Consider the following 57,671-nt stretch of genomic DNA (forward strand, 5'->3'; position numbering starts at 1 on the left):
GTCGATCGTCGCGCGGGTCCAGATCAGCGGCGGCGACAGGATCATCGTGTCGCCGGTGGCGCGCAGCATCAGGCCTTGCGCGATGGCGTGGTCGCGGACGGTGACGGCGGCACTGCCCGCCGGCAGGAAGCGCTCCTTGGTCGCCTTGTCCTTGACGATCTCGACCGCGCCCATCAGCCCGATCGATCGCACCTCGCCGACCAGTTCGTGGCCGGCAATGCGCTCCTGCAGCGCCTGGGCGAAGTAAGGTCCAGTGTCGTTCCTGACCCTGTCGACCAGGCCTTCTCGCTCCATGATCTCGAGATTCTTCAGCGCCACCGCGCAGGCCACCGGGTGACCCGAATAGGTATAGCCGTGGTAGAATTCACCGCCCTTTTCGACCAGCGTCGCCGCGATACGGTCGCCGACCAGCAGCGCCGACAGCGGCTGATAGCCCGAGGTCAGTGCCTTGGCCGTGGTGATGGTGTCGGCCTCGACGCCGAAGGTCTGCGCCGCAAACCATTCGCCGGTGCGGCCATAGCCGGTGATGACCTCGTCCAGCATCAAAAGCACATCGTATTTGCGGCAGATGCGCTGCACTTCCGGCCAATAGCTCATCGGCGGTATTTTCACCCCGCCCGCGCCCATCACCGGCTCGCCGATGAAGGCCGCCACCTTGTCGGCACCGGCTTCGAGGATGGCGTCCTCGACGGCCTTGGCCGCGCGCAGGCCGAAATCATGGTCGCTTTCGCCAGGCAGCGCCAACTCATAGGCATAGGGCATCATGACATGGACGATGTTGGGCACCGCCCCGCCGAGCTGCTTGTGCATCAAATCCATGCCGCCCAGCGACGTGCCGGCGACGGTCGAGCCGTGATAGGCCGACTTGCGCGAGATGATGCGGTTCTTCTCCGGCTTGCCTTCCAGCACCCAATAGTGGCGCACGAGCCGCAGCGCCGTGTCGTTGGCCTCCGAGCCGGAGGAGCCGTAAAACACCTGGGCGATGCCCTTGGGCGCCAGCTCGGCCAGCTTCTTCGACAGCAGCACGGGCGTCGGCGTCGAGCATTTGAAGAAGGAATTATAGTAGGGCAATTCCTTCATCTGCGCGTAAGCGGCGTCGGCCAGCTCGTCGCGGCCATAGCCGACATTGACGCACCACAGCCCGGCCATGCCGTCGAGTATTTCGGTGCCGTCGGCATCGTAGATGAACGGGCCGTTGGCGTGGGTGATGATGCGCGAGCCGGTCTCGCGCAATTCCTTGTGGTCGGTGAAGGGATGCAGATGATGCGCGGCGTCAATCTGCTGAAGCTGCTTCAGCGAATAGTTCTGGTAAGTCATGGGTTTGCTCTTTCCTCTGGAATCAAAACGGCAAGCTGCCGGGGCGACTTCGTCAGAGGACGGCGGGCGGCGAATAGCCGATACGGGCGCACAGCCTGAGCAGTTCGACGCGCAGCGTGCGCGGCGACGGTGTCACCGCGACCCCGAAGGCGCCGGATGTGCTCATGTAGACCATGGCGGCAGTCTATGCCGCCCGAGGCCCGGAATTCAAGCGGTGCCGCTCAATACCCTTTGCAGGAACACGTATTTCATGGCGGTTTGCGCCGCTTGCGGCCGGCGGTCGCCGCGTCCGCCATGGCCGCCTTCCGTCTCCTCGAAGAACAACGTCTTGCCGTGACCTGCTTCCTGCAGCTTCGCCGCCATCTTGCGGGCATGGCCGGGATGGACGCGGTCGTCGGCGGTCGATGTCGTGAGCAGCACCGGGGGATAGACGGCATCGGCCGAGACATGATGGTACGGCGAATAGGCGGCGAGCCACTTGGCTTCTTCCGGTTTTGCCGGATCGCCATATTCGCCGATCCACGAGGCGCCTGGCGGCAGTTCGGTGTAGCGCAGCATGTCGAGCAGCGGCACCTCGATGATGACGGCGCCGAACAGTTCGGGATGCTGCGTCAGGGAAACGCCGGTAAGCAGGCCGCCATTCGAGCCGCCCTGGATGCCGAGGGAAGCAGCCGTGGCGATGCCGCGCCTGACGACGTCCTGCGCCACCGCAGCGAAATCGTCGAAGGCAGTCTGGCGATTGCCCTTCAGCGCCGCCTGATGCCAGGCCGGCCCAAACTCACCGCCGCCGCGAATGCAGGCCTGCACATAGGCATTGCCCTTCTCCAGCCACAGCCTGCCGCGCACGCCGGCATAGCCGGGCAGCAGCGGTATTTCGAAGCCGCCATAACCATAGAGAAGCGTTGGTACCGGACCCTTCTGGTCGCGCCGCCTGACGACGAAATACGGGATCATGGTGCCGTCCTTCGAGCGCGCCTCGAACTGTTCCGAGACCAGCGGCGCGGCGTCGAACCGCGCCGGCTGCGATTTCACGGTGGCCAGCGTCACCCCGTCATCGTCCGACCAGATGATCGAACTCGGCGTCAGGAAATCGGTGAAGGAGAAGGAGACGCTGGAACCGAAATGCTCGGCATGCGCGATGCCGACATTGCCGTTCTCGGGCAGCGCCGCCGGCTTCAGCGACCAGCGGTCGCCGCTGCGCTCGGCGACAACGACCTTGCCGCGCACATTGTCCATCAGATTGATGAACAGCCGGTCCTGAGTGCGGGCAATGCCGGCGACCGAAACACGGTGCGCTGGCGCGAGCATGGTTTCAACAGGGCCCAGGTCGCCGGTGTCGATCCAGTGTTCGAAATCGAAGGAATAGAGGCCGTCCGGCAAGCACTCAGTGCCGCCCGGCGCCGTCCATGGGCTGCGCACCCCGAACACGAACCGGCCCTTGAACAGCGCGGTGTCGGTGACATCGTCCGGCAGCGGGATGCGCCGGTTTTCGCCCGACGGCAGGCGCAGAAAACTGTGCGAGGAGAAGAAGGCGATCGTGCGGGCCAGAAACAAATACTGCCTGTCGCCATCATGCTCGACCCCCGCGCCGGCCGCGAGATCCTGCTTCTCGGCCTCGAAGATCGGCGTCGCCTCCTCCAACCGGGTGCCGCGCTTCCACAGCTTGACGACGCGCGGATAACCGGACTGGGTCTTGTCGTCTTCATCGAAGGCAGCCGAGACAATGACCGTGTCCCTGTCCAGCCAGGAAAAGCCGGATTTCGAGGCGGGAGCGCGGAAGCCGCCCTCGATGAATGATTTGGTCTCGATGTCGAATTCGCGCATCTCGCTCGCATCGCCGCCATCCGGCGACATCGCCACCAGGCAAAGGTTGAAATCGGGGTAAAGGCGGCTGGCGCCGCTGAACACCCACTTCACCCCCTCCTTGGCCGACAGCACGTCGAAGTCGATGATCGTCTCCCACACAGGCTTCTCGGTCTTGTAGGAAGCAACCGTCGTGCGGCGCCAGAGGCCGAGCACATTGGTCTTGTCCTGCCAGAAATTATAGACTTGGCCGTTGAGCGCGGCACCGACCGCAATGTTGTCCTCGGCCGTCATCAGGTCGAGCGCCGTCTCGAAGGCCGCCTGGTAGGACGGATCGCCCTGTAGTTCGGCCACGGTGATCTGGTTCTGGCGATGCACCCAGTCGAGCGATTCCTTGCTGGTCCGGTCCTCCAGCCAGAGGAACTTGTCCTCCGCGGTGGCATCCGTCTGGCGTTTTGTCGTCGATTGGGTCACGCATGGTCTCCAGGCTAGTGGCGGGCAGCCCTGCCTACATCGCGTTGCAAGCGGTTTTATTCAAGATGGTACGTCAGGTCATCGGGGGAATGCGGCCTCAAACCATCCGCCGGCGCAGGACCGTGGCCACAGCCAGTGCCAGACAAATCGCGCCCAGCGTGATCGGCAGACCGGAGGCGCCGATCACATCCATGACGCCACCCGCCAGCGGCGGCACCACGATGCCGCCGATGCCCCACATCAGGGAGAAGGCGGCATTGCCGGCGACCAGCGCCGAGCCGGTAAAGCGCTCGCCGAGCTCGATGATCGACATGGTGTAGATGCCATAGGAGACCGCGCCCCAGATAAAGACGCAAGGCCAGATCAGCGGCGTCTCGATGAGCAGCGGCAACAGGGCGCAGCCCAGCACCGTCACCACGACGCAGATGAATCGCACCAGACGCGCCGTCAGCCGTTCCGCCAGCAAGCCGAGCGGCACCTGCATGGCGATGTTGCCTGCGATCATCACCGACAGCAGCGCCGACATGCGCGCTTCCGCGATGCCATAGTGCGTGCCGTAGACCGGCAGCAGCGCCAGCACGCCCTGTTCGAAACCGGCGGCAACGACCACCGCCGACAGCAATAGCCATGCCAGTGGCATGAAGCCCATGACCGAAACCCTGCGCCCGGCTTCGTCGACCTTCGGCAGTTGCGGCAGCACCAGCGCCAGGCAGGCGCCGCAGAAGATGAAGGCGGCGATCCCCACCAGGAATGGCGGCCATCCCACGGTGCCGACAACGAGCAGGCAGAGCGGCCCGGCAGCGAAGCCGGCCGAGATGATGGTTGAATAGACACCCATGACGCGACCGCGGCGCGATGGCGGCGCCAGTGCAATGACCCAGATTTCGCTCAAGACATAGAGCGGGTTGGTCACCACCCCGATCAAGAAGCGCAGCGGAAACCACAGATAGACATTCTGGGTCCAGCCGATCAGCGCAAGCACAATAGCCGAAAGCGCCGCGCAGGTAAGCGCGGTGCGCCCTGCCCCGAACCGGCGCGCCAGTGCCGGGATCAGCGGCGACGAGACAATGAAGCCGATCGGCGTCATTGCCGCCGAGAGCCCGATGATGGCCGGCGAAACGCCTTGGCGTTGCAGGATGAAGCTCAGCAGCGGATAGGACAGGCCTTGCGCGATGGCGAACACCGAGACGGTCGCGATCACGCCGCTGATCGCCGCCCACTGCATCTTCTCGTTGTCAGCTTCCGCCAGGTTCATCATTGGCACCTAAACCAGGTTCAGGACTAGCTTTTCTGTCCGACGCGGGTAAGCCCCGCCCCGCGAAAAACCGTTTGCTCCAGACAAGGCCTGTCAGGAGCTTTTGGGCCGTCAGGAGTTTTGGCGCTTGAACGATCGATAGAGCGCGAAGCTCACCAGCAGCGCGTCGAGTCCGGCGATCACCACCGGCAGACCGAGCGGACCGATGATCTGCATCAAGGCACCGGCGCCAGGCGGGCCGACAATGCCGCCGGCGCCCCACATCAATGCGAAGGCGGCGTTGCCGGCGACCAGCACGGTTCCCCTGAAGCGGCTGCCGAGTTCCACCAGCGCCATGGTGTAGACGCCGTAGCCGACAGCGCCCATGACGAGAAGGACGAGCCAGATCGCCGGCATCGTGATCAGCAACGGCAGCAAAACCGCGCAGGTCGTTGTCGCCAACGCACAGAAGATGATCATCGCCCGCCCGCCGAAACGCTCGGCCAGCAGGCCGAGCGGGATTTGCAGGAAGATGTTTCCCAGCGACAGTGCCATCACCAGGGCCGCCAGCGTCCTTTCGGGCAGGCCATAGGCGGCACCGAAGACCGGCATCAAAGCGTAGGTGCCCTGCTGGACCGCCGCCGAAACCAGCACGGCAAACAACAGCGCCGGCGCCAGGCTGGCGAAACCGAAAAAGCCGCCGGGCAATTGGCCGTCATCCTCGAAGCCGGCGAGGCTTGACGAAACAGCACGAAGGATCGCGGCGCACAGGATGAAGCCGGCCATGCCGACCAGGAAAGGAACCCAGCCCGATATCCCAACCGCGGTCAGGACCAAAGGCCCCGCAGCATAGCCAGCGCCCAGCACGGTGTTGAATGCCCCCATCACCCTGCCGCGGCGCGACGGCGGCGCCAGCGACAGCGCCCATACTTCGCCCAGTATATAGAGCGGGTTGATGACGATACCGATGATGAAGCGGATGACGAACCAGCCCACCCAGTCCTGCAGGTAGCCGATGCCGAGGAAGCACAGCGCCCCAATCAATGAGCAACCCACAGCCAGGTTGCGCGCGCCGACCAGCCGAACGGCTGCCGGCACGAACGAGGCCGAAAGGATCAGGCCAAGCGGCATCATCGCTGCCGACAAGCCGATCAGCGCCGGCGACATGCCTTGCTTCTGCATCAGCAGCGTAAACAGCGGCGAGCTCAGCCCTTGCGCCGCACCGAACATCGCGAGGGCGGCAGTTACGCCGGCAAGCGCCGCCCATTGCGTCCCCGCTTCGCCATCGCTCGAACCGGTCGCAGCCATGATGCCTTCCACATGAATTGCCGGCCCGATCCAGCGGCAAACCATTGAGCTAGCGGTTCGATTTAGGGAAAGGAAGGGCCGCGCCTGAAATCCCCTTGCGCCAAGAGCCGCAGTGGGCGCGTCCTGTCCGCCAATCCCCGGCAAGGTTGTCAGCTATCGGACTGCCGTTCGGGCATGTCGCTTCCCTCGTCCTAGTGGTCGCCGCCTCCGCAATGGCCGGACAGCCGCCGGTCCATTATGCCGCCCGCTACCAGCATCGTACGAGGACCATCATGACCGCCGCCCTGCATCCAGCCGAACCGCCTTTGGCAGCCGACCGTGCCCGTCGCGGTGGCCGTGCGGGCAAGCGCGCCGGCGGCTCGGCCGCCTTCGAACAGCCGGCTTTTCGACAACTGAGAAATCCGCTGACGCCGACCAAGCTGATCTCGGACGACGAGCTGGAATCGATCCACCTCGCCTCGCTGCGCGTCTTGAGGGAAATAGGCGTCGACGTGCTGCATGACGAAGCGCGCCGCATCATGAAGGAAAATGGCGCTGATGTCCGCGAGGGCAGCGAGCGCGTGCGCTTCGACAGCGACATGATCCTCGATCTCATCTCCAACTGCCCGTCGGAATTCACGCTCCATGCCCGCAACCCGGCGCACAATGTGCGCTTCGGCGGCAACAATGTGATCCTGTCGATGATGGCGTCGGCACCGAACTGCTCCGACCTCGATCGCGGCCGCCGTCCGGGCAACCAGCAGGACTACCGCAACTTCCTGCGTCTGGCGCAGATGCACAACATCCTGAACTGCACCGGCGGTTATCCGGTCGAGCCGACCGACATCCATCCTTCCGTGCGCCACCTCGAATGCATCCGCGACCTCGCCACGCTGACCGACAAGGTGTTCCACATCTATTCGCTCGGCAAGGAGCGCAATGTCGACGGCATCGAGATCGCCAGGATCGCCCGCGGCATCAGCCATGAGCAGATGCTCGAAGAGCCGTCCGTCTTCACCATCATCAACACCAATTCGCCGCTGAAACTGGATGTGCCGATGATGGAAGGCATCATCCAGATGTCGAGCAAGGGTCAGGTCGTCGTCATCACGCCCTTCACCCTGTCCGGCGCGATGGCGCCGGTGACCATCGCCGGTGCGCTGGTGCAGCAAAATGCCGAGGCGCTGTCCGGCATCGCCTTTGCCCAGATGGTGAGAAAGGGCGCGCCGGTTGGCTATGGCGGCTTCACCTCGAATGTCGACATGAAGTCGGGCTCGCCGGCCTTCGGCACGCCTGAATATATGAAGGCGCAGCTTGTCGGCGGCCAGCTTGCCCGCCGTTACAAGATCCCCTACCGCACCTCCAATACCTGCGCCGCCAACACCGTCGACGCGCAGGCAGCCTATGAAAGTGTGTTCTCGCTGTGGGGCGCCATCCAGGGCGGCGGCAATCTGATGATGCACGGCGCCGGCTGGCTCGAAGGCGGCCTGCGCTGTTCCTACGAGAAGACCATGCTGGACATTGACCTGTTGCAGATGGTGGCCGAGTTCCTCACCCCGCTCGACCTGTCCGACGAAGCGCTCGGCTTCGACGCCATCCAGTCGGTCGGCCCCGGCGGCCATTTCTTCGGCACCCAGCACACGCAGGACCGCTACAAGACAGCCTTCTACTCGCCCATCCTCTCCGACTGGCGCAATTTCGAGACCTGGGCCGAAGCCGGATCGCCGACCGCGCTGGAAAAGGCCAACAAGGTCTGGAAGGAGCGGCTGGCATCCTACGAGGAACCCTATATGGACCCGGCGATCCGCGAAGAGCTCAACGACTTCGTCGAAAAGCGCACGTCCGAAGGCGGCGCGCCGACCGATTTTTGATCGGCAAGCAACTGACGGCATCCTGCCAACCGACACACCTGATTCAATTTACGCAAAAACGGACCTATCTCTCATGAAATCTCATGTAAAAGCGGTTGTCATTGGCGGCGGCGTCGTTGGCTGCTCGGTGCTCTATCACCTGGCCAAGGCCGGCTGGACCGACATCATGCTGATCGAGCGGTCCGAGCTCACCTCCGGCTCGTCCTGGCACGCAGCCGGCGGCTTCCACACGCTGAACGGCGATCCCAACGTCGCCAAACTGCAGGCCTATACGGTGCAGCTCTACAAGGAGATCGAGGAAATCTCCGGCCAGTCCTGCTCGCTGCATCTGACCGGCGGCGTGATGATGGCCGATACGCCCGAGCGCATGGATTTTCTGCGCCTGGCACACGCCAAGGGCCGCTATCTCGGCATGGACACCGAGCTGATCACGCCCTCCGAAGCCAAGGCGATGTTCCCGCTGATGGACGAGACCAATTTCGTCGGCGCCATGTGGGATCCGGTCGAAGGCCATCTCGATCCCTCCGGCACGACGATCGCCTACTCCAAGGCGGCCAAGAAGCTGGGCGCCGAGATCGTGCTGCGCAACCGCGTCGTCGACTTGACGCAGGAAGTTGACGGCACCTGGAACGTCGTCACCGAACAGGGCACCGTCCACGCCGAGCATGTCGTCAACTGCGGCGGCCTGTGGGCGCGCGAGATCGGCCGCATGGTCGGCGTCGAACTGCCGGTGCTGGCCATGGAGCACATGTACCTGCTCACCGAGCCGATGCCCGAGGTCGAGGAATTCAACAAATCGACCGGCCGCGAGATGATCGGCGTGCTCGACTTCAAGGGCGAGATCTACACCCGCCAAGAGCGCAACGGCATCCTGCTCGGCACCTATGAAAAGGCCTGCAAGCCATGGTCGCCGGTCAATACGCCGTGGGATTTCGGCCATGAACTGCTGCCGCCCGACCTCGACCGCATCGCGCCGTCGCTGGAGATCGGCTTCAAGCATTTCCCCGGCATCGAGAAAGCCGGCATCAAGCAGATCATCAACGGCCCCTTCACCTTCGCGCTCGACGGAAATCCGCTGGTCGGGCCGGTGCAGGGCCTGACCAATTTCTGGTGCGCCTGCGCCGTCATGGCCGGCTTCAGCCAGGGCGGCGGCGTCGGCCTCGCGCTGTCCAACTGGATGGTGCATGGCGATCCCGGCTTCGACGTCTGGGGCATGGATGTCGCCCGCTTCGGCGAGTGGGCCGGCCTGCGCTACACCAACGCAAAGGTGCGCGAAAACTATTCGCGCCGCTTCTCCATCCGCTTCCCCAATGAAGAGCTGCCGGCTGCGCGCCCTGCACAAACCACCCCGCTCTATGACACGATGCTCGCCAACAACGCCGTCATGGGCGATAGCTGGGGCCTGGAGACCCCGCTGTGGTTCGCGCCGAAGGGCAAGGAGCCGAAGGACGTCGTCTCCTTCCACCGCTCAAACGATTTCGGTCCTATCGGCGAGGAAGTGCGCGCCACGCGCGAACGCGTCGGCGTCACCGAAATCGCCAACTTCGCCAAATACGAAGTGTCGGGACCTGCGGCTGAGGATTTCCTCAACCGGCTGATGACCAACCGCATGCCGAAGATCGGCCGCATCGTGCTGACGCCAATGATCAACGAATTCGGCAAGCTGATCGGCGACTTCACCATCGCCAAGGCAGGCGAAGACAGATTTATGATCTGGGGCTCTTCCGCCGCGCAGAAATACCACATGCGCTGGTTCGAAAAGCACCTGCCGAAGGATGGTTCGGTGCGCATCCACCGCTTCGATCAGACGCTCGTCGGCCTGTCGATCGCCGGGCCGAAATCGCGCGACCTCTTGCAGAACCTGGTCGATGTCGACATCTCGACGAAAGCTTTCCGCTTCATGGATTTCCGCGAAATGGCGGTCGGCGGCGCGCCCTGCATGGTCAACCGCATCACCTATACCGGCGATCTCGGCTATGAAATCTGGATGGCGCCGGCCTATGAGCGCCTGGTCTACAAGGCGATCAAGGACGCCGGCGAGGAGTTCGGCCTCGTCGATTTCGGCATGCGCGCTTTGCTCTCCATGCGCCTGGAGAAGAACTTCCCGACCTGGTACCGCGAGCTGCGCCCGATCTACGGGCCGTTCGAAGGCGCGATGGACCGCTTCATCAAGCTGGAGAAGAACGACTTCATCGGTCGCGAGGCCGCCGCCAAGGAACAGGCGGAAGGGCCGAAACTGCGCCGCGTTTCCTTTATCGTCGATGCGGCCGACGCCGATGTCATGGGCGACGAGCCGATCTGGGCCAAGGTCGGCAAGGACTATGGCACGGTGGAAAAGCCGCATGGCTATGGCGCGCCACGCTTCGACATGGCGGGCAAGGAAGTGCGTGGCTCGAAGGCTGCCGAAGGCGCTTCCGCCGTGCGCGGCATCGTCGACGGCGACTGGCGCGTGGTCGGCTGGGTCACCTCGGGCGGTTATGCGCACTATGTGCAGAAGTCGATGGCGCAGGGCTATGTGCCGGCGGCACTCGCCGAGGACGAAAGTGCCGGACTGTTCGAGATCGAGATCCTCGGCCACCGGCGTCCGGCGCGCGTCAATGTCGAGGCGCCCTTCGACCCCAGCGGCGAGAAGATGCGGACCTGAAAAGGCGACAGGGAGCGTGAGATCGTGTAAGGGGCCTTCGGCAGTTGGCCGCAGGCATTTTCCCTCGATGAGAAGACGATCCCCTTGCAGTATCTAGAGAAATGGACGGACTGGCTCGGCGAAGGCAAGGTCGGTCCCTTCAACGCCGCACTGGTCTGCGTCGCGGTCTATTGCGTCGTCCAGATCGTGGTGATGGCGCTGCTGTCCCATGTCGTAGGAACCGGTGTCGGCGTCGACGATTCCGAACAGCTGATGTACATGCACTACCTCTGGGCTGGCTATGGCGGCTCGCAGCCGCCGCTCTACACCTGGCTTGCCCGCCTCGTCGCCGCCGTGGTCGGAACGAACATCCTGGCGCTCAAGATCGTGAAGTACCTGCTGATCGGAGCGGCGCTGGCGTCGGTTTTCATCGCTGTCCGCCGCCTGGGCTATTCCAGCCGCGCTGGCGCCGCCGCATTGTTCGGCCTGCTGTTGTTTCCGCAGATGGTGTGGGAGATGCAGCACGCCCTCACCCACTCGATCGCCGCTTTCTGTTTTTCAGTGGTGCTGTTTCTTGCGCTCGTTGAACTGGTGCAGCGGCGTTCGCTGGCCACCTATGTGCTGTTTGGCGTGGCGATGGCCGCCGCCATCCTGTCGAAATACAACAACGCGATCTTTCTCGGCGCGCTGATGCTGTCCACCCTGTCGCTGCGCGAAACGCGCGGCGTCATCCTCAACCGCCGGTTTTCGATCAGCCTTGTCGTGGCGGTGCTGCTTTGCCTGCCGACGCTCTACTGGAACCTGACCTACACCGACCAGTTGCTGTCGCACAGCGGCGGCTTCGGCATGGGCAGAGGAGAAAGCGCCATACAAACCGCATTCTACGGAATGCGCGGACTGGGCAAGGCTATCCTGTATTTCGCCGTGTTGCCGGCCGGCATATTCGTCGCGGCTTTGCTCATCGCATGGAAAAAGCCAGCGCCCGCGCTGCAACCGACGCCATGGACCGAGAAACTGGTGTGGCGCACCATCGCTTTTGCCCTGGCGATGACCATCGTGCTCGTCCTGGCGAGCGGGACGACGCAATTTCGCGATCGCTGGATGCTTCCCATCCTTGTGTTGCTGCCGGTCGCGCTGGCCATGCGGATGGATGCCAGAGGCGACAAGGGAAGGAAGGTGCAGGACGTCGTCGTCTTTGTCGGCGCAACGCTTGCCATCCTCGTGCTGCCGGTGACCTGGTACACGCACCTCAATGGCGGCGACAGCCGCGGCAGCATCGTGCGTGTCGACTACCAGTCGCTCTATGGCCAGCTGACGGCAAACGGTCCGGTTCGCACGGCGATATCGAGCTGGCACTGGGTGGGAAATCTGCGTCTTGTCGATCCCGATCTGGTCGTGCTCGACGACGAGATGCCGGACTTCAGCCATTTGCTGATCGAGCCGGCGGTGCTCGTGATGGCCAATGACAAGGAACCTCCCGAGGGCATCCTGCGGGCCTTGAGCGAGGCCGGCTATGTCGCTGACGGCTCGCCGCAGCAGTTGGTCGTTCCGATGCTGTTCGATAGCGAGCCGCCCACCCGCACGCTGACGGTCACGCGGCTGAAGAAAGCGGCCGCGGGCGCAGCGCCACAGTAAGTCGGCAGGGAGGCGTCGGGTGGAGAAACAAGGGTTCGGCCGTCACCGCAAGATCATGCCGTTCGAGCCCGGCTCCGTCGAAGCCTTGCGCGAAACATCGCGCCAGAAGGCGGCGTCGCTGAACCAGCATGTGCTGGGCTATGGCGCGCTGGCTGAAGCCGAATGGCAAGCGGCAGGCATCGCCGCGCCCGATCTTGCCGCGATGCGCAAATACCGGCTCGAGCGCCTCCGCGCCGAACTGAGGCGCCGAAACTACGCCGGCGCGCTGCTCTACGACCCCGTCAACATCCGCTACGCCACCGATTCGACCAACATGCAGCTGTGGGTCGCGCACAATCCGACCCGCCACTGCTTCGTCGCCACTGAGGGACCCGTGGTGCTGTTCGACTATTTCTCCTGCGAGCATCTGTCCGATCATTCCGGCGTCGTCGACGAGGTGCGGCCGGCAGTGTCGTGGATGTATCTCTATGGCGGCGAGCTGACCGAGCACAAAGTCCGCCGCTGGGCGGCCGGCATCGCCGATCTGGTCAAGGAGCATGGCGGCGGCAACAGCCGCATTGCGGTCGACCACATCAACCCGGAAGGCGTCGAGGAACTCGCCCGCCTCGGCATTTCGATCGGCAATGGCGAAGCGGTGATGGAAAATGCGCGGCTGATCAAATCGCCGGACGAGATCCTCGCCATGCGCCGCGCCATCGTCGCTTGCGAAGCGGCGATGGGTGAAATGGAGAAGGCGCTGACGCCGGGCATTTCCGAAAACGAATTATGGGCCGAACTCCACCGCGGCAACATTGCGCGCGGCGGCGAATGGATCGAAACCCGGCTGCTTGCCTCGGGACCGCGCACCAATCCGTGGTTCCAGGAATGCTCATCGCGGGTGATCGAAGCAGGCGACCTCGTCGCCTTCGACACCGACCTGATCGGCCCCTACGGCTTCTGCGCCGATCTCTCCCGCACCTGGCTTTGCGGCGATGCGAGACCATCGAACGAGCAACGGGACCTCTTCCACATCGCCGCCGACCAGATCGCCCACAACACGCAATTAATGCAGCCCGGCATATCCTTCCGCGACCTAGTCGAACGCTCGGTGGTGCCGCCGGGAGATTGCTTCCCGGCGCGCTACGGCGTGCTCTATCACGGCGTCGGCCTCGCCGACGAGTATCCAACCCTGCCGCATGCAAGCGACTGGACGCCGGACACGCCCGACGGCGTGCTGGAGCCGGGAATGGTCCTGTGCGTGGAAAGCTATATCGGCCGTCTCGGCGGCCATGATGGCGTCAAGATCGAGGAACAGATCCTGATCACCGAGACCGGTAACGAGCAGCTTTCAACCTACCCGTTGGATGCGAGGCTGCTCGGCTGATCCGGCAAGCGCCTCGCGCAGAGCCTTGAGCGTCTTTTCCGGCGTCGTCCTGGCGGTGATGTAGGGCAGGCCTTTGCGCCTTGCCGTCCAGCCGACGACCTTCACGGCGTTTGCCGCAGGTTCGAAACGCTGCGCCAGCGCCCAGCTCTCACAGTCGATGGCAGCTATATCCGCCTTGCCCTCGGCGACCGCGACGATCGAGCCGCGATGGCCACCGCTTTCGCTGCGCGAGGAAAAGATATCCAGGCTTTCGCCGGCGGCCTGCAGATCGCGCGCCAGTGCAATGATGCCCGACATCGAATCGAGGCTGTTGTAGGTAAAACGCTTGCCGCGCATCAGATCGAGCGGCAGCGAGGCTTTGCCATCCGCGGGCGAGCGAACCTCCGGTCCCTCGCCCGTCCGCATCACCAGCGCGCTCGAATAGAGTTCGCCTTCGCCGCCCTCGTAAGCGTCGTAGCTCGGCTGGCCGACCACCTGCACATGCTTGCTCAGGCCGAGTTCCATCGGCCCCCAGCAGGTCTGCGCGAACAGCAGCGCCGGATGCAGCCAAAGCTGGTGATGGTCGAGTTCGTCCGGCGGCAGTATCGCCGGATCGGGCGCGATCAGTCTGCCCTCGGCGTCGTGGATACCGCCCGGCACCGGCGGCAGGTCGCCATTGCGGCGCACGATTGTCTGCGGCCCATCGACGCCCTTGTGCCGAAAAGCATCGCGCAACGCTGCCCATTGCGCGTCGACCTCGCCGCGCACTTCGGGCCAGTCATACATCGGCAATGCCGCAACCAAATCACTCATGCCGACACTCAATCATCATGGCTCGGGAAAGGATCGCAAAAACGCGGCGTCCAATCAGAATTGGCCGACACGGGTTCGGGAAGTCCGGGGATTATTCCTTCGGCGGCTCGGCCGGAACCGGCGCGCTGCCAAGCCCGCTGATGCTGCGCGCCCTGATGCGCGGCTTGAACGCCCTGCCCGGCTCGGGCTGGCGGCGCAGCACCGGGTGCACGATCGGCTCCTTGGCCTTGAAGGCGTAGGCTTTGATCAGTGCGAAATAGTTCGGATAAGCGTAGCCATTGTTCATCCGCAGCCACTCGTCGCGGCGGTCGGCAAACAGTTTTGGCAGCCTGTACCAGGCAACGGTCGGGGTCTTGTGGTGAACGAAGTGCAGATTGTTGTTGAGGAACAGGAACGACAGCGGCGAGCGCTCGATGATCACCGTGCGTCCTTCAGGGTGCTCGGACCACTGATGTTCGGCGAAAGTCCGGACCGCGATCAGCGACTGGCCGAGCCAGACCGGCACCAGAATGTAGAGCCATACCGGAATGCCGAAGCCGAACTGCACGATCGGCACCACGATGGCGAGGCCGATCGCATGCAGCAGCCATGCCTTGCCGATCACCTTGTCGCCGGCAATCACATGCCTGGCGTCGTCGACGAAGAAACCGATGCAGGACAGCCAGGGGCCGAGAAAGAAACGGCCGGCCATGGTGTTGTTGATCTTGAGCAGGAATTTCATCGTCGGCGGCAGATCGTCATGCATCCACAACGCCTGGTAATAGCTCTCGGGATCGTCGAGCGGATCGGTCAGGCGCTCGTCGGCGTGGTGGCGCAAATGGAGCGTCTTGAAGCGACGGAACGGCCAGACCAGGCCGATCGGCAGGAAGACGAAGGCTTCGTTGATGAGCGCGCTGCGCGTCGGATGGCCATGCAGCACTTCGTGCATGATCGACGACTGCAAGGCCAGGATGAAGCCGAGGAGAAGAAGTGCCGGGGTCGGATAAGAGGGCCAGAGCAGGAGCCCGGCAGCGAGCCACATTCCGTAACAGAAGAAAGCGAGGACCACGGTCGGCCACTCGATGGCCGCTGCGTCGCGTCGCTTGATGCACTTGCCTGTCATGCTATCGACCACTGCCCCTCAGTCGCCGGAATTGGTTCCTGACAGCATAGTGTCAGGAGAAGCGATTCCGCTCAACGAGACAAAGTGTACAAAATGTTGCGATTGCGCATTTTTGACCGCAGATGTTATACATTGTAAACAACCCTACGGATTCATTTACGCTGGAAGTGCTGAATCGACGGCTCGGGCGCAAATTTTTCCTAAGAGAGCGCGGAGAACGAACAGTGGACAAACGGGACCTTTCGGCAATCTTCCGGGAGCGCCTGAAGCTGCTCCTGACACGGTCCGATCTCAACCAGTCAGCTTTCGCGTCAGCAGTCGGCATCGACCGGTCGGCGCTGTCGCAACTGATGTCCGGCGCCTCGACGCGCCTGCCACGCGCCGAAACGCTGCTCAACATCGCCGCCGAATTCAAGATCTCGCTGGACTGGCTGCTCGGCCTCTCCCAGGACGAAGGCGTCACCGGCGAAATCCGCGAAAGCCTGGAGATCGAAGAGGCGCCCGACGGCTTCGACCGCACGCTGCTCGCCAAATGGTTCGCGGAAGCCGCAGGCACCAAGATCCGCTATGTGCCGGCCGGCATTCCCGATCTCCTGCGCACACGCCAGCTGGTCGACTACGAAGCCAACATCACCAACCGCAGCCGTCTGGCGCAGGCCAGCGAGACGCAGTACCGCATCGAGTACAACCGGCGCCCTGAGACCGATATGGAGGTCTGCATGCCGCGCCACACGCTGGAGATTTTCGCCCGCGGCCTGGGCGTCTGGGACCGCTTTCCCGAGGCTGACCGCCGGCAGCAGCTTGCCCATATGGCGACGCTGCTTGACGATCTCTACCCCACCTTCCGCCTGTTCCTCTATGACGGCCGCATGCGCTATTCGATCCCGCTGACAATCTTCGGTCCCTACCGCGCCGCCATCTATGTCGGCGACATGTACGTCGTGCTGAACGCCACCCAGCCGGTCCAAGCGCTGACCCAGCATTTCGACAATCTGATCCGGGCCGCCGACATCAACCCGCATGAGGCCGCCGCCTACGCGCGCAATCTGGCCGGCGCGTCATTTCCATCGGGTTCTGCCTGATCCCCAACGCCCCGGAAAGGTGCGCCGCGCGGCATTGCAGGTTGCAAACACATTGACTGGACATAAAGACTTCTTTATATCCTTATTCCATTCAAATATCTGAAAGTCGATCCGATGACCGCGAACAATCCCATCGATGCTCTGCTGGCCGAAAAGGGCGTGCTGCTCGCCGATGGCGCCACCGGCACCAATCTGTTCGCCATGGGTCTGGAGGCCGGCGAAGCGCCGGAGTTGCTGAACGAGACAGCGCCCGACACCATCACCAGCCTGCACCAGAATTTCGTCGACGCCGGCGCCGATATCATTCTCACCAACTCGTTCGGCGGCACGCGCCACCGGCTGAAGCTGCACCATGCGCAGGACCGCGTGCATGCGCTGAACAAGCGCGCCGCCGAGATTGCCCGCGCGGTCGCCGACAAGGCCGGCAGGAAAGTCATCGTCGCCGGCTCGGTCGGCCCGACCGGCGAGTTGCTGGTGCCGCTCGGCGCCATGACCTATGACGAAGCAGTCGAGGCTTTTGCCGAGCAGATCGAGGGTCTCAAGGAAGGCGGCGCCGAAGTCGCCTGGATCGAGACCATGTCTGCGCCGGACGAAATCCGCGCCGCGGCGGAGGCCGCCATCCGCGTCGGCCTGCCCTACACCTATACCGGTTCATTCGACACTGCCGGCCGCACCATGATGGGCCTGCTGCCCAGGGATATCCACGGCGTCGTCGACGGACTTTCAGAGACACCGCTCGGTGTCGGCGCCAATTGCGGCGTCGGCGCCTCCGACATCCTGGCCTCGCTGCTCGACATGACCGAGGCGAGGCCGGAAGCGACGGTGATCGTCAAGGGCAATTGCGGCATTCCCGAATTTCGTGGCACCGAAATCCATTATTCCGGCACGCCGGAGCTGATGGCCGACTATGTCCGGCTGGCTGTCGATGGCGGCGCGAAGATCATCGGCGGCTGCTGCGGCACCTCGTTCCAGCACCTTGCCGCCATGCGCAAGGCGCTTGACGCGCACACCAAATCCGAACGCCCGACCGTCGCGGCGATCGTCGAGCGCATCGGTCCGATGCGCAACAAGGTGGCGACGGAAAACACCGCCGAGACCAGCGAAGCCCGCCGCGAACGCCGCCGCAGCCGCGCCTGATATCGAACTTATTCGCTGTTTTCAGCGTAACGCGATAGCGCCGTCTTGAAATCCAGGGCGGTGCCGTTGGCGTTGCCACTCATCGTCACCAGGTCACCCGACGACTGCGGATTGCCGATCTGCTCCAGCATGACGCGAAAGCGGTCATTGGTCAGCGCCGACTTTGCGGTATTCCGGGCTGCGTCAACGTCATCCATGATGCGCCTGGATTCTGGCGACAGCGTTCCCGACGCCTGCGTGTGTCTCACCGCCGGCGTCGTGTTTCCAATGTTCATGATCTGCAATTCCCGGCTCCCCAAGCCCAGTCCCGACCCCATGCAATAATAGCAGGGCATTGCGATGACGTTCCGGAAAAGCCGCGCAATTTAACGATCAGGCGGATCATCGGTGCGCTTCGGATCAATCGATCCGAAAAAAGGCCGGCAGGGTTTTCCCCGCCGGCCTGCCTCACCCGCCCGTAGCCGGTTCCCCGTATCAGAACGACCCCCGTCTGAAAGGAACCGGCTGTATTGCCACTACCGGTTACCGCCGAGCGCCGAGGCAAGGCGCACAAGCGAAAGGAACTCGGACCTGTACCCAAACGGGTCGGCTCCTCGGGCGGCGGTGGCAATCTCCATGATCTTGTCGTAGCCGAACTTCGCGGTCGCATCCTCGTCGCGCAGCTTCTGGCCGAAGGCGGCGACAGCGATGGAGAAACGCTGGTCGGTGCTGGCCTGGTCGAAAGACTGGACCTCGTTGGCCGACGTCACCGGCGTGGTGATCAGCTTCGAGACGTCTTCGTTCGGCAGCTTGTAGCGGATCTTGACGAATGCATATTCGTCGGCATTGGCGACGCCGCCATTGTTGACCGTTGCCTGGCCGTAGCGCAGCGGATCCATCTGCTCGCCGCCACTGCCCTTCGGCGTGATCTCGTAGATGGCCGTCACCGAATGACCGGAGCCGATATCGCCGGCATCGACGCGGTCATTGTTGAAGTCCTCGCGGTTCAAGGCGCGGGTTTCATAGCCGATCAGCCGGTACTCCGAGACCTTGTCCGGATTGAACTCGACCTGGATCTTGACGTCCTTGGCGATGGTGAACAGCGTCGATGAGGCATCCTCGACCAGAACCTTCTCGGCCTCGGCCAGCGTGTCGACATAGGCGGCGGTGCCGTTGCCGTTCTGGGCGATGGTCTGCATCATCTGGTCGTTCAGATTGCCGCGGCCGAAGCCGAATACCGACAGGAACACGCCGGTCCTGCGCTCCTGCTCGATCAGCCGCTTCAGATCGTCGTCATCGGTCTGGCCGACATTGAAGTCGCCGTCCGTGGCCAGCATCACACGGTTGATGCCGTCCTTGACGAAGGACTGCTGGGCAAGCCTGTAGGCTTCCTTGATGCCCGCCTCGCCGGCCGTCGAGCCGCCGGGCGACAGATTGTCGATGGCGTTGAGGATCTTGTCCTTCTCGGTAACCTTGGTCGGCATCAGCACGGTGCCGGCGTCACCGGCATAGGTGACGATCGAGATGGTGTCGTCCGCCTTGAGCTTGCTGACCAGCAGCCGGAAAGCCGACTTGAGCAGTGGCAGCTTGTCAGGCTCGTCCATCGAACCCGAGACGTCGATCAGGAACACCAGATTGGCCTTGGGCTGCTCGACCGGCTTGATGTCGAAGCCCTTGATGGCGACGTGCATCAGCTTGGTGTGCCCGTTCCACGGCGTCGGCATGACGCTGACGGTCGAATTGAACGGCGTCGAAGCCGAGTCCGGCCCCTTCCAGTCATAGGGGAAGTAATTGACCATCTCCTCGACGCGCACCGTGTCGGCCTGCGGCAGGTAGCCCTGCTTCAGCGAGCCGCGGACGAAGGAATAGGAAGCGGTGTCGACGTCGATCGAGAAGGTCGAGACCGGATCCTGAAGCGCTGCATGCACCGGATTGGTCTTGAAATCCTCGACGCGGTCGCGGTTTGGCTCCTGCGGCGCAATCTGGTCGGCCGGCATGGTAGAGGGCTGCGCCAGGTACTTGGATTCGGTCGCGCCGGCCATGCGGTCGACCCGCGCGCCGCCGGCCGGGGCAGCGGTGCCGTCAAGCGAAAACTCGCGGCTCTCAACTGGCGCAGGCTCGGCCAACACGCCGCGCCCCAGCGCATCCTGCTGCGCAGGGGCGACAGCAACGGTCGATTCGGGCTTCGGCGGCGCGGGCGGCGTAAGCGTCGTAGTAGTGTCGCGGCTTCGCGCGTCGGCGTCGGCCTTCTTGTCGCCTTCAGGCGCCTGCTTGTCTTTTACCGGCGCGTTGATCGCCGGCCCATTGGTTGCCGGCTTGTCGGCCAGCGTCTCAGTGATCTTCTCGTCGCTGCCGAACGGCGACGGCTGTTCCCTCAGCATATGAAAGGTGGCGTATCCGGCGATCGGCAGGGCGACGAGCCCGGCAATGGCTGGCGTGGCGATGAGTTTCTTTTGCATGATCTCGCTCCAGAGCTTTTGTGCTCGCTCTGTGAGACGAAGCCCGCCGACCGATCCTTGGGTGACGGCAGAAATATTTTCCTGATCATAGGCGCGCATGGCGGCTTCGAAGGCGCGTGCCTTCGCGCTTTCCCCGGGCGCCGGTACTGCTGCGTCGCGCAGCCTGTTGAGTTCGTTGTCGTCGACCATGGTCACACTTCCCCGGCTGAACGAATCAACGTCTTCAGCCGTTTCTTCGCTTCATGGATGTGCCAGGAAACCGTCGTCTCCGAGATTGCCATCGCCTCGGCGGCGGCCGCATGGCTCAACCCTTCGCCATAGACCAGAAGTACTGCATCGCGCTGCTTGTCCGGCAATTGCCGCACCGCTGCCCAGAGCGCCTCAGAGGGATCTTCGGGCTCGGCCGAGGCCTCTCCCGAAATCATGCTGTAGGCGCCGAAAGCCTCGGTCTTGACGTTTTCGCGCGTGGTCTTGCGCATCATGTCGCGCGCCGCGTTCAGCGTCACGGAATAGAGCCATGTCGTGAACGCGCCGCCGCCGCGGTAGTCGCGGATCGCCTTGCCGAGACGGACACAGACCTCCTGGGCGATGTCTTCGGCATCGGCCTTCTTTCCGCACCAGCGATAGGCGGCGCGATAAACGAAGTCGTAGTGCCGCTCCAGCAATTTGCCGAAGGCACCCCTGTCTCCGCCCTTCGCCCGCCCGATCAATTCGGCGTCGGAGGCTTCGCTTTCATCCAGCATCATCGCCATCATTTGCCTGTTGGACGAAGGCTAATGGCCAATCCTTGGGGTTATGGAAAGATTTTTTTCCGAGGCGACGGATGCACGCGCAACAGGTGCGCTGAGATTCAGGTCAGGCCGAGCCGAAAACGATGGATTTCGAGAACCGGAGCGGAGCGTACTTTTGGTACGCGAGCACCGGAAGCACAGAAAGCCGTCGTTTGCAGGCCGGCCTCACCTGAATATCAGCACACCTGGCCCGAGGCCCAGCCGGACGACCAAGCCCACTGAAAATTATAGCCGCCCAGCCAGCCCGTGACATCGACGACTTCGCCGATGAAAAACAGCCCCGGCACGGATTTCGCCTGCATCGTCTTCTGATCGAGCCCATTGGTATCGACACCGCCAAGCGTCACTTCCGCCGTGCGGTAACCCTCGGAGCCGGCCGGCTTGATGCGCCAGTCGTTGACGGCGGCTTCGACGGTTTTCATTTGCAGGTCTGTCAAATCAGCGAGATTGCCATCGATCCCACTGCGCTCGGCGACTGCTTGCGCAAGGCGCTTCGGCAAATGGTTTGCAAGCACCGTCTGCACCGCTTGCCTGCCGTTGACGCGCCGGGCGGCGCGCAGCAGTTCCGCCACATCCCTCCCCGGCAGCATGGCGATGCGGATCTCGTCGCCCTCGCGCCAATAGGACGAGATCTGCAGGATGGAAGGCCCGCTCAAGCCGCGATGCGTAAACAGCATCGCTTCTGAAAACCACGTCTTGCCGCAGGCGACTTCGGCATCGACGGCATTGCCGGCCAAGGGCGCCAGCCGCTCCAGCGTTCTTGCGTCGAAGGTAAGCGGCACCAGCGCCGGCCGTGTTTCCACCACCGCCAGGCCGAACTGCGCCGCAAGCTCGTAGCCGAAACCGGACGCGCCCATTTTGGGGATCGACTTGCCACCACAGGCAACGACCAGCGAATTGCAGGCGACGCTGCCAGTGGAGAGCGTCAGCACAAAACCGTCCGCGGCCTTGCTGACGTTCCTCATCTCGGTCGACAGCGCCAGCTCCACGCCGCCATCCTGCATTTCAGAGACCAGCATGTCGATGATCAGCCGCGCCGAGCCATCGCAAAACAGCTGTCCAAGCGTCTTCTCGTGATAGGCAATGCCGTGGCGTTCGACGAGCGCGATGAAGTCGCCTTGCGTGTAGCGGCTGAGCGCCGAAATGCAGAAATGCGGATTGCCGGAGATGAAATTCTTCGGGCTCGCATGGATGTTGGTGAAGTTGCAGCGGCCACCGCCGGAGATGCGGATCTTCTCGCCGGGCTTTGCCGCGTGATCGAGCACCAGGACCGAGCGGCCGCGCTTGCCGGCCTCGATGGCGCACATCATTCCGGCCGCACCGGCGCCGATCACCACGACATCATAGGATTGCATCAGGCTGTTCGTTCCCGCTCGACTGGCGCTGTTTTAACAGGCCGCGCCAATCGTGCAGTCTCTACCCGTTCGTTGCGACTTCAGGCAACGCCTCGTTAGATCAGCGTCTCGGCGAACAGCGTCGTCAATCGCTTCCAATGACGTTCGGCGCCGGCCGCGTTGAACACGCTGTGATCCGACACACACCAGCCATGCGCCATGCCGGCATAGTTTTCGATGACGTGGTCGACTTCCGCCACGCGCAGCGCCTCGGCCAGTCGCGCCGACTGCTCCGGCGGAAAGCTGCGGTCCACCCCAGACGTTCCGACATAGACCCGCGCCTTGATCATTGCAGCCTTGCGGTGCGGACTGTCGGCGGCATCGCTGGCGAGATTGCCGCCATGGAAGCTTGCCGCCGCCACGATGCGATCGGGATAGGTTGCAGCCGCATTCAAGGCCCGCGCCCCGCCCATGCAGTAACCGACGACACCGACCGGTCCGGTGACACCTTCAGCGGTAAGCGTGTCGAGGAACGCCCTGCTGTCGCGGATGGTCATGTCCTGTGTCGTGCCGTGGACCAACGCCGTCAGCGCGACCTTGGTCTCCTCGACGACGAAAGCGGTCTTGGGCTCGAACGGCCCGTAGGGTGCTCTGCGATAGAAAAGATCCGGCACCAGCACGGCATAGCCCTCGCCTGCCAGCCGTTCCGCCATTGCGTCGAGCGCCGGTCGCGGACCGAAAGCGTCCATATAGAGAATGATGCCGGCCCTGGACGAGGAAGCGGTCGCCGAGCGGAACAGCCCGGCTTTCGCCACGCCGTCCCCGGTTTTTATCTCAATGTCCTGCTTCGCCATGGCCCGCTCCGTTAAATGTCGTGCGATACATATAAGCAGGCACCGTTAGGGCAAGCCGTTCCCTGACAATCCCGTTCAACACTTTGTGCGGGCTTTCGACCCGGCTACAGGCCGGCAAACGCCGTCATGTGAAAGGCCTGAACCTCAGGCGGATAGCGATGGGCCGTGCCATACGGACAAGCGTTGCGGTCGAGGCAGCCGCCGCCGCGGCATGGTTCGCCCTTCGATCCCCGCACATGCGCCAGGCAAGCCTGATGAGCGAAACCATCCGCGGAATAGGCGTCAACCGGACAGGATTTCAGGCAAGGTTTTGCAACACAGGCGTCGCAAAGGTGAATCGCTTCGCGACGTTCAGGAAGCGCGATCTCATCCTCGAACAGCAACGCGCCGCGATAGGCATGCCAGAGGCCGTACCGCGGATGCATCAGGATGCCCAGCGGCGACGGTCTCAGCCCCTCCGCTCGCATCGCCCATTGCTGGAACGGCAGATAAGGTCTGTCCGAAGGCGAAACGGCGCGCGCGACGAATTTCTCCGCCACCGCACCGATCACTTCGCGCGACCATGTGTCGAGCGGATTAGCAATGGTTTGCGGTTGCCGGTCGCGCCAGCGCAGGAAATGCGGCCAGGGTGCCGCTCCCGCCTGCCCGACCAACAGCACGGATTTGGCAGGGGCGGCTGAAGGGCTATGCGGCGGCGTTTCGCTTGTTGCGAAATTGAGGCCGCCGCGCAGGATGAGGCCGTCGGCGGAAAGCGCGGCCGCTATCTCGTCAGCCCGGCGCCGCGCAATCATCCCTTCTTGTCCGGGTCGGAGAAAGCGCTCCGCCAGACTTCCTTGTGGATGATGTTGGCGACTTTAGCCCCGCCTGACTCGGGCTCCTTTCAGGTGAAGGCGTCAGCCATCGACGCCTTCTTCGTTGCGATGTAGTCCTTCAACCCGTCGTCGATGCCCGGATCGAGATAAGGCGCCTCGTAGGTCTCCAGCCAGCGGCGGGCGAGTTCGTTGGCGCGCTGCGGCGCTGTCTTCTCGCCCTCGGCCAGCCACTGCTCGTAGGAATTGTTGTCGGCGATGCTGGAGCGGTAGAAGGCGGTCTGGAAATTGGCCTGGGTGTGGTCGCAGCCGAGATAGTGGCTGCCCGGGCCGACCTGGCGAATGGCGTCCATCGCCTGGCCGTTTTCCGAGAGGTCGACGCCTTCGGAAAACTTTTGCGTCATGCCGAGCTGGTCGATGTCCATCATGAATTTTTCGTAGCAGGAGGCGAGCCCGCCCTCGAGCCAGCCGGCCGAATGCAGCACGAAATTGGTGCCGGCCAAAATGGTCGAGTTTAGCGTGTTGGCGCTTTCATACGCCGCCTGTGCGTCCGGAACCTTGGAGGCGCAGAGCGAGCCGCCGGTGCGGAAAGGCAGGCCGAGGCGGCGCGCAAGCTGCGCGGCGCCGTAGGAAACCAGCGACGGTTCCGGCGTGCCGAAGGTCGGCGCACCCGACTGCATCGAGATCGACGAGGCAAAGGTGCCGAACAGCACCGGCGCGCCGGGGCGGATCAGCTGCGTGAACGACGCGCCGGCCAGCACCTCGGCCAGAACCTGCGTCAGCGTGCCGGCGACCGTCACCGGGCTCATCGCGCCGGCGAGAATGAACGGCGTGACGATGCAGGCCTGGTTGTGGCGCGAATAAACCTTCAGCGCGCCCAGCATCGTCTCGTCGAACACCATCGGCGAGTTGGCGTTGATCAGGCTGGTCAGCACGGTGTTGTTTTCGACGAAATCATCGCCGAACACGATCTTGGCCATGGCGACGGTGTCTTCGGCCCGCTCCGGCGCCGTCACCGAACCCATGAACGGCTTGTCGGAATACTTTATGTGCGAATAGATCATGTCGAGATGGCGCTTGTTGACCGGCACGTCGACCGGCTCGCACACCGTGCCGCCCGAATGGTGGATCGACGGCGCCATATAGGCGAGCTTCACGAAATTCCGGAAATCCTCGATCGTCGCGTAGCGCCTGACGCCGTCGAGGTCGCGCACGAAGGGCGGGCCGTAGACCGGCGCGAAGACGGTGGCGTTGCCGCCGATCTGCACCGAACGCTCGGGATTGCGGGCATGCTGGGTGTAGATTGGGGGTGCTGTCTTGAGCAGCGACCGGCACAGCCCCTTGGGGAAATGCACGCGCTCGCCCTTGACGTCGGCGCCCGCCTCTTTCCACAGCTGCAGCGCCTCGGCGTCATCGCGAAAGATGATGCCGATCTCTTCCAGCACCGTATCGGTGTTGTTTTCGATAATCGCCAGGCCCTCCTCGTTGAGGACCTCATAGATATTGATCTTGCGCTTGATATAGGTGAGCTGGGTGCCCGGTCCGCCGCCCGAGCGCGCCGCCCGCCTTGCAGCCGCGCCGCCGCTGGCAGCGCGTCCACGTCGCGCGTTTGACGCTTCCTGGTCGACTGGCGCGTTCTCACTCATGATCGTTTTTCCCTAAAAACCGTTTGCGGCCGCGTATGGCGGCTTCTCGCCCGGATCGTAGTCATGCACCCTATTCGAAACGGCCCGCCAGCGCCAACGCCTGTCGCAAAATCGACAAGAATTCCAATAGATTTGCGGTCGCTTTCCTTTTGCGGGAAGTCGCAAATCAGCTATGGATACCTGCCCCTGCCGGGTTAGGTATTGACGCGATTATTTTAAGCCGCCGTGATCGCATCCCGCGCGGCAAGGAGCCCGAGAAAAAATGGCCGACGACGAGATCATCCTCTCCGAGCTTTCCGACGACGAGTTGGTGCAGCAGATGCACGACGATCTCTATGACGGGCTGAAGGAAGAGATCGAGGAAGGCACCAACATCCTGCTCGAGCGCGGCTGGGTGCCCTACAAGGTGCTGACCGAAGCTCTGGTCGAAGGCATGCGCATCGTCGGCGAGGACTTTCGCGACGGCATCCTGTTCGTTCCCGAGGTGCTGCTGTCGGCCAACGCCATGAAGGCCGGCATGTTCATCCTGCGCCCGCTGCTGGCCGCCACCGGCGCGCCGAAGCAGGGCAAGATGGTGATCGGCACCGTCAAGGGCGACATCCACGACATCGGCAAGAACCTCGTCGGCATGATGATGGAAGGTGCCGGCTTCGACGTCATCGATCTCGGCATCAACAATGCGGTGGAAAAATACCTCGACGCCATCGAGCAGCACCAGCCCGACATTATCGGCATGTCGGCGCTTTTGACCACGACCATGCCTTACATGAAGGTCGTCATCGACACGATGAAGGAAAAGGGCATCCGCGACGACTATGTCGTCCTGGTCGGCGGCGCGCCGCTAAACGAGGAATTCGGCAAGGCCGTCGGCGCCGATGCCTATTGCCGCGACGCGGCTGTGGCGGTCGAGACCGCCAAGGACTTCATGAAGCGCAAGCATAACGTGCGCGCTTCAGCCTGATCTGTTACGCAAGGCGTCTGGGCCACAATCGAAAGCCGCGCCTTGCAGCGCGGCTTTTTTGTTCCAGCTATTGGAACGGATGGCTGCGTCAGGGTTTGGTGACGGTGTCGTCGACGGCTTTGGCAGTCGATTTGATATCCCGGCCGACACCACGGACGGTGTTGGCACAGGCCGTAAGCGCCAGGACGCAGGCAAGGATTGCAATCGGCGCAACGCGTAACAGTTTCATGGACGGTTTATCCCTCTCTCGATAGATTCGCCCCACAGCAACGAAGGCCGCTTCGACCGGGTTCCATGGCCAGAATGCAAAAAACGAAACCGAATCAAGACGACAGGCTGCTGGTCATCGCCTGTGGAATGATTGCGCGCGAAGTTTTGGCCGTCAAGGAGCAGCTCAAGCTCGACCATCTCGACCTGACCTGCCTGCCGGCGGAGTTCCATTTCTACCCCGACCGCATCGCACCGGCGATGGACAAGGCGATCGAAAAGGCCAAGGCGGAAGGCTATAGCAACATCTTCGTTGGCTATGCCGATTGCGGTACCGGCGGCATGCTCGACCGGGTCCTGGAGAAGCACGGCGTCGAACGCATGGCCGGCCCGCACTGCTTTGCCTTCTACCAGGGCATGGACGCCTATGCGAAGGTCGCCGACGACGACATGATGTCGTTCTACATGACCGATTTCCTGTGCCGCCAGTTCGACGCCTTCTTCATGAAGCCGCTCGGCCTCGACAAGCACCCGGAGCTGATCAAGGACTATTTCGGCAACTACCAGAAGCTGATCTACATCGCCCAGACCGACGATCCGGAACTCGACAAGGTCGCCGAGGAGGCCGCGAAGATGCTTGGCCTCGCCTATGAGCGCCGCTCGACGGGCTATGGCGACCTGACGGCCGGGCTGGCGCAGGCCGCCGCCCACGCCTGAAGCGGTTCTTGAGCCGGGACGCTGTCGAGAACAGATGACAGGCCGCCGCGAATGGTTAAGTTGTGAGCCACAAGCAAACAGGCTGATTCAGCCATCCGAACACGGAACGTCCCGATGACCCCTCGCGTCCTGCTTGCCGCCCTTGGCCTCCTCTGCCTCGTCTTGCCCGCTCGCGCCGACGGCGAGGTGCAGAAGATCATCACGCCTGCCGACAAGGTTCGCCTCGACAAATATGGCGAGACCCGCAAGGCGGCGCTGGCCGAGGCAAAAGCGGGAGACCCGGCTGAGGTCAGCCAACTCGACGCGCTGCTGGCAAAGCCGATAGTGGCCTTTTCCGACAAGGACCTGAGCGGCAACTGGCAATGCCGAACCATCAAGGTGGGCCTGACCGGCCCGCTGGTCATCTATGGCTGGTTCAAGTGCAAGGTCACGGACGATGGCTCCGGCTGGCAGCTGGAAAAGGTCAGCGGCTCGCAACGCACCAAGGGCCGTTTCTTCGACGATAGCGAAAAACGCGCGATCTATCTCGGCTCCGGCTATGTCAATGACAACAAGCCAAAACCCTATGGCAGCGGCCCGGAAAGCGACCAGGTCGGCTATGCCTTCCGCACCAGCGCCAATGAATGGCGCATCGAATTCCCGGCGCCCTACTACGAATCGAAACTCGACATCATCGAGTTCAAGCGCTGATCCGTTGGTCTCTCGCTGGCCGGGCGGTCATCAAGATTTAACCTCGCCCGGCACAGAATTGAGCCGGGCAGCGCACGGCAAATGGTTGCGCGCCGGCAAGAAAGCGTGCCATGGCATCAGCGGTTGAAAAAAGTGCTGCGATCGTCATCGTCACCGAAGGCGGACCGCACATCTGGGCCATCGTCAACGCCATCGCCGACCAGTTCGGTCCTGTCAGCGTCATCCTCGAAAGCCCTGAATCCAAAAAACAATTGCTGCTCGGCCGGGCGCGCCGCCAGGGCTTGTTTTCGGCCATCGGCCAGCTTGGCACGATGGTGTTGACGAGGCTCGGCAAGCGCTTCTTCGCTGGCCACGCAGAGCGGCTCATCGCCGATCAGAAGCTTGAGACCGAGCCGAAGCCGGGACAAAAGATCATCCACGTCTCCTCCGCCAACGCAGCCGATTGCCTGCAGGCGATCGCCGACATCCGCCCGGGCGTGGTGCTGCTCGCCGGCTGCCGGCTCTTGTCCCGGCAGACGCTGGCGCAAATGCCCTGCCCGGTGCTCAACTACCACGCCGGCATCGCGCCGAAATACCGCGGCATGAATGGCGGTTACTGGGCGCTGGCCTCCGGCGATCTCCAGAATTTCGGCACCACCGTGCATCTGGTCGACGCCGGCGTCGACACCGGCGGCGTGTTGAAACAGGCGCGCGGCAAGCCGGAGCCCGACGACACTATTTCGAGCTATGCGTTGCGCCAGGCGGCGTTCTCGCGTGACATCTGCGTCGAGGCGGTCCGCGGTGCCTTGGACGGAAAGTTGGCCACGATCAAGCCGGACCTGCCCTCGAAACAATGGTACCACCCGACGATCTGGTTCTATCTCTGGACTGGCCTGACCAAGCGGGTTTGGTAGCCAGCCTTCCCTCGGAATCTCGCCTTTCTTTTTGCGACTCTCAATAGCGTCGCTTTTGAATGCGCGCGCGTCGTCCCATAACAAGCAGCCCCACTGCGCATCCGGCAATGCTCACACCAGCTGGATAAAGTGGTGGAACGTCGTTTCCCTCATGGACGCACGGCGCTCTACAGGGAGTGAGAGAATTCATGGCCGATCTGATTGTCGTCTATTGGCGCGACATCCCCGCCCAGGTCATCGTCAAGAAGGGCCGGCAGAACGCCAAGCGCGAACTGCCGCTGCGCTTCACCGAGGCGATCGATATGTGCGCCATGCGCACCGGCGCCGGCGGCACCGACGATTACCTCGCCGAATGGCGCAAGGCCGATCCAATCCCGGTCGGCGACGACCTCGAAGCCGAGGTCGAGAAGGCATTCAGCGACATCGACGCGAAATACGACCGCGAGCGGCTGGTCGCTCTGGTCAAGGCGGGCGGGAAAGAAAATGTCTGAAACCACTCCTGCCAAAGAGGGGCCAAGGGTTACCCAGCCGGTTACCCAGGCCACTCAGGTCAAGAAAGCAGCGCCGAAATCCGACTACAAGCCGGCCGACGTGTCGCCGCAGCGGCGCGTGCAGCGGTCGTTTGCCATCAGGCTGTGGTCCATCCGGCACTCGCGATTGCTCGAATGGTTCTACTCCAGGTTCGCCGACATGTTCCTGCTTCTTCATCCGCTTTGGAAAGGCCTCGGCTATGGGCGCGTCGAGGCGCCGATCAAGTTTGTCGAAAGGCGCGTCAAGGGCTTCATGTTCGACTGCCGCATGTGCGGCCAGTGCATCCTGTCCTCGACCGGCATGTCGTGCCCGATGAACTGCCCCAAGCAGCTGCGCAACGGCCCTTGCGGCGGTGTGCGCGCCAACGGCAATTGCGAGGTCGAGCCCGATATGCCTTGCGTCTGGGTTAAGGCCTGGGAAGGCTCGCGGAACATGGAGCATGGCGACAGGATCCTGACCGTGCAGAAGCCGGTCGACCAGTCGCTGCGCGAAACCTCGGCCTGGCTGCGGGTGACGGCCCAGTCGGCAGCGGCCCGTGAAGCAGCGGCCAAAGCCAACACTGGAGCGGCCGCGTGATCGGCCGCCAGCGCGATGAAAACCCGGCCGGCATCCATCTGCCGCTCGATCCGCTGCCCGGCCACTCCTCGCGTGGCCGGCTGGAGCGTGTGCTGCGGCGCGGCGAATTCGCGGTCACCACCGAGCTCAACCCGCCCGACAGCGCCGATCCCGAAGACGTCTATAACCGCGCGAAAATCTTCGACGGCTGGGTCGACGCCATCAATGCCGTCGATGCCTCCGGCGCCAACTGCCACATGTCGTCGGTCGGCATTTGCGCGCTGCTCACCCGCATGGGCTACGCGCCGATCATGCAGATCGCCTGCCGCGACAGGAACCGCATCGCCATCCAGGGCGACGTGCTGGGCGGTGCCGCCATGGGGGTCGCCAACATGCTGTGCCTCACCGGCGACGGCGTCCAGGCCGGCGACCAGCCCGGCGCCAAGCCTGTCTTCGACCTCGATTCCATGTCGTTGCTGGAAACCTGCCGCATCATGCGCGACAACGGCAAGTTTCTGTCCGGCCGCAAGTTGACGACGCCGCCGCAAATTTTCCTCGGCGCCGCCGTCAACCCCTTCGCGCCACCCTTCGATTTCCGCCCGATCCATCTCGGCAAAAAGATCGCCGCCGGCGCGCAGTTCGTGCAGACGCAGTATTGCTTCGACGTGCCGATGTTCAGAACCTTCATGCAGAGGGCGCGGGACTTGGGGCATACGGAAAAAGTTTTCATCCTGTGCGGCGTCGGCCCGCTGGCTTCGGCCAAGACGGCCAAATGGATCCGCTCCAACGTGCCCGGGATCCATATTCCCGATGCCATCATCAAGCGGCTGGAAGGCGCCCAGGACCAGAAGAAGGAAGGCAAGCAGCTCTGCACCGACATCATCAACGAGGTGAAGGAAATTCCTGGTGTCTCCGGCATCCATGTGATGGCCTATCGCCAGGAGGAATATGTCGCCGAGATCGTCGATGAATCGGGTGTGCTGAAAGGCCGCCAGCCATGGAAACGTGAGATCCGCCACGACGATCAGATGGTCGCCGACCGGCTCGAGAGCATACTGCACGACGACATTACCGAAAGGCAGGTGGATATGGTGAAGACCGCGCACTGACGGCGCGGACGGCCAGCCATTTGCTTGAATGAAACCAGACAACGATATAAAGAAATCTTTATATCAGGCGGAGAGACTTCATGACCCGGACCATCGTCGCCTCGGCGACACGAGAGATCATCATCGGCTTCGACCAGCCTTTCTGCGTCATCGGCGAGCGCATCAACCCGACCGGCCGCAAGAAGCTGGCCGCCGAGATGATCGCCGGCAATTTCGAGACCGTCATCAAGGATGCGCTGGAACAGGCCGCCTGCGGCGCCACCATGCTCGACGTCAATGCCGGCGTCACCTCCGTTAATCCGAACGAAACCGAACCCGGCCTGCTGGTGCAGACGCTGGAGATCGTCCAGGGCCTGGTCGACCTGCCGCTGTCGATCGACTCGTCGGTGACCGCCGCCATCGAGGCAGCGCTCAAGGTCGCCAAGGGCCGGCCGCTGGTCAACTCCGTGACCGGCGAAGAGGAAAAGCTCGAAGCCATCCTGCCGCTGGTCAAGAAGTACAACGTTCCAGTCGTCGCCATCTCCAACGACGAGACCGGCATTTCGATGGATCCGGATGTGCGCTTTGCCGTCGCCAAGAAGATCGTGCAGCGCTGCGCCGATTTCGGCATTCCCGCGCATGACGTCGTCGTCGACCCGCTGGTGATGCCGATCGGCGCGCTGGGCGATGCCGGCCGCCAGGTCTTCGCGTTGCTGCGCCGTCTGCGCGAAGAGCTCAAGGTCAACACCACCTGCGGCCTGTCCAACATTTCGTTCGGCCTGCCGCACCGCCACGGCATCAACGCCGCCTTCATCCCGATGGTGATCGGCGCCGGCATGACCTCGGCGATCATGAACCCGGTGCGCCCGCAGGAAATGGAAGCCGTGCGCGGCGCCAATGTGCTCAACGGCACCGACGAGAACTGCACCAACTGGATCAGGACCTACAAGGACTACAAGCCGGCCGAAGGCGGTCAGGCGGTCGCAGCGCCCACCGCGGTTAACGCTCCGGGCCAAGGCGGCGGCAATGGCAATGGCGGTCGCCGTCGCGGCGGCCGTGAAGCCCGCATGGCCAGGGGATAGAGCGAGACAGGACACGGTTTTCTTGACAGATCAAGACCGCACAAGGCCTGAAATGCCGAACTGGCAGGTAATTCTGCGAGTGGCTTTTTGCAGCGTATTTATGCTTTTGGCCGGGTCCTATGCCTTCGGCTATCTGAGTCATGAATACCTCCGGTATTTTGTTCTGTGTATCTACGCCACTGCCTTGCTAATGTTTGTCCTGATCGCATTTCCACTTCTGCTCGGGGCAATTCCCGCAAGGACATTGGACCGGCAAAGACTGGACAATTTCTCCATGTTTTGGCTGCGATGGTATCCGCTGCCGCTCATCGCTTCCTATCTGGCAAGCCTCGCATATGTGAGATCTTTTCCCAGTGCCGGCTTAGTCGAGTAATGAAAATATGAACTCGCCTGCAAACATTACCGATCCGCTCGTGCTGTTCATGCCGTCAGGCAAGCGCGGGCGGTTTCCTGTCGGCACGCCGGTGCTCGACGCCGCGCGCCAGCTCGGTGTCTATGTCGAAAGCGTCTGCGGCGGCCGCGCCACCTGTGGGCGCTGCCAGATCGAGGTGCAGGAAGGCAATTTCGCCAAGCACAAGATCGTCTCGTCCAACGACCACATCTCGCCCAAGGGCGCCAAGGAAGAGCGCTACGAGCGCGTCCGCGGCCTGCCCGAGCGGCGCCGCCTGTCCTGCTCGGCGCAGATCCTCGGCGACCTCGTCATCGACGTGCCGCAGGACACGGTCATCAATGCACAGACCATCCGCAAGGATGCCGACACCCGCGTCATCGCCCGCGATTCAGCGATCCGCATGTGCTATGTCGAGATCGAAGAGCCCGACATGCACAAGCCGCTCGGCGATCTCGACCGCCTCAAGATCGCGCTGATGAAGGATTGGGGCTTTAAAAACCTCGAATTTGACTTCTACCTGATGCCGCAGGTGCAGGGCATCTTGCGCAAGGGTAATTGGACCGCCACCGCCGCCATCCACAAGGACGCCGAAAGCGACATCGCCCGCGTCATAGCACTCTGGCCCGGCCTCAAGAACGAAGCCTATGGGCTGGCCTGCGACATCGGCTCGACCACCATCGCCATGCATCTGGTGTCGTTGCTGTCGGGCCGCGTCGCCGCCTCGTCGGGCACGTCGAACCCGCAGATCCGCTTCGGCGAGGATCTGATGAGCCGCGTCTCCTATGTGATGATGAACCCGGACGGCCGCGAAGGCATGACGGTCGCCGTGCGCGAGGCGATCTCGGGCTTGGTCGACAAGGTTTGCGCCGAAGGCAATGTCCAGCGCAACGACATCCTGGACAGCGTCTTTGTCGGCAATCCGATCATGCACCATCTGTTTCTCGGCATCGATCCGACCGAGCTCGGCGGCGCGCCCTTTGCGCTCGCCGTCTCGGGCGCGGTGCGCATCAAGGCCTCCGACATCGGCCTGAAGCTCAACCAGGGCGCCCGCCTCTATATGCTGCCCTGTATTGCCGGCCATGTCGGCGCCGATGCGGCGGCGGTAACGCTGTCGGAAGGCCCGCACCGCCAGGACGAGATGATGCTGATCGTCGACGTCGGCACCAATGCCGAGATCGTGCTCGGCAACCGCGCGCGGGTCGTGGCTGCTTCTTCTCCGACCGGTCCGGCCTTCGAGGGCGCCGAAATCTCCGGCGGCCAGCGCGCCGCGCCCGGCGCCATCGAGCGCGTGCGAATCGATCCCGATACGCTGGAGCCGAAATACCGCGTCATCGGCTCGGAACTGTGGTCCGATGAACCGGGCTTCCTCGACAGCGTGCAGGCGACCGGCGTCACCGGCATTTGCGGCTCGGGCATCATCGAGATCGTGGCCGAGATGTATCTCGCCGGCATCATCTCCGAGGATGGCGTTGTCGATGGCTCCCTGGCCGCCCGCTCGCCACGCGTCACCGCCAATGGCCGCACCTTCTCCTATGTCTTGAAGGAAGGCGAACCCAAGATCACCATCACGCAGACCGACGTGCGCGCCATCCAGCTTGCCAAGGCGGCGCTCTATGCCGGCACCAAGCTTCTGATGGAAAAGCAGAACACCGAACACGTCGACCGCATCCATTTCGCCGGCGCCTTCGGCTCGTTCATCGATCCGAAATACGCCATGGTGCTCGGCCTGATCCCGGATTGCGACCTCGACAAGGTCTCGGCCGTCGGCAACGCCGCCGGCGCCGGTGCGCGCATGGCCCTGCTCAATCGCGGCTATCGCCGCGAAATCGAGGATACCGTCAGCCACATCGAGAAGATCGAGACCGCACTGGAGCCGAAGTTCCAGGAGCATTTCGTCTACGCCATGGCGCTTCCCAACAAGGTCGATCCGTTCCCGAAACTGTCGGCGGCGGTGAAATTGCCGCCACGCAAGACCGTCAGCGAGGATGGCGTCGCCGGCGACTCCGCCCCGCGGCGGCGTTCGCGCGAAGGCCATGCCGCCAGGCGCAGCCGGGAATAAGCCGCCTTACGAAGGCCGCCAATTCGCCCAATTTCATTTGTATGCAAATGTTTCCAGATCGCACCGATCTGGAAACCGAAACGCTGTTTTGGCGCAATCCGTCCGATACAGACGTGAAGCATTTAACGGACATCGAATGGCGGACCGGACTATTCCGCCGCCACAACGCTCCAAAGGAGAATAGAGATGTTCGAGACCCTCGGCCGTTTTCGTGCGGCCATGAAGAATGCACAGGCCGTGCGCGCCATGAACAACCTGCCACCCGAAATCCAGAAGGACATCGGCTGGCCCGTGTCGTCGCGCATCGACGCCCAGACCAACCTGTCGCGCCTGATCCTGGGCTCGGGCCGCTGATGACCTTCGCCGACAAGTGCAAATTGCTGACCAATCGCCGGGACCGCCGCGTGGTCCCGGCTGCGACCGACATCAAGCTTCGCGCCGCGCTGCTGCCCCGGCGCTGAGCCGCGCTGCCCAGAGCCGCGGACGTGGCTGATCAAACAACCGTGTTGGCTTGGGCCAGAATCTTGACATTTCGGCTGGAGGTACGATCTTCGAGATAGTGGGGAATTCTCTTAGTCGGCTGCTGCCGAGCTTGTGTATTCGAATGCCCAGTTTCAAAAGCCACCTCGTTTCCTTCATCCTCCGGCACAGCCGCAAGAAGGCATTTGCCAGCCCGGAAAACCTGCAGCGCTGGATCGCCTATGCCCGCAAGACCGAGGATCATCATCCCCCGGCATTGCTGCGGGAGCGGCTCGATATCACCGAGCGCAGCGTCGATGGCTTTCCCGTCTACGAGATCGCGCCGAAGGCGGGCGAACGCAGGCGCATCCTCTACATGCATGGCGGCGCCTATGTCTTCCAGATCACATCCTATCATTGGGGGTTGATCGCCGAGATGGCCGAGCGCTTGGGTTTCGGCATCACCGTGCCGATCTATCCCATCGCGCCGGAGCATGATTTCCACGCCATGTTCGGCATGGTCGGCGACGTCTACCGGCAGATGCTGGATGAGACCGACGCTGAAGACATCGTCTTCATGGGCGATTCCGCGGGCGGCAACATGGCCGTCGTGCTGACCATGATGGCGGCTGAGGAAGGCCTGCCCTTGCCGTCGCGCCACGTGCTGATTTCACCCGGCCTCGACATGTCACTGTCCAACCCCGAAGTGTTCGAGGCGGAACGCAACGATCCGTGGCTCGGCATTTCCGGCGGGCTGGAAGCGATCCGCATGTACAGTGCCGGCATCGATCGCAGCGACTGGCACATCAGCCCGCTCTATGGCGACCTCTCGGTGCTGCCGCAGACCCTGCTTCTGACCGGCTCGCACGACCTGCTCAGCCCCGACAATCTGATCTTAGCCAAAAAGGCGCGCGCTGCCGGCGTCGACGTCCAGGTCGTCTACGAGGAAGGCATGTTCCACGTCTGGCCGCTGATCGAGATGCCGGAGGGGCGTCGCGCCAGGGACAGCATCGTCGCCTTCCTTGAAGGTGAGCCCACCAAGCGGCGCGCAACTGCGCGGCGCACGGCGCGACCCGCTCTCGCGGCGCGCCCCGCCCAAGCAGCGGAATAGCAGAGCAATTCCAGGAAAAGTGTAAAACGGTTTTCCCGGGAAATGCGTGTAGCGCTTTCCCTTGGGAATTGCGTCAAAACAAGGAGTTAGAGCGGCTCGCCGTTTCCGTGAAACGGTGAACCGCTCTAGAACTTGCCGGTTTCGCGGAAAAGCTCGAAGGTCGCACGGATATGGTCGGCGACGGCCTTGACCGGCGCGCTGGCGTCCGGCGACACCACCATCGCCAGATTGTAGGTGCCGATATCGGGCATGCCGTCCTTCGGGCAAAGCTCGACCATGTCGTTGCCCAGGAACGACTTCGGCAACGGTGCAACCGCGAGATCCGACATGATGGCGGCGCGCTGGCCGGCCGTGTGGGCGCTCATATAGGCGATGCGGTAATTGCGGCCTTCACGGCTCAGCGCATCGAGCGCGCCGGCCCGCCAGGCGCAGCCCTCTTCCCACAGCGACACCGGCAAAGGCTCGCGCAGATGCGCGCTGCCGCCCTTGGCGCCGGCCCAGACGATCGGCTCGGTGAGCAGCACCTCGGCGCCGAGTGCGCTGGTCTTGTAGGAATTGGTCAGCAGCGTGATGTCGAGCGCCCGGTCGTCCATGCGGCGGCGCAGATTGCTGCTCTGGTCGATGGTGACGTCGACGGCAATCGACGGATGCGACTGCGCGAAACGCTTCAGCACATGCGGCAACACGCGCTCGCCATAGTCGTCCGGCGAGCCGAGCCGCACCACGCCGACGATCTCGGGGATGATGAACTTCGACACCACCTCGCGGTTGATCGACAACAGCCGGCGGGCATAACCGAGCAGCATCTCGCCATCCGTGGTCAGCGTCACCGAGCGCGCATCCCGCGCGAAAACAGAGCGCCCGAGAATGTCCTCGAGCTTCTTGATCTGCATGGAGACCGCCGACGGCGTGCGGAACACCGCATTGGCCGCCGTGGTGAAACTGCCGGTCTCTGCAATGGCCACGAAGGTGCGCAAAACGTCGAGATCGAGCAGCGGCAGCGGATGATTGAGCGGGGCGTTCATCGGGATCGACCTTCAATTTTTCTGATGTGAAGCATCATTCCATTTCGTTTGATTGAACATCAGATTGGGAGGATAGTCAACTCCATCGAAGGCAGGACGTGCCATGACCCAAACGCTCCTGACGCGGAATTGCACTCGATGCGGAATATCCAGGCGACGGAACGCGTTCATGCGGGACGTGCCACAACCAAAGGAGAATGAAATGTCTATCCTGTCGTCCATCGGTCGGCTTGCGACCGAGTTCAGCGCGGCCCGCGCCCGCTTCCAGACCGAACGTGCGATCCGCTCGCTGCCGATCGAACTGCAGAAGGATATCGGCTGGCCTGAAGCTGCCGACACCAAGACCGGTGCACGCCACGGCGTCGGATCCTGGGCTGGAGCAAAGTAAACCATTGTGTACCATGTGCTGAAGGCCTGCCGCGCAGACCAGCCCGGCAGGCCTTCTCTATTTGCCCCGCAGGCTTCTCCAACTTATTTGCATTCAAATGATTTTCAGAGCCGTGTCGCCGCTGCATGGCGCATATGCGTCACTTGCATGGCGCCTCAATGTCGCCGGTAACACGCTGTAAGTAATCGTAAATTTTGGGCACCATGCCCAATAATGTCGCAACCGATGTCGCATTTCCATTCAAGCGCTTCGCATTTGCGATTTAGTTTCTGCTCACGCGGGCCTATATCAACGCCAGCAAACGAGCTGCCCCACTCCATCAAGCGAAGGCGACCCGTCTGAGCAACCGATAGGAGATGATGATGAAGCTTTTTGCCCGCCTCTTTGCCCGCCGCGAAATGAACCTGACGACCGCTCTCGAGCGCCAGCGCCTTGCCAACACCATGCCCGGCCAGACCGGCGCCATGAATGCGGTGCGCCTCGGTTTCGTTGCCTGAGATAACGGCTAGCGCTCAGCGCTTCCCTGCCGCTGCCGATAGTCGATAACAGCGCCGCTTCGGTTTGACCGAAGCGGCGTTTCTCGTTTTCGGCACCTATGCCGCCGCCACCATGCTCAATTCCGCGGCATCCCGTGCCCGTCATCCCGGACGATTGCCCATTTGCGACCCATGTCGCAAATATAGTTTCCGCTTAGCCCCCTAGCCAATTGACAGGAATGGTTTTTCCTGATGTCGCTGTGCTGTTCGCGACATCCTGTTCGCGCCATGGCTGCGTGAGGTTCCCTTGAACGCCGTAAAGCATCCGATCAAGCGATCGTTTGTATTCTTCCTTGTCCCGGACTTCACCATGATCGCCTTTGCGACGGCGCTCGACCCGCTGCGCTCGGCCAACCGCATGCTCGGCTATGAGGCCTATCGCTGGCGCTTGGCGAGCATCGACGGCAAGCCGGTGCGCGCCTCCAACGGCGTCGAATGCGCCGTCAACACCTCGCTCGAGGAAGAGCGCAAGAAGATGGCCGGACCGGATCGGCCGAACATGGCCATCGTCTGCAGCGGCATGAATGTCGAGCGCTACCAGAACAGGTCTGCCTTCGCCTGGCTGCGCGAGGAATACAACAGAGGCGTCGCCGTCGGCGGCCTGTGCACCGGCGCGCATATCCTTGCCGCCGCTGGCCTGCTCTCCAACAAGCGCTGCGCCATCCATTGGGAAAACCTGCCGGGCTTTTCCGAGGCTTTTCCGAAGGCCAATGTCTTTGCCGACCTCTTCGAGATCGACCAGAACATCTACACCTGCGCCGGCGGCACCGCCGCCCTCGACATGATGCTCAAGCTGATCGGCGACGATTTCGACGACAATCTGGTCAACCGCGTGTGCGAGCAGGTGCTGACCGACCGCGTGCGCAGCCCGACCGACCGCCAGCGCCTGCCGCTGCGCGCGCGCCTGGGCGTGCAGAATTCCAAGGTGCTGACCATCATCGAACTGATGGAAGGCAATCTCTCCGAACCGCTGTCGCTGATCGAGATCGCCGACCATGTCGACCTGTCGCGCCGCCAGATCGAGCGCCTGTTCCGCACCGAGATGGGCAGATCCCCTGCCCGCTACTACCTCGAAATCCGCCTCGACCGCGCCCGGCACCTGCTGATTCAGTCGTCGATGCCGGTGGTCGAGGTGGCGGTCGCCTGCGGCTTCGTCTCGGCCTCGCATTTCTCCAAATGTTACCGCGAACTCTACGCCCGCTCGCCGCAGCAGGAGCGCGTCGACCGCAAGCAATTGCTGGCGGCTTGAGAGTCACATGACCGCGCGAACGGCACTCTCCAAAGAACTCGCCGACCGGCAGAGTTTCCGCCTCGACGTCGAAAAATGGGCAGCATTCATGGCGGCGTTGGAAACTCCTGCGCGTGACCTTCCACGCTTGAAGCGATTGCTGAGCGAACCGAGCATCTTTTCCGTAGGCGACCCAGCTTAGGTCACTGCGCCTGCGCCGTTCGCATCGCCTCGACGCGGATATCCTCGGTCAGCCGCGCCTTGAGCGCCGAGAATTCCGGGCTGGTCTTCAGCGTGTAGTGGCGTGGATGCGGCAGGTCGATGGCGACATCCGACTTGATGCGGCCTGGCCGCGCGCTCATCACGATCACCCGCGAAGCCATGAAGATCGCCTCCTCGATGTCGTGGGTGACGAACAGCACTGTCTTCTTGCGCCGCTCCCAGATGCCGAGCAGCAGCTCCTGCATCAGTCCGCGCGTCTGGTTGTCGAGCGCACCGAACGGCTCGTCCAGCAACAGGATTTCGGGGTCGTTGGCCAGCGCCCGGGCGATCGCCGTGCGCTGCTGCATGCCGCCGGACAGCTGCTTTGGCCAATGGTTCTCGAAGCCCTTCAGCCCGACGAGGTCGACATAGGAAGCGACGATCCCGTCTCGCTCCTTTTCGGCCATGCCACGTTCGCGCAGGCCGAAGGCGATATTCTGCGCCACCGTCAGCCACGGAAACAGCGTGTAGGACTGGAACACCATGCCGCGATCCGGTCCCGGCCGCGTCACCGCCTTGCCGTCAAGCAGCACACGGCCTTCGCTCGGCGCTTCCAGGCCGGCAACGATCCTGAGCAGTGTCGACTTCCCGCAGCCGGACGGCCCCAGAATGGTGATGAAGTCGTTGGCCGCGACCGCAAGGTCGACCGGCATCAGCGCCTTGACCGGCTGCCCGCCGCGCACGCCGGCGAAGGTTCGCGAGACGCCTTCGATAAGCAACTTGCTCATGCCAGGCTCCAGGGAAAGAGCCAGCGATTGAACGCCTTGAAGGCGAAGTCGGACAACAGTCCGATCAGCCCGATGACGATGATGCCGAAGATGATCTGCCCTGTCGCCAGCCGCGACTGGCTGTTGATGATCATGTAGCCGATGCCTGAGGACGAACCGATCAGCTCGGCGACGATAACATAGGTCCAGGCCCAGCCGAGCACCAGCCGCAGCGTCTCGGCAATCTCGGGCGCATTGGCCGGCATGATGACCCGTTTGACGATGCCATTGTTGGTCGAGCCCAGCGTATAGGCCGCCTCGACCAGGTCGCGCCGGGTCGAGCCAACCTTGACCGCGACGATCAGGATGATCTGGAACACCGAGCCGACGAAGATGACCAGCAGCTTTTCCAGCTCGCCAATGCCGGCCCACAGGATGAGCAGCGGAATGAAGGCCGAAGCCGGGAGGTAGCGGGCGAAGGAGACCAACGGCTCCAGAAAAGCCTCTATTGGCTTCCAGGCGCCCATGGCGATGCCGATCGGCACGGCGACGATCGACGCCAGCAGGAACCCGCCGAAGACCCGCCAGATGGTGATCAATATGTCGAGCCAGAAGCGGTCCTCGACCAGCAGCCGCCAACCATCCCGCAGCATCGACAGCGGGTCGGCGAGGAAGATGCGGTTGACGTGGCCGCCAAGCGTGATCCACGCCCAGAAGGCGACGAACAGCACGAAGAAGGAAATACCAAGCACGGTTCGAATGCCCGGCGACACCGGATGCAAGGGGCGCATCTTCAGATCGTCCGCATCGTCAAATCATCACTTGTCCAGGAGAGAGCGACGGCGCCAGGCGCCGCCGCACAATGGTCAAAGGCGAGGCCTATCAGTTCGCCACCGCGCTGGTATCGGCAAGCGCTGCAACATCTGGCGCTTCCTTGATCAACCCCATCTGCAGCAGAAGCTCGCCGGCGGTCTTGGAAAAGTCCTGGAATTCCTTGGTGAAGAACTGCTTGTTCTCCGCCTTGTCGGCCCATTTCAGGTATTTCGCCGAATCCTCGAATTCTTTCGCAGACTGCTTCACGTCGGCGCCCATGATCTCGTAGGATCTCTGCGGATCGCTCTTGATCAGGTCGAGCGCTTCGAAATAGCTGTCGGCCAGCGCCTTGGCGGCGTCGGGATTGGCGGTGAGGAATTCAGGCGTGCAGCGACCGTGTCGAGCACCATCGGGTAGTCGAGCGTGGTCGCCAATATGTGGCCCTGATCGGACTTGTCGCGCACCCCCGAGATGAACGGCTCATAGGTGACCGCCGCATCGTTCTGGCCGGCGAGGAAGGCTTGCGCCGCCGCATCCGGTTCCAGGTTGACGACGGTCACATCCTTGGTCGACAGGCCGTTCTTGTTCAGCACCCAGGCCAGCATGAAATAGGGCGACGTGCCCGGCGCCGAGGACGCGACATTCTTGCCCTTGAGGTCGGCGACGGTCTTGATGTCGTTGCGCACGACAATGCCGTCGGCGCCATAGGATTTGTCGAGCTGGAAGATCTGCTTGGTGGTCACCCCTGAGGCGTTCCACACCAGCCAGGTCTCGACCGTGGTGGCGGCGCATTGCAGATCGCCGCTGGCGATGGCGAGCGGCCGGCTGGCCTGCGGCACCTTCTTCAGGGTCACGTCGAGGCCATGCTTCTCGAAGATGCCGGCCTGCTTGGCGAGCGTCAGCGGCGCAAAGCCGGTCCATCCGCTGATGCCGATGGTGACCGATGTGGCAGCCTCGGCCGGCACGGATATTGCAGCCGCAAGCGCCAATACCGCGGCAGCGACGATGGTCTTGTTCATGTCGGTTCCCCTTGTTTTTTCGGATGTCGAATTGTGTCACAGACGCCCATGGGCTTGTCAATGAAGCCGGCCCTTCACGGCAGCGTGATGATGCGCACGCTAACGCGCATCGAACATCCAGCTGCGGTCGCGCCACATCTTTTCGCCGACCTGGCAGTCGGTCGGCCGGTCCTGCGCCAGCACCACCAGCGGATGCCCGGCCTCCTCGCTCGCCCGTTGCGGCGAAGCGGCGCCGGCCAGCTCCAGCACCAGCTTGCGGCGGATCGCTTCGGGAAACTGCGTCCAGTCATTGACCGGGATCATGAAGGATCCGGGACCGCCGATGACGCAGTCGCTGTAGTAGCGGTCGAGATTGTTGACGTCATAGGCGCCGCCGAACCCGCCGCGCGTCATCAGCGGCAGGCCGTTGATGATGATGCCTTGCTTGACCACCGCGTCGCGGGTGATGTCGACGGGCGCGCCCTGGTTGTTGGGGCCGTCGCCTGAAATATCGATGACGCGCTTTGTCCCCTGAAAACCGCTTTCGGCGAACAGATCGCTGCCGAATTCCAGCGCGCCGGAAATCGAGGTGCGCCGGGCGCTGGCCGGCGGATGGGCGGAAAGCTGCGCGGCCACCCGCTCGGCATCGGCCCGGCTGGCGATCACCGTCCACGGCACGACGACCTGCTGCGTGGTCGCTCCCGCCCATTCGACATAGGTGACGGCGACCTTGCCGTAGGCGCCGTCGGCGATGGCCTGCAGAACATTGTCGTGCGTCAGCGCAGCAGCATAGCCGTGACGCTGGATTTCAAGTTCGCCCGGCGACATCGACAGCGACACGTCGACGGCCAGCACCAGCTCGACGTCGACCGGCTCGGCGGCTTGAACCGGCGGCACAAGCCAGAGCACCAGCGCCAGCGCGGCGCTGCCTGAAAGGAAATGTCGTGCGCAAGAAAAAGCAGACATACCCGAAGGTAAGCGAAAACCGGCTGCTGACAAAGCAAAAAGCCGGGACTGAGGGCTTCTACATCTAACCCCGAAACGGCGGCGCGGTTCGGCCTCATTTGTTGATGGGTCGCCCACCTTTGCCGCGCCATTCCACGTCGTCGGCTCCGGCCTTCGCTGCTTCCGGGTTTGGACGGGACTTCTTTCTGCCGGTGCCACGAAGCGCCCTCCAGTTCGGCTTGAATGATGGCGGCAGCCACAACAGGATGCCTGCTATCGCGGCGGGCAGGATCACGGCGAAACGCAATACCGACAGCACGACACCGCAGAACCCGACGATACGCGCCGCCCGCCCCTCGCCGAAGCGCCGCGCAAGCAGATGCCGCGCGATCACCCCACCATCCAGAGGGTATGCCGGTAGAATGTTGAGGACGGCGAGTACCCCATTCAACATGGCGCCGATCCATAGCGTCCACGCAAGATAAGTCATCGGCATTGGAGGCGGCGCACTGAACAAGCTGTCCGATTCGACAGGCGCCAAAGGTTTGGCGATCAGATAATAGGAAGCAGCGAAAAACGCCGCCAACAGGATGTTGGTCAGGGGTCCGGCAAACGCAATCCACGCCCAACCATAGGACGACGTGGCGCCGCGCTTGAAGTAGGCAACCCCGCCAAACAGATAAAGCTCAATCCTGTTGGTGCCGATCCCTTGCCGGTGGGCAACCCATGTGTGCGCCAGTTCGTGCAGGAACACCGATACGAAAAACAGTGCGGCAAAGATCGATGTGTGGATCAGCGCGGTTTTGGGACGCGTCGACCACTCGTGCAGAAAGGGCAGGACAACCGGGATGGCAAAGGTCCAGCTGACGAGAACGGGGATGTTCCCATTCACGCTGAACACCAGCGCATCGCTCTTCCTGTCCCAGCCAAATCGCCGCAAGTGCTTCACTCCGCCCGAAGCGACGGTAGGCGAGAATTGCCAGCTTACAAAGAGAAAAGCCCGGCAAGGAGCCGGGCTTTCATCTGTTCGTTTTGCGTCACACCAATATGAGCGGTGCTGCCGAGAAATCGACGGCGCTCAACTCCTCGGCTTCAAATTCTCTGGATCGTAGAGCGGCTTGTAGCCGACGGCAGCCACCTCGACCGGGTAGGTCTCGCCGAAATATTCGATGGCAAACTTGCGGCCCTCCTGGGCATAGGCCCAGGGCAGATAGGCGAGGCCGATGTTCTTGCCGATGGTCGGGCCATAGGCCATCGACGTGGTGAAGGAGCGGCGGCCGAGTTCGTCGACAAGGGTTTCGCCGGTCTTCGGATCCATCACCGGCATGGTGCCGACGGGATAGCGGGCAACACCCTTCGAATCGACGTTTTCCGTCATCACCAGCGTGCACAGGATCGCCGGCTGGTGTTCGCGGGCGCGGTATTCGACATGTTTGGCCTTGCCGCAGAAGTCGTTCTCCTTGACCTTCGGTCGGGCAAGGTCGGCCTCGAGCAGATTATACTCGGTCAGAAGGTCGGCGTTCTGCAGGCGCAGGCTCTTTTCCATGCGCCGGGTGTTGGCATAGGTCTCGACGCCGAACGGCATCACGCCGGTCGAGCGCAGCGCGTCCCAAACGGCCAGGCCGTCCTCGTAGCGCATGTGCAGTTCCCAGCCCTGCTCGCCGACATAAGAGATGCGGAATGCCGTGACATCCTTGCCGCCGATCCTGACCGGCTTGATCGCCGCGAACGGGAAGTTCTCGAGCGAGAGACCATCCGGATTTTCGACCACTTTCTGCAGCGACGCCCGCGCGTTCGGTCCCCAGATGCCGATGGTGACATATTTTTCCGTCACGTCGGTGATGGTGACGTCAAAGCCTTTGTCCTGCGCGGTGCGCTGCATATAGCGGAAGTCGCGCGGGCCGGCGTCGGCGCCGTCGATCAGGCGGCAGCGGTCGGCCATGCGGATGACGGTGAAGTCGGCGCGCACCATGCCTTCCTCGTCGAGGAAGTGGGTGTAGATACCCTTGCCGATATTGTTGTCGCCACCGATCTTGGCCGCGCACAGCCACTCCAGCAGCGCGACATGATCCGGCCCTTCGATGTCGTACATCGAGAAATGCGAGAGGTTGACGATGCCGCAATCCTCGCTCATCGCCAGGTGCTCGGCATTGGACACCCGCCAGAAATGGCGATTGTCCCATTCGTTCTCACGTATGGGAACCCGGTTGCCATACTTCTCCAGCAGATGCTCGTTGGCGGCATAGCCATGCGCGCGCTCCCAACCGCCCAGCTCCATGAAGTAACCCCCAAGCTCATTCTCGCGCTCCCAGAATGGCGAGCGGCGGATGTTGCGGCCTCTGGAGAACGGCTCGCGCGGATGCACCGCTGGATTGTAGACCTTCATCGCCGTCTCGGTGCAGCGATCCCAGATGAACTGCTCTTTCGTCTGGTGCGGATAGAAGCGCGCATAGTCGATGGCGTGATGGTCGATTTCCGTGCGGCCGTCCGTCATCCAGTCGGCGATCAGCTTGCCCATGCCGGGGCCGTCCTTGACCCAGATGGCGACGGCGTACCAGAGGCCCCTCACCTTCTGGCTCTCGCCCATGGACGGGCCGCCATCGGCGGTCACCTGCAACAGGCCGTTGAAGGAATGGCTTTCGTTGTAGCCGAGTTCGCCCAGGATCGGCGTCAGTTCCATGGCGCGCTCCAGCGGCGCCAGGATCTGCTCCATGTCGAGATCGCGCTGCGACGGCGACAGCCGCGCCTGATCCTTTTCCAGCAAATCGCGCGGATGGCAAAGACGCGGATTGGTCTCTTCGTAATAACCCCATTCGATCTGGCCGCCTTCGGCGGTCCTGGGGTCGCCGGTGTCGCGCATATAGGCCGAATTGCCTTGGTCGCGCAGCAGCGGCCAGCCGATCTCCTTGCCGGTACCGGCAAACTCATTGTAAGGCCCGAAGAAGGTCAGCGGATGGTCGATCGGCATCACCGGCAGGTCTTCGCCGACCATCTCGGCGATCAGCCGGCCCCAGATGCCGGCGCAGACGATGACATAATCGGCCATGATCGTGCCGCGGTCGGTGACGACGCCCTTGATGCGGCCTTCCTCGACGATGAGAGATTTGGCGGGCGTGTTGGCGAAGGATTTGAGTTTCCCCGTAGCTTCCGCCTGGTCGACCAGCTTGCCGGCGACGGTCTGCGAGCGCGGGATGACCAGGCCGGCGTCCGGATCCCACAGGCCGCCCTGCACCATGGACTCTTCGATCAGCGGGAATTTTTCCTTGATCTCGGCCGGTTCGATCAGCCGGGCGCGGGTGCCGAAGGATTTGGCCGAGGCGATCTTGCGCTTGATCTCGTCCATGCGGCTGTCATCGCCGACGCGCGCCACTTCGAGGCCGCCGATGCGGGAGTAGTGGCCCATCTTCTCGTAGAAATCGATGGAGTAGAGCGTCGTCCAGCAGGACAGGAAATCATGGCTGGTGGTGTAGCAGAAGTCCGAGGCGTGCGCGGTCGAGCCGATATCGGTCGGGATGCCCGACTTGTCGATGCCGACAATGTCGGTCCAGCCGCGTTCGATCAGATGATGGGCGATCGATGCGCCGACAATGCCACCCAGGCCGACGATGACGACCTTCGCCTGTTTCGGAAACTCTGCCATTGCCCGCGACTCCAAGGGGATAAAGCGGGCGCGTCCGCGCCCGTTCGAATGGCGCACAATATGCAGAGGACGTGGATGCAGCTACCGCCTGTTTGCGACACGTCGCGGATGCGACGCGACCCGGCGCGCCGGCGTGCCGCCAGTGGCGATCTATCTCAGGCGAAGGCCCAGATGTCCTCGGCCTGGAAGCCGACCTGATAGCCTGATGTCTTCAGCTTGACCACGACCTGGCCGATTTCGGCGGCCGGCAGCGCGCCGACCTCGACCTTGATCATGCCCGGACGATAGCGCTTGAGATCGAGCTGTTCGAAGACGATCCAGTCGGCGCCTTCGCAATCGACCAGGAAGGCGTCGATATGCGTGATGCCGTTGCGGTCGAGCAGCGTCTGCAGCGTGTCCGACGGCACCTCGATATCCCTCAGGTGCGGCGCGAACTTGTTGAAATTTACGTCGGCCTCGCCCCAGGCATTCTTGCCCGACATCAGATTGGTGTCGGTGACCGACGAGCAGCCGATGAACTCGATCGGCAGCGTGCCGGCCTCGAGTGCCGCGGCATCGAAAGTGTGGACGGTGATCGTGCCTTTGATTTTTGTCACCGCGACCGGCTCGATGACGAAGCGTTCCGTGTCGGGATAGTTGGCGCGCAACCGCTTCTGATTGTGCGGGATCGGCTCGACCAGCACGGCCCGCGCCCGCGGAATGCGGTGCAGCCACGGCGTGACGTCGTCGAACAGCGCGCCGTCGCAAGCGCCGACATTGACCATCTGGAAGGGTTGCCCGCTGCTGAACCGCGCCTTCAGTGCAGCCTTGGCCAGGAATTTCGTGCCGCGCAACGCCGGCCCGCGATCCAGCAGACCAGCGGGCAGGCCGAGCGAAAGGGCGATGCGCGCCAGGCCGGAAATGGAACTCATGGCTTATCTCCAGGTATGGCCTGCAAGGCGATGGGCCGCCTTCCATTCAGGCTTGCCGACGCCCACAGCGCCATGATCGGGCCGACGAGCAAAAGGTAGGGCGGCAGAAGGTTCGGGAAGTAGATGCGGGTGTCGTGGATCGGAAAGACGGTGAATTTCGCCAGCACGCCAAGCACCAGTGCTGCAAGCAGGATGCCGGCGCGACGATCGAGCCGGAAGCCGGCGCGGCCGAGCGCAAACCACGCGGCCAGCGCCAGAACCGAGACCCCGACCCAGCTGTTGATGCTGATGGCGCGAATGAAGGATGCGGCAAACGCCTTGAGATAGGCGCCAACCGAGAACGGCGGCTCGAAGCCATCCATATTGTAGTGCTGCTCGATGCTGGAGAACCACAGATGCGGCCACCAGCCGGGATGTTGGGCCCAGTGCGAAATCGCGAAATAGGCGACGAAGGACGCGGCAAAGCCGGCCAGCGCGCCCCACGCCCGCTGCCGGAAGACCAGCAGCAGCACGGCGAAAATGGCCAGGAACACGATGTTGTCCGGCCGCGCCATGAAGGCCAGGAAAAGCAGGAAAGCGGTCGCTGCCTCGCGGCCGCGCACATAAGCAAACAGCCCGCCGAGGAACAGGGCCGAGCACAACAGATCCGGGGTCGAGGCGCGTGCGGCATCGCCGAAATCGGCCATGATCAGCACCGCGCCGACCACAGGCGCCAGCGCAAGCGCGCCTTCGGTTCGCAGCCAAAGCAGCGTGATCATCCCGAACAGCAGCACCGAGACCACCTGCAGCACCCGCATCGCCTCGACCGGCGACATCACCGAACTCATCCTCGACAGCATCTCGGCATAGAGAAACTTGATCCGGTACATGCCAAGCAGCGAGTGGAAGTCGGCGGCATTTTGCGCCATATGGCTGCGGAAGCCGCCGCCATCGTCTGTCAGCGCCTTGTAATCGGCGGCCGAAACGCCGGCCTGGACCGTCCTGTAGGCATAGTCATGCAGCGCCTGCGCATCTGGGTAAGCGCCCTCCTCGGCGATTGCGAGATAAGGCAGCATGTCCCAATTGGCATCGGGCATCGTCCAGGCGGTAAACGCTGTCAGCAGGATATAGAGCGAAAACGCGATCGCGCCGATTGGCGCGGCCCATCGCGCATAAGTCCCCTCGCCCCACGCCAGAGCGGCCGCGGTCAGCCGGTCGAGTGTGTTTTGCGGGGCGGGAGACTTGCTCAGCATTGTCGGACTCGGGACTTCGCTCAACGGACTTCTTTAACGGACCTGGCTTTTGACGAAATCCTTCACGATCCCCACGATGCCGCGCGACAGCAGGCTATCGAAGGCATCGACGAAATGGTCGACATGCTCGCGCTGGCAGATCAGCGGCGGCTCGAGACGGATGACGTTGCGGTTGTATTCGGTGAAGGCGACGAGCACGTCATAGTCGCGCAGCAACAGCGCGCCGACGAAGCCCGACAGCGAGCCCTTCAGCTTGTCGTCGAGGACGCTGACGATCGGACGCAGCACCATCGGCAAGGTCTGCGAGAAGTCGTGGAACTCGAGCCCGACCATAAAGCCTTTGCCGCGCACATCCTTGATGATCTTCGGGTACTTCTCCTTCAGCGCCTGCAGGCGCTGAAGCAGATAGTCGCCGGTAGTGGCGGCGTTGTCGATCAGCCCCTCATCATAGAGCACATTGATGCCCTCGATCGCGGTGACGCAGGCCTCGCCCATGCCGCCAAAGGTGGCCATGGCATGGATCATCGCCGTCTTCGGCGTGCCATAGGCCTTCATATAGACCTCGCGCCGGGCGATCATCGCGCCGACCGCCGCCTTGCCGGCGCCGAGCGATTTCGCCAGCGCCGTCACATCGGGCACGACGCCATAATGCTCGAAGGCATAGAAGCGTCCCGAACGGCCATAGCCGCACTGCACTTCGTCCGCCACCCACAGCACGCCATACTGGTCGCACAGCGCTCGCAGCTTCTGCCAATATTGCGCCTCTGCCTGGATGATGCCGCCGCCGCCCTGGATTGTCTCAAGCACGATGACGCCGACCTCCGGGTCGGAGCGGAACAGCCGCTCGACCGCTTCGATATCGGCGAACGGAATGCGCACGGTGTTCTCAGCCATCTTGAAGTCCGCGCGGTAGAGCTGGCCATCGGTAATGCCGAGCACGCCCTTGGTCTTGCCGTGGAAGGAATTCTCGGCATAGACGATTTTTGGCCTCTTAGGCCCGGCGGCGCGCTCGGCGAGCTTCACCGCCGCTTCCATCGCTTCCGAACCCGACGAGCCCAGAAACACCATGTCGAGATCGCCGGGCGAGCATTTGGCGATGTTGTGCGCAAGGGCCGATGCATATTGCGACATGAAGGCGATGGCGATTTCCTGGCGCTTCTCCTCCTGGAATTTGCGCCGGGCCTCCAGGATGCGCGGATGGTTGTGGCCGAAGGCCAGCGAACCGAAGCCGCCGAAGAAGTCGAGAATCTTGCGGCCGTTCTGGTCGATGTAGAACATGCCTTCGGCACGCTCGATCTTGATCTTGTGGAAGCCGAGCAGCTTCATGAAATGCAGCTGGCCCGGATTGAGATGCGCCTTGAACAAGTCGGTCATGCGCGCAACATCCATCGCCTTCGCCTGCTCGACGCTGATCAGGTCGGGCTTGGCGATGGCGGTAGGCGACAACGCCGGCGCGCCGACCATGGTGCGCGCGTTCGTCTGCTCAGGCTTGGCCATGACGGTCATTTCGGAGTTCTCCTGGTCGTCCCACCTATTCGGCGGGGACATGATTTGCGGTGACGGCAAGCCCGTCTTTCTTGGCGCGGTATTCGCTGTAGGCGGCGATCAGCATGCCCTCGTCGCGATATTGCGGCACCCAGCCGAGCTGGCGCTCGGCCTTGGATACGTCGAGCACGCACTCCTCATCGGCGATCAGATATTGTTCGGGATCCATGATCGGCATGTTCATGAGATCGAGCAGGTCGAGGGTGCGCTTGACCGCCCAGCCCGGCGTCGGGATCAGCAGCGACTTCGAGCCGGCATGCTTGATCAGGTCGCCCAGCAATTTCTTCACCGGCGGCGGATTGAGGGAGCCCAGATTATAGGCCTGGTTGGGCACGCCTGCCTTCCAGGCCGCGCGGGCAGCTTCCGCGCAATCGAACACCGAGATGAACTGATAGGGGTTCTTGCCCGAGCCGATCATCGGCACAGGAAAATTCCAGTCGATCAGTTTGAACAGCTTTTCCAGGATCCCGAGCCGGCCGGGACCGATGATGAGACGCGGGCGAAACAGCGAGATCGACATGCCGCGCTTGCGCCATTGAGCGGCGAGCTCCTCGGTCTTCTGCTTCGACCAGCCATATTCGCCGAGCGGCGCGACCGGGTGCTCCTCGGTCATCGGCTGGGTGACCGTGTGGCCGTAGATCATGTCGGTGGTGTAGTGGACGAGCTTGGACGCGCCGGCCTTGTCCATCGCCTGCATGATGTGTTCGGTGCCGTGGAAATTCACCGGAAAGAAGAAGTCGTGACGCTTGGCCCGCACCTGGATCGGCGACAGCATTTTGGCCGACAGGTTGTAGACCATGTCGTCGGCCTTCAATCCGATGTTGGCCACCGAGGCCGTATCCGTGACATCGCAGGTGACGAAGCGAACGTTGCGATAGTGCGTCAGGTCGCTCTTGACGATGTCGGCAACGACAACCTCTTCACCATCGGCCACAAGCTTCGGGGCAAGATGACGGCCGACGAAGCCGTCGCCGCCGAAAATAACATGTCTCATCGAACGATCTCGCTGGTCTTGTCGGGGATGATGGAAGCGGTTTGGTCGTCATGCCCGCGCCCGCCCAAGTCTCGACCGCTTTGCGCGATCAGCACGGTGCCGACGCAGATGAAGGCGATGCCGGCAATGCGCCAGGCATTGAGGTCCTCGCGGAAGATGAAATAGGCGAAGATCGCAACCGCGACATAGGCAAGGCTGAGGAACGGATACGCAAAGCTGAGCTCGACCTTGGACAGCACATAGAGATGCGAAGCCATCGAGATGACGAAGGTGCACAGGCCGAGAAACACCCATGGGCTGAAAACGACCTGCAACAGCCTCAACAGCGGATTGGTGCCCTCGAACGAAATCGGCCCGAGTGACATCATGCCTTGCTTCAGCATCAGCTGCGCGGCGGCATTGGTCATGACCGTGAACAGAATGAAGACGATGTATTTCATATTTTGCACCCGCCACTCGCAACGGTCCTATTACGAACCTGCAAACATTTCATGAAGTCACGACAATGCTTTGAGTAAACCACGGAACTTACGATCTATTCACCATGACTTATTCGGATTGTACCTATTCAGCTGCCTCGACACGCCCTGGCCGGACGTTGAGCTTTTTCGCCGTCCGCAGCCAGAAACTGGACACGAACGCCGGGTCGCGCAGCGCTTCAAGCCGCTGCCAATTCGGGAAGGAGGCCGCGAAAGTATCAGCGCCCATGCGCGCATCCTTGTACGGGTTGACCGCGCCGCCGGCCGCGACCGTGATGCCGTCGAGTTCGCTGAGCAGGGCCAGCGTCCTGTCGCCGCGATTGGGGAAATCCAGCGTCAACGTGAAGCCTGGCCGCGGAAAAGACAGCAGCCCCGGCGAGCGGATCGAGCCGAAGCGCTTCAACACGGTGAGGAAAGAGCCCTGCCCGGCCCGTCGCGCCGCCTCGAGCAGCGCCGGCACGGTCTGACGCGCGACATTTTCCGGCACCAAGCTCTGGTGCTGGTAGAGACCTTTCGGGCCATACAGCCGATTCCAGTCGCCGACACCATCAAGCGGAAAGAAAAAGCCCTGGTAGCCGGTTTGGCTCGGCCCCGGCGAGCGCCCCTTCTTCCACCGATAGGCGGCGTTGAAGGCGGTGAGGAACGGCCGGTTGAGCACATTGAACGGCGGCTGGAACGGCACTGAAAAACGGGAGCCGGCGCGAGACGCCGCATGCGAGCCATACTCGGCATGATTGCCTGTCAACAACAGGCCGCGCCCGCGGCCATGGCCGCCGGCAAGCTGGTCGATCCAGGCGACGGCATATTCATTGGCCTGGTCGGCGGCCTCGGCTAGTTCGAAGAATTCGCCGAGATCGGCAAACCGCGTTACCTTCTCGGCGATATCGAGCGAATGCACCCGCATCAGCCGGATCGAGGCCGACAGGATCAGGCCGGTCAGCCCCATGCCGCCGATCGTCGCCGCAAACAGCCTTGCATTGTCGGTTGCCGAGCAGGTGTAGGTCCGCCCATCCGAGCGCAGCAGCGTGAACGACTCGACATGGCAGCCAAAGGTGCCGCGCCGGTGATGGTTCTTGCCATGGACGTCATTGGCGATCGCGCCGCCAAGGGTGACGAACTGGGTGCCTGGGACGACAGTCGGAAAGAAACCGTAAGGTGCAGTGTGCGCAATGATATCGGAGAGGAACACGCCGGCCTCCGCCTCGAGCAGGCCGGTCTCGGCATTGAAGGCGCCGATGCGGTTCAGCGGCCGCATGTCCACGACCGCACCTGGCCCGTTCTGGCAGGAATCACCGTAGGAGCGGCCATTGCCATAGGCGAGCAGAGCGTTCTTTGTCGCCTTGCCGCTTCGCATCAGCGCGATGGCATCGTCGGCCGCGATGGCTCGCTTTGCGGCCGGCGTGGCGAGGCCAAAACTCCGGTACCGTTCGCCGGCCATGCCCTACCAGCCTCCCGCGACCAGAAGGGCGGCGCCGATCACCACGACGATCTGGCTTCGCCAGTCGCGAATGATGAAGATGACCGGATCATCATTCATCTCGTTGCGGCGCGCCAGGATCCAGACCCGCATGGTCAAATACAGCACGATCGGCGCCAGCGGCCAGACCAGCCAGGGATGCGGATAGAGTTCGCGTACCGCGACGCTGTCCATGTAGAGCGCCAGCACCAGCGCCGAGGAGAAGGCCGACGCCATTCCTGCCTGGGCGACGATCTCCTGGTCTTCGATGCGGTAGCCGCGGCCGGCAATGCGCTCGCCCACCGGAATGGCCGTGGTCCGCAGTTCGACATAGCGCTTCACCAGCGCCAGCGACAGGAAGAAGAAAATCGAGAAGGCGAGCAGCCAGAACGAGACTTCGACCCCGGTCGCCGCAGCACCTGCCAGCACACGCACAGTGTATAGCCCCGCCAGCGTCAGTACGTCGGCCAGGAGCATGCGCTTGAACGACAGCGAATAGGCAGTGGTCACCACCAGATAGCCGGCGAGCACGCCCAGGAACTCGATCGGCAACAGAAGCCCGGCGGCAATGCCGATCGCCAGCAGCACCGCCATCGCGCCGAGACCGAACGGGATCGACAAAGCGCCGCTGGCGAAAGGCCGGTTGCGTTTGGTCGGATGCTTGCGGTCGAGCGCAAGGTCGAAGAAATCGTTGAGAATGTAGATGGCGGAAGCCACGGCGCTGAAGGAGACGAACGCCAGCAGGCATTGCCAGATCATGTTGATGTTGAAGTATTCATGCGACAGCACCATCGGCACCGCGATCAGCGAATTCTTCAGCCACTGATGCACGCGCAGCATCTTGACGAATGTCTTCAATGTCCTTTTCGGCGCCGGCATCCTTTCGGCGCTATGCGCGGCCTGCCAGCGCTTCGCATGGCGGTCGGGCGCCACGACGATGGCCTTGCGTGCGGCTCCGAAAACCTTGACGTCGTGCCGGCTGTTGCCGGCATAGTCGAAACCGCCGTCGCCATAGGCGGCGATGAGCGCGTCGCGCTTGCGGCCCGAGGTCATGTTGTGGGGACCGTCGGTCGCCAGCACATAGTCGAAGACGCCCAGATGCGCCGCGATCGCCTCGGCGAACTTGCGTGGCGTACCGGTCGCCAGCACGATCTTGCGTCCGTCGCTATGGTCGGCGAGCAGCCGCTGCAGCAGCGCTTCGCGATAGGGCAGCGAGGCCGGATCGATATCGATGCGGTCGGCGATGGCTTGTTTCAGCCGCGCCGGGCCGGCGGCCAGCCAGTACGGGACCAGGAAAACATAGAGCGGATTCTTCTTGAGCAGGATGAACAGGCCTTCCCAAAGAAGATCGGTCGCAATCAGCGTGCCGTCGAGGTCGACCGCAAGCGGGATTGCGTTCTTGTCCGACCGCGCATCCATGTCCGTTCTGCCCTATTCATAACCGGTTGCGCCGTGTTCCGGCGTCTTCGCACCGGTATAGCGGCGGAACGGCGTAGTGAACGTTAAAACGCACGGTTGCAGCCGGTAGGCGCCACGATATTTCCCGCGTCATTGTTAAGCAATCGCTACCGCGAACAATAAAAGGCCGGGCATTGCCCGGCCTCTACTACATTGCCTGCCGACTTTACTTGATGCGGGCAACGCCACCCGAAATTTCGACCGTTTCCGAGCCGGTCAGGGCCTCGAGGTCACCATTGGGCAAGGTGACAAAACAGCCGTTCGGGCAGAATTCCACGGTTTCGCCGGCGGCCAGCGCCAACTCCGTCTTGCCGCCGCCTTCCGTCACGATCAGCGTACGGGTCTCAGCATCCTTGTTGACCGCGCTGGCGGCAAAGGCCGAGCCACTCGCTGCGGTAAGAGCGATGGCGACGACGAGCGACTTCCACATTTTGCAATATCGGTGTTTCCACACCGCCTCTGTTGCATTTCGCAAGGCATTCTCGCCTTTGCATGTGAGCTTATATGAGATGCAAGCTGAACCGCAACTGAATGCCGCATTCATGCCGCAATCGGTTTGGGAGGAGCTTGGGGCCCTAGCTGGGATCGGGTTTGCGGGCCTTGCGACCAGTTTTGGCCAGCCGCTTCGCCTCGGCGGCGGCTCTGGCCTCCGCCTGCTCCTTCTCGGCGAACTCGACTTCGATCTTGTCGTCGTCGATCGGCCATGCGTCGGTCTTCTTGACCTTGACCTCGGCGCGCGGCGTCGAGGGGATTTCTATGTGCTCGGCGTCAAAAGCATCGAGAACGGCAAAGCGGATATCGTTCTGAACGATGGCGCCGTTCAGCACATCGGCCAGGAACACGCGGATCTCGAACTCGAGTGCTGCCGGCCCGAAATTGGTGAACAGCACGAAGGGTTCCGGGTTCTTCAGCACCAGCGCATGGCCGCGCGCAATCTCAAGCAGGACCGCGTGTACCCGCTTGACGTCGCTGCCATAGGCGACCCCGACCTTGATCTCCACACGTCCGAGCTTGTTGCGGTGCGTCCAGTTGCCGACGGCGTTGTTGATGAGGTTCGAATTGGGCAGGATCACCGATTGCCGCTGGAAGGTCTCGATTTCGGTGGCGCGCACGCTGATCTTCTTGACCGTGCCTGATGTGTCGCCGGCGACGATCCAGTCGCCGACCTTGAACGGCCGCTCGGCGAGCAGGATCAGGCCGGACACGAAGTTGGACACGACATTCTGCAGGCCAAAGCCGATACCCAGCGAAAGTGCGCCGGCAACAAGCGCCAGGTTGGAGAGATCGATGCCCGCCGCCGAGATGCCGACGAGCCCAGCGAGCGCGACGCCGGCATAGCCGACCGCCAGTCGGATCGAGTTGCGCACGCCGGTATCGACCTTGCCGCGCGCCATTACCGAGCCGTCGAGCCAGCCCTGGAACCAGCGGGTCAGGAAATAGCCGATGATGAAGACGACGATGCCGGTGAGGATGCCGGTGACCGAAATCGTCACCGAACCGACGGTGACGCCTGTCGCCAATTTATAGCCCCAGGCCTGGATATCGCCGGGCTGGAAGCCCCACATCAACAGGATCAGCGGCAGGAACACCAGCACGATCATCAGGTTGATGGCGACGCTGACGACGAGGCCGAGTTGGTCGAGCGCGGTGTCCTCATAGCTGGAATTGGTCTTCAACCAGCGCCCGATGGACGTGCCGGCGAAACCACCCTCCTCGCCGATCTCGCGCGCCGACAGGAAGCCGATATAGGCGGTGAGCAGGATGGTGCCGGTGACCACGACCTGCAACGAGACGAAGATGGCAAGACCGATATAGCCGAACAGCGCCGCCGCAATCGTGAACAGGCCGAGCGCGACACAGGTGTAGCGCAGCCAGGCCGGCCAGGGGCGCCAGCGCCCGTCGGCGTCCTTGTAAGGCTTCAGCAGCGCCATCAGGATCAGGATGACGCCCACGATGACGGTGGCGACAAAACTCCTGGCCACCGTCAGCGACAGAGGCGAGCCCATCTTGTCGTTGACGATCGACAGGAAATTGTTGATGCCGATGACGACTGCCATGGCCGTCGTCAGTCGCACCAGCCAACGCGCCGGGCCGGTCTCGACCTGGATCAGGCGCCAGTTCGGCATGCTGGGCGACAGCGCCGCATTGGTCAGGCGGTTGACACAGAACACTATGGCGATGACGGCTGCCAGAGCGTTGAGGAACACGCCTATGTCGCCGCGCAGCACATTGTAATAATTGTACAGGAACACCGTCGAGGCGAGGAAGGCGCTGACCGCCAGCGTCGGCAGCAAAGTCGACCAGAACGCCACCGACAGGCGACTGAGATATGTCGGATCTTCAACCGACGCGTCGGGCTCGAAGATGCGCCCAAACAGGCGGCGCCCACCGACCAGAAGCACCACCGCCAAAGCAAGCGCCATGAGGGTCGCCGCGAGCATCGCCTGGAACTTGAACTTGAAGGCAAAGCTCAGCCACGACGACACCGCCCTGTAGAAGTTGGCGTATTCGTCCCTTGCGTCGGAAAACACCTGGGGGCTCAGTGCATCGGACAACACATAGCGCTTGGTCAGCCCGCTGCGAAACAGCTCGCTGCGCATGTTGCCGATCTTCTCGATCAGCGCATTGATGCGGATCGACAGGTTCTGCGCGCCGGCGATGACGGCGTTGATCTCCGCCTTTTCCGACGCCAGCGCCTGGCGCTCGCCGGTCACGATGT

51 protein-coding genes and 1 pseudogene (2 of these 52 running past the window's edge) are annotated in these 57,671 nt (G+C 62.8%); 21 read left to right on the forward strand and 31 right to left on the reverse strand.

Annotated features, from left to right (window positions below; all coding sequences use genetic code 11):
* The 5 genes from NLY37_RS11720 to NLY37_RS11740 form a co-directional block, all read right to left on the reverse strand.
* A protein-coding gene (locus NLY37_RS11720; protein ID WP_023739079.1) for an aspartate aminotransferase family protein crosses the window boundary here: on the reverse strand, nt 1-1,317 show its 5' portion. It extends 63 nt beyond the left edge of the window; the window shows 1,317 of its 1,380 coding nt (coding positions 1-1,317); the start codon lies at nt 1,315-1,317; its stop codon lies beyond the left edge, outside the window.
* A gap of 52 nt (nt 1,318-1,369) precedes the next feature.
* Nucleotides 1,370-1,492, reverse strand: a complete 123-nt coding sequence (locus NLY37_RS11725; protein WP_023741568.1) for a hypothetical protein — start codon at nt 1,490-1,492, stop codon at nt 1,370-1,372.
* A gap of 32 nt (nt 1,493-1,524) precedes the next feature.
* Entirely contained in the window at nt 1,525-3,594 is a 2,070-nt protein-coding gene (locus NLY37_RS11730; RefSeq protein ID WP_023741569.1) for a prolyl oligopeptidase family serine peptidase, read from the reverse strand.
* A 97-nt stretch (nt 3,595-3,691) separates the two neighbouring features.
* Entirely contained in the window at nt 3,692-4,849 is a 1,158-nt protein-coding gene (locus tag NLY37_RS11735; protein WP_023730703.1) for an MFS transporter, read from the reverse strand.
* 111 nt (nt 4,850-4,960) lie between these two features.
* Entirely contained in the window at nt 4,961-6,136 is a 1,176-nt protein-coding gene (locus NLY37_RS11740; RefSeq protein ID WP_023741570.1) for an MFS transporter, read from the reverse strand.
* 272 nt (nt 6,137-6,408) lie between these two features.
* On the opposite strand from NLY37_RS11740, the gene NLY37_RS11745 reads away from it, so the two are divergent.
* The 4 genes from NLY37_RS11745 to NLY37_RS11760 all read left to right on the forward strand — a co-directional run bounded on the left by NLY37_RS11745 (nt 6,409) and on the right by NLY37_RS11760 (nt 13,607).
* A complete protein-coding gene (locus tag NLY37_RS11745) occupies nt 6,409-7,986 on the forward strand; it encodes a trimethylamine methyltransferase family protein (RefSeq protein ID WP_023741571.1) in 1,578 nt (525 codons plus the stop codon).
* Nucleotides 7,987-8,059: 73 nt separating this feature from the next.
* Nucleotides 8,060-10,630, forward strand: coding sequence for a GcvT family protein (locus NLY37_RS11750; RefSeq protein WP_023741572.1), 2,571 nt, complete (start codon nt 8,060-8,062; stop codon nt 10,628-10,630).
* Between the two features lie 84 nt (nt 10,631-10,714).
* Nucleotides 10,715-12,244: an ArnT family glycosyltransferase gene (locus NLY37_RS11755; protein ID WP_023741573.1), complete on the forward strand. Its 1,530-nt coding sequence runs from the start codon at nt 10,715-10,717 to the stop codon at nt 12,242-12,244.
* Nucleotides 12,245-12,299: 55 nt separating this feature from the next.
* On the forward strand, nt 12,300-13,607 hold the full coding sequence (locus tag NLY37_RS11760; RefSeq protein WP_023822198.1) for a M24 family metallopeptidase: 1,308 nt from the start codon (nt 12,300-12,302) through the stop codon (nt 13,605-13,607).
* On the opposite strand, the gene NLY37_RS11765 is transcribed toward NLY37_RS11760, so the two are convergent.
* Together NLY37_RS11765 and NLY37_RS11770 are read right to left on the reverse strand one after the other, a co-directional pair.
* A complete protein-coding gene (locus NLY37_RS11765; protein ID WP_023741575.1) occupies nt 13,572-14,399 on the reverse strand; it encodes a phosphate/phosphite/phosphonate ABC transporter substrate-binding protein in 828 nt (275 codons plus the stop codon). The genes NLY37_RS11760 and NLY37_RS11765 overlap by 36 nt on opposite strands.
* Before the next feature lie 91 nt (nt 14,400-14,490).
* Nucleotides 14,491-15,501, reverse strand: coding sequence for a fatty acid desaturase (locus tag NLY37_RS11770; RefSeq protein ID WP_031201844.1), 1,011 nt, complete (start codon nt 15,499-15,501; stop codon nt 14,491-14,493).
* A 224-nt stretch (nt 15,502-15,725) separates the two neighbouring features.
* Here NLY37_RS11770 and NLY37_RS11775 point away from each other — a divergent pair, with 224 nt between their 5' ends.
* Together NLY37_RS11775 and bmt are read left to right on the forward strand one after the other, a co-directional pair.
* Nucleotides 15,726-16,583, forward strand: a complete 858-nt coding sequence (locus NLY37_RS11775) for a helix-turn-helix domain-containing protein (RefSeq protein ID WP_023681768.1) — start codon at nt 15,726-15,728, stop codon at nt 16,581-16,583.
* A 114-nt stretch (nt 16,584-16,697) separates the two neighbouring features.
* A complete protein-coding gene (gene bmt / locus NLY37_RS11780) occupies nt 16,698-17,720 on the forward strand; it encodes a betaine--homocysteine S-methyltransferase (protein ID WP_023735240.1) in 1,023 nt (340 codons plus the stop codon).
* Nucleotides 17,721-17,728: 8 nt separating this feature from the next.
* Here the strand turns inward: bmt and NLY37_RS11785 are convergent, their stop codons facing one another.
* From NLY37_RS11785 to NLY37_RS11815, 7 genes are all read right to left on the reverse strand, one after another.
* Entirely contained in the window at nt 17,729-17,995 is a 267-nt protein-coding gene (locus tag NLY37_RS11785; RefSeq protein WP_031202677.1) for a hypothetical protein, read from the reverse strand.
* A 240-nt stretch (nt 17,996-18,235) separates the two neighbouring features.
* Nucleotides 18,236-20,347, reverse strand: a complete 2,112-nt coding sequence (locus NLY37_RS11790) for a vWA domain-containing protein (RefSeq protein ID WP_023739086.1) — start codon at nt 20,345-20,347, stop codon at nt 18,236-18,238.
* A gap of 2 nt (nt 20,348-20,349) precedes the next feature.
* Nucleotides 20,350-20,910, reverse strand: a complete 561-nt coding sequence (locus tag NLY37_RS11795) for an RNA polymerase sigma factor (protein WP_023739087.1) — start codon at nt 20,908-20,910, stop codon at nt 20,350-20,352.
* 215 nt (nt 20,911-21,125) lie between these two features.
* Nucleotides 21,126-22,304, reverse strand: coding sequence for a BaiN/RdsA family NAD(P)/FAD-dependent oxidoreductase (locus NLY37_RS11800; protein WP_023741577.1), 1,179 nt, complete (start codon nt 22,302-22,304; stop codon nt 21,126-21,128).
* A 95-nt stretch (nt 22,305-22,399) separates the two neighbouring features.
* Nucleotides 22,400-23,137 (reverse strand): dienelactone hydrolase family protein, encoded by a 738-nt coding sequence (locus NLY37_RS11805; protein WP_023741578.1) that lies wholly within the window; start codon nt 23,135-23,137, stop codon nt 22,400-22,402.
* Nucleotides 23,138-23,241: 104 nt separating this feature from the next.
* Nucleotides 23,242-23,928 carry a 4Fe-4S dicluster domain-containing protein gene (locus NLY37_RS11810; RefSeq protein ID WP_023741579.1) on the reverse strand — a complete coding sequence of 229 codons (687 nt, stop codon included), beginning with the start codon at nt 23,926-23,928 and terminating at the stop codon, nt 23,242-23,244.
* A gap of 89 nt (nt 23,929-24,017) precedes the next feature.
* Entirely contained in the window at nt 24,018-25,592 is a 1,575-nt protein-coding gene (locus tag NLY37_RS11815) for a trimethylamine methyltransferase family protein (protein ID WP_023741580.1), read from the reverse strand.
* A gap of 262 nt (nt 25,593-25,854) precedes the next feature.
* Between NLY37_RS11815 and NLY37_RS11820 the strand changes: the two genes are divergently transcribed.
* Nucleotides 25,855-26,553, forward strand: a complete 699-nt coding sequence (locus tag NLY37_RS11820) for a cobalamin B12-binding domain-containing protein (protein ID WP_023688118.1) — start codon at nt 25,855-25,857, stop codon at nt 26,551-26,553.
* Nucleotides 26,554-26,641: 88 nt separating this feature from the next.
* Here NLY37_RS11820 and NLY37_RS11825 read toward each other — a convergent pair whose 3' ends face one another.
* Nucleotides 26,642-26,782: an entericidin A/B family lipoprotein gene (locus NLY37_RS11825; protein WP_023670401.1), complete on the reverse strand. Its 141-nt coding sequence runs from the start codon at nt 26,780-26,782 to the stop codon at nt 26,642-26,644.
* Nucleotides 26,783-26,847: 65 nt separating this feature from the next.
* On the opposite strand from NLY37_RS11825, the gene NLY37_RS11830 reads away from it, so the two are divergent.
* The 10 genes from NLY37_RS11830 to NLY37_RS11875 all read left to right on the forward strand — a co-directional run bounded on the left by NLY37_RS11830 (nt 26,848) and on the right by NLY37_RS11875 (nt 36,336).
* On the forward strand, nt 26,848-27,477 hold the full coding sequence (locus NLY37_RS11830) for a DUF1638 domain-containing protein (protein ID WP_023741581.1): 630 nt from the start codon (nt 26,848-26,850) through the stop codon (nt 27,475-27,477).
* 114 nt (nt 27,478-27,591) lie between these two features.
* A complete protein-coding gene (locus tag NLY37_RS11835) occupies nt 27,592-28,167 on the forward strand; it encodes a DUF4893 domain-containing protein (RefSeq protein ID WP_023670399.1) in 576 nt (191 codons plus the stop codon).
* Between the two features lie 110 nt (nt 28,168-28,277).
* Nucleotides 28,278-29,060, forward strand: a complete 783-nt coding sequence (locus tag NLY37_RS11840; protein ID WP_023741582.1) for a formyl transferase — start codon at nt 28,278-28,280, stop codon at nt 29,058-29,060.
* A gap of 188 nt (nt 29,061-29,248) precedes the next feature.
* Complete coding sequence (locus NLY37_RS11845) at nt 29,249-29,551, forward strand: virulence factor (RefSeq protein ID WP_023670397.1); 303 nt, start codon at nt 29,249-29,251, stop codon at nt 29,549-29,551.
* Entirely contained in the window at nt 29,544-30,167 is a 624-nt protein-coding gene (locus NLY37_RS11850; RefSeq protein ID WP_023688112.1) for a methylenetetrahydrofolate reductase C-terminal domain-containing protein, read from the forward strand. The genes NLY37_RS11845 and NLY37_RS11850 overlap by 8 nt, the downstream gene beginning before the upstream one ends.
* Nucleotides 30,164-31,255: a methylenetetrahydrofolate reductase gene (locus tag NLY37_RS11855; RefSeq protein WP_023741583.1), complete on the forward strand. Its 1,092-nt coding sequence runs from the start codon at nt 30,164-30,166 to the stop codon at nt 31,253-31,255. Before NLY37_RS11850 ends, NLY37_RS11855 begins: the two co-directional genes overlap by 4 nt.
* Nucleotides 31,256-31,335: 80 nt before the next feature.
* The gene (locus NLY37_RS11860; protein ID WP_023741584.1) at nt 31,336-32,316 is read left to right on the forward strand and encodes a methyltetrahydrofolate cobalamin methyltransferase; all 981 of its coding nucleotides are present in this window, start codon (nt 31,336-31,338) and stop codon (nt 32,314-32,316) included.
* Between the two features lie 380 nt (nt 32,317-32,696).
* Nucleotides 32,697-34,766, forward strand: a complete 2,070-nt coding sequence (locus NLY37_RS11865; RefSeq protein WP_023741586.1) for an ASKHA domain-containing protein — start codon at nt 32,697-32,699, stop codon at nt 34,764-34,766.
* A gap of 186 nt (nt 34,767-34,952) precedes the next feature.
* On the forward strand, nt 34,953-35,120 hold the full coding sequence (locus NLY37_RS11870) for a hypothetical protein (protein ID WP_023670392.1): 168 nt from the start codon (nt 34,953-34,955) through the stop codon (nt 35,118-35,120).
* A 250-nt stretch (nt 35,121-35,370) separates the two neighbouring features.
* A complete protein-coding gene (locus NLY37_RS11875; protein ID WP_023741588.1) occupies nt 35,371-36,336 on the forward strand; it encodes an alpha/beta hydrolase in 966 nt (321 codons plus the stop codon).
* 125 nt (nt 36,337-36,461) lie between these two features.
* Here the strand turns inward: NLY37_RS11875 and NLY37_RS11880 are convergent, their stop codons facing one another.
* Nucleotides 36,462-37,361 carry a LysR substrate-binding domain-containing protein gene (locus NLY37_RS11880; protein WP_023670389.1) on the reverse strand — a complete coding sequence of 300 codons (900 nt, stop codon included), beginning with the start codon at nt 37,359-37,361 and terminating at the stop codon, nt 36,462-36,464.
* Between the two features lie 202 nt (nt 37,362-37,563).
* Between NLY37_RS11880 and NLY37_RS11885 the strand changes: the two genes are divergently transcribed.
* From NLY37_RS11885 to NLY37_RS11900, 4 genes are all read left to right on the forward strand, one after another.
* Nucleotides 37,564-37,749, forward strand: a complete 186-nt coding sequence (locus NLY37_RS11885) for a hypothetical protein (protein ID WP_023700331.1) — start codon at nt 37,564-37,566, stop codon at nt 37,747-37,749.
* A gap of 362 nt (nt 37,750-38,111) precedes the next feature.
* Entirely contained in the window at nt 38,112-38,246 is a 135-nt protein-coding gene (locus NLY37_RS11890) for a hypothetical protein (RefSeq protein WP_023681787.1), read from the forward strand.
* A gap of 349 nt (nt 38,247-38,595) precedes the next feature.
* Complete coding sequence (locus tag NLY37_RS11895; protein ID WP_348524244.1) at nt 38,596-39,534, forward strand: GlxA family transcriptional regulator; 939 nt, start codon at nt 38,596-38,598, stop codon at nt 39,532-39,534.
* Nucleotides 39,535-39,541: 7 nt separating this feature from the next.
* Nucleotides 39,542-39,715, forward strand: coding sequence for a type II toxin -antitoxin system TacA 1-like antitoxin (locus NLY37_RS11900; RefSeq protein ID WP_023741589.1), 174 nt, complete (start codon nt 39,542-39,544; stop codon nt 39,713-39,715).
* Nucleotide 39,716: 1 nt separating this feature from the next.
* Here NLY37_RS11900 and NLY37_RS11905 read toward each other — a convergent pair whose 3' ends face one another.
* The 15 genes and pseudogenes from NLY37_RS11905 to NLY37_RS11975 form a co-directional block, all read right to left on the reverse strand.
* Entirely contained in the window at nt 39,717-40,502 is a 786-nt protein-coding gene (locus NLY37_RS11905) for an ABC transporter ATP-binding protein (RefSeq protein ID WP_023741590.1), read from the reverse strand.
* A complete protein-coding gene (locus NLY37_RS11910) occupies nt 40,499-41,272 on the reverse strand; it encodes an ABC transporter permease (protein WP_023741591.1) in 774 nt (257 codons plus the stop codon). The genes NLY37_RS11905 and NLY37_RS11910 overlap by 4 nt, the downstream gene beginning before the upstream one ends.
* Before the next feature lie 91 nt (nt 41,273-41,363).
* Nucleotides 41,364-42,313: pseudogene (locus NLY37_RS11915) on the reverse strand (ABC transporter substrate-binding protein).
* 99 nt (nt 42,314-42,412) lie between these two features.
* On the reverse strand, nt 42,413-43,258 hold the full coding sequence (locus NLY37_RS11920) for a DUF1194 domain-containing protein (protein WP_023741592.1): 846 nt from the start codon (nt 43,256-43,258) through the stop codon (nt 42,413-42,415).
* Nucleotides 43,259-43,352: 94 nt separating this feature from the next.
* The gene (locus NLY37_RS11925; RefSeq protein ID WP_023710779.1) at nt 43,353-44,177 is read right to left on the reverse strand and encodes a M50 family metallopeptidase; all 825 of its coding nucleotides are present in this window, start codon (nt 44,175-44,177) and stop codon (nt 43,353-43,355) included.
* Nucleotides 44,178-44,315: 138 nt separating this feature from the next.
* The gene (locus NLY37_RS11930) at nt 44,316-46,877 is read right to left on the reverse strand and encodes a GcvT family protein (protein ID WP_023741593.1); all 2,562 of its coding nucleotides are present in this window, start codon (nt 46,875-46,877) and stop codon (nt 44,316-44,318) included.
* A gap of 155 nt (nt 46,878-47,032) precedes the next feature.
* Nucleotides 47,033-47,788: an FkbM family methyltransferase gene (locus NLY37_RS11935; protein WP_023741594.1), complete on the reverse strand. Its 756-nt coding sequence runs from the start codon at nt 47,786-47,788 to the stop codon at nt 47,033-47,035.
* Nucleotides 47,785-49,020, reverse strand: a complete 1,236-nt coding sequence (locus NLY37_RS11940; protein WP_023741595.1) for a DUF2029 domain-containing protein — start codon at nt 49,018-49,020, stop codon at nt 47,785-47,787. Before NLY37_RS11940 ends, NLY37_RS11935 begins: the two co-directional genes overlap by 4 nt.
* Before the next feature lie 33 nt (nt 49,021-49,053).
* Nucleotides 49,054-50,484, reverse strand: coding sequence for an aspartate aminotransferase family protein (locus NLY37_RS11945; protein WP_245260644.1), 1,431 nt, complete (start codon nt 50,482-50,484; stop codon nt 49,054-49,056).
* A gap of 67 nt (nt 50,485-50,551) precedes the next feature.
* The gene (locus NLY37_RS11950) at nt 50,552-51,559 is read right to left on the reverse strand and encodes an NAD-dependent epimerase/dehydratase family protein (protein ID WP_023741596.1); all 1,008 of its coding nucleotides are present in this window, start codon (nt 51,557-51,559) and stop codon (nt 50,552-50,554) included.
* Complete coding sequence (locus tag NLY37_RS11955; RefSeq protein WP_023741597.1) at nt 51,556-51,999, reverse strand: EamA family transporter; 444 nt, start codon at nt 51,997-51,999, stop codon at nt 51,556-51,558. The genes NLY37_RS11950 and NLY37_RS11955 overlap by 4 nt, the downstream gene beginning before the upstream one ends.
* 124 nt (nt 52,000-52,123) lie before the next feature.
* Nucleotides 52,124-53,476: an FAD-binding oxidoreductase gene (locus NLY37_RS11960; protein WP_023706098.1), complete on the reverse strand. Its 1,353-nt coding sequence runs from the start codon at nt 53,474-53,476 to the stop codon at nt 52,124-52,126.
* 3 nt (nt 53,477-53,479) lie between these two features.
* Nucleotides 53,480-54,913, reverse strand: coding sequence for a UbiA family prenyltransferase (locus tag NLY37_RS11965; protein ID WP_023681796.1), 1,434 nt, complete (start codon nt 54,911-54,913; stop codon nt 53,480-53,482).
* A 205-nt stretch (nt 54,914-55,118) separates the two neighbouring features.
* Entirely contained in the window at nt 55,119-55,382 is a 264-nt protein-coding gene (locus NLY37_RS11970; protein WP_023670370.1) for a hypothetical protein, read from the reverse strand.
* Between the two features lie 145 nt (nt 55,383-55,527).
* Nucleotides 55,528-57,671, reverse strand: partial view of a mechanosensitive ion channel family protein gene (locus NLY37_RS11975; protein ID WP_023741598.1) — the 3' portion only. The gene runs 346 nt beyond the window's last position; 2,144 of the gene's 2,490 nt are visible here — the last part of the coding sequence; its start codon lies off the right edge, out of view; the stop codon is at nt 55,528-55,530.

Origin of the sequence: Mesorhizobium sp. C395A (genome assembly GCF_030323205.1) — a bacterium.
In the GTDB taxonomy this organism is placed as follows: domain Bacteria; phylum Pseudomonadota; class Alphaproteobacteria; order Rhizobiales; family Rhizobiaceae; genus Mesorhizobium.

Coding starts and splice junctions, on each gene's coding strand:
- NLY37_RS11955 (WP_023741597.1), bottom strand. CDS start 51,999: ATGAAATACATCGTCTTCATTCTGTTCACGGTCATGACCAATGCCGCC.
- NLY37_RS11850 (WP_023688112.1), top strand. CDS start 29,544: ATGTCTGAAACCACTCCTGCCAAAGAGGGGCCAAGGGTTACCCAGCCG.
- NLY37_RS11805 (WP_023741578.1), bottom strand. CDS start 23,137: ATGGCGAAGCAGGACATTGAGATAAAAACCGGGGACGGCGTGGCGAAA.
- NLY37_RS11740 (WP_023741570.1), bottom strand. CDS start 6,136: ATGGCTGCGACCGGTTCGAGCGATGGCGAAGCGGGGACGCAATGGGCG.
- NLY37_RS11895 (WP_348524244.1), top strand. CDS start 38,596: ATGATCGCCTTTGCGACGGCGCTCGACCCGCTGCGCTCGGCCAACCGC.
- NLY37_RS11795 (WP_023739087.1), bottom strand. CDS start 20,910: ATGGCGATGATGCTGGATGAAAGCGAAGCCTCCGACGCCGAATTGATC.
- NLY37_RS11950 (WP_023741596.1), bottom strand. CDS start 51,559: ATGAGACATGTTATTTTCGGCGGCGACGGCTTCGTCGGCCGTCATCTT.
- NLY37_RS11815 (WP_023741580.1), bottom strand. CDS start 25,592: ATGAGTGAGAACGCGCCAGTCGACCAGGAAGCGTCAAACGCGCGACGT.
- NLY37_RS11765 (WP_023741575.1), bottom strand. CDS start 14,399: ATGAGTGATTTGGTTGCGGCATTGCCGATGTATGACTGGCCCGAAGTG.
- NLY37_RS11900 (WP_023741589.1), top strand. CDS start 39,542: ATGACCGCGCGAACGGCACTCTCCAAAGAACTCGCCGACCGGCAGAGT.
- NLY37_RS11745 (WP_023741571.1), top strand. CDS start 6,409: ATGACCGCCGCCCTGCATCCAGCCGAACCGCCTTTGGCAGCCGACCGT.
- NLY37_RS11890 (WP_023681787.1), top strand. CDS start 38,112: ATGAAGCTTTTTGCCCGCCTCTTTGCCCGCCGCGAAATGAACCTGACG.
- NLY37_RS11935 (WP_023741594.1), bottom strand. CDS start 47,788: ATGAGTTCCATTTCCGGCCTGGCGCGCATCGCCCTTTCGCTCGGCCTG.
- NLY37_RS11970 (WP_023670370.1), bottom strand. CDS start 55,382: ATGTGGAAGTCGCTCGTCGTCGCCATCGCTCTTACCGCAGCGAGTGGC.
- NLY37_RS11785 (WP_031202677.1), bottom strand. CDS start 17,995: ATGAACATTGGAAACACGACGCCGGCGGTGAGACACACGCAGGCGTCG.
- NLY37_RS11845 (WP_023670397.1), top strand. CDS start 29,249: ATGGCCGATCTGATTGTCGTCTATTGGCGCGACATCCCCGCCCAGGTC.
- NLY37_RS11880 (WP_023670389.1), bottom strand. CDS start 37,361: ATGAACGCCCCGCTCAATCATCCGCTGCCGCTGCTCGATCTCGACGTT.
- NLY37_RS11965 (WP_023681796.1), bottom strand. CDS start 54,913: ATGGATGCGCGGTCGGACAAGAACGCAATCCCGCTTGCGGTCGACCTC.
- NLY37_RS11940 (WP_023741595.1), bottom strand. CDS start 49,020: ATGCTGAGCAAGTCTCCCGCCCCGCAAAACACACTCGACCGGCTGACC.
- NLY37_RS11725 (WP_023741568.1), bottom strand. CDS start 1,492: ATGGTCTACATGAGCACATCCGGCGCCTTCGGGGTCGCGGTGACACCG.
- NLY37_RS11760 (WP_023822198.1), top strand. CDS start 12,300: ATGCCGTTCGAGCCCGGCTCCGTCGAAGCCTTGCGCGAAACATCGCGC.
- NLY37_RS11835 (WP_023670399.1), top strand. CDS start 27,592: ATGACCCCTCGCGTCCTGCTTGCCGCCCTTGGCCTCCTCTGCCTCGTC.
- NLY37_RS11870 (WP_023670392.1), top strand. CDS start 34,953: ATGTTCGAGACCCTCGGCCGTTTTCGTGCGGCCATGAAGAATGCACAG.
- NLY37_RS11840 (WP_023741582.1), top strand. CDS start 28,278: ATGGCATCAGCGGTTGAAAAAAGTGCTGCGATCGTCATCGTCACCGAA.
- NLY37_RS11885 (WP_023700331.1), top strand. CDS start 37,564: ATGTCTATCCTGTCGTCCATCGGTCGGCTTGCGACCGAGTTCAGCGCG.
- NLY37_RS11790 (WP_023739086.1), bottom strand. CDS start 20,347: ATGGTCGACGACAACGAACTCAACAGGCTGCGCGACGCAGCAGTACCG.
- NLY37_RS11735 (WP_023730703.1), bottom strand. CDS start 4,849: ATGAACCTGGCGGAAGCTGACAACGAGAAGATGCAGTGGGCGGCGATC.
- NLY37_RS11945 (WP_245260644.1), bottom strand. CDS start 50,484: ATGGTCGGCGCGCCGGCGTTGTCGCCTACCGCCATCGCCAAGCCCGAC.
- NLY37_RS11910 (WP_023741591.1), bottom strand. CDS start 41,272: ATGCGCCCCTTGCATCCGGTGTCGCCGGGCATTCGAACCGTGCTTGGT.
- NLY37_RS11920 (WP_023741592.1), bottom strand. CDS start 43,258: ATGTCTGCTTTTTCTTGCGCACGACATTTCCTTTCAGGCAGCGCCGCG.
- bmt (WP_023735240.1), top strand. CDS start 16,698: ATGACCGCGAACAATCCCATCGATGCTCTGCTGGCCGAAAAGGGCGTG.
- NLY37_RS11960 (WP_023706098.1), bottom strand. CDS start 53,476: ATGGCCGGCGAACGGTACCGGAGTTTTGGCCTCGCCACGCCGGCCGCA.
- NLY37_RS11750 (WP_023741572.1), top strand. CDS start 8,060: ATGAAATCTCATGTAAAAGCGGTTGTCATTGGCGGCGGCGTCGTTGGC.
- NLY37_RS11930 (WP_023741593.1), bottom strand. CDS start 46,877: ATGGCAGAGTTTCCGAAACAGGCGAAGGTCGTCATCGTCGGCCTGGGT.
- NLY37_RS11810 (WP_023741579.1), bottom strand. CDS start 23,928: ATGATTGCGCGGCGCCGGGCTGACGAGATAGCGGCCGCGCTTTCCGCC.
- NLY37_RS11800 (WP_023741577.1), bottom strand. CDS start 22,304: ATGCAATCCTATGATGTCGTGGTGATCGGCGCCGGTGCGGCCGGAATG.
- NLY37_RS11820 (WP_023688118.1), top strand. CDS start 25,855: ATGGCCGACGACGAGATCATCCTCTCCGAGCTTTCCGACGACGAGTTG.
- NLY37_RS11830 (WP_023741581.1), top strand. CDS start 26,848: ATGGCCAGAATGCAAAAAACGAAACCGAATCAAGACGACAGGCTGCTG.
- NLY37_RS11860 (WP_023741584.1), top strand. CDS start 31,336: ATGACCCGGACCATCGTCGCCTCGGCGACACGAGAGATCATCATCGGC.
- NLY37_RS11875 (WP_023741588.1), top strand. CDS start 35,371: ATGCCCAGTTTCAAAAGCCACCTCGTTTCCTTCATCCTCCGGCACAGC.
- NLY37_RS11865 (WP_023741586.1), top strand. CDS start 32,697: ATGAACTCGCCTGCAAACATTACCGATCCGCTCGTGCTGTTCATGCCG.
- NLY37_RS11825 (WP_023670401.1), bottom strand. CDS start 26,782: ATGAAACTGTTACGCGTTGCGCCGATTGCAATCCTTGCCTGCGTCCTG.
- NLY37_RS11770 (WP_031201844.1), bottom strand. CDS start 15,501: ATGACAGGCAAGTGCATCAAGCGACGCGACGCAGCGGCCATCGAGTGG.
- NLY37_RS11905 (WP_023741590.1), bottom strand. CDS start 40,502: ATGAGCAAGTTGCTTATCGAAGGCGTCTCGCGAACCTTCGCCGGCGTG.